This window comes from Mammaliicoccus sciuri (genome assembly GCF_002901825.1).
GTDB lineage: Bacteria > Bacillota > Bacilli > Staphylococcales > Staphylococcaceae > Mammaliicoccus > Mammaliicoccus sciuri.
On sequence record NZ_PPQD01000018.1, the window covers coordinates 409,132 to 466,802 of the forward strand.

A 57,671-nucleotide genomic window follows, 5' to 3' on the forward strand; every position below is an offset into this window, starting at 1 on the left:
CAATTGGTACGCCTAGTAAATCTATTAGGAAGGCGCCAACTACTGGGACTACTAAATATGCTTTTGGTGATGCACCGAATTTTTTAGTTATAACATCTAAGTTAGCCATGGCATTTGGTGTTGCGCCTAGTCCATGTCCGATAAATCCGCCTATCATAACTGCTGCATCATAATTTTTACCTAGTCCTCTAAACACGACAAATACTGAGAATAGTACGATAAATACAATTTGTACTAATACAATAATTGTTAACGGTAGCGCCAATTGATAAATTTCTGTTAATTTAATACTCATTAACGCGATTGATAAGAATAAACTTAATGAAACATCACTTACTTGGTTAGTAATTTTCATATCAATGATGTTTAAGTTTCCGTAATCAGAGATGTTTCTTATGATAACTGCTACAAACATTGCGCCAACATAAACCGGAATATTTATTCCAGTTAAATTCGTAAAACCATCTCCAATATATGTACCAATCGCCATACATACTGCAATAATTGTAAATTGAACAATAAATACTGTTGTAGGGTTCATTCTACTATGTAAGTTCTCGTTATATCCCACTTCGCTAAAATCTATACCTGTATCTTTAGCATCTCCAGGTTTCAAATCAAACTTTTTAATTAAATATCGAACCACAGGGCCACCTATTAATCCACCTGCAACAAGTCCTAATGTCGCTGCTGCAAGTGCCGCTGTTACCGCAGAGTCTACACCTAATGATTCTAATGTCTTACCGTATGCCGCTGCATTACCATGACCACCTTCCATGGACATTGATCCAGCAGTTAAGCCAAGTAGTGGTGGAATATTTAATACTTTAGATAATGAAACACCGATTACATTTTGACAAAATGCTAAAATTCCACAAAAAACAAAATATAAAATCAGTACTTTTCCACCAAGTTTCAATAATTTTAATGAAGCACCTAAACCTATTGTTGTAAAGAATGCCAACATAAAGAAGTCCTGTAGAAAATCAGAATCTAATTTAATTGTAATGACATTTAATGATTGTAAAATAGCAACTACAATAGCAAATAACAAGCCACCTATTACTGGCGCAGGAATACATAGACGTCTCAATATAGAAACTTTATTTACAATACCCTCACCTAATAAAAGTAAGACACATGCTATAGCTAAAGTTGTGACAGCATCAAACTGTAACATCATCGTTCCCCCTTATATCCTTGTATTTCTTTTAAGAAATCGTTTTCAAAGCCCGATGAACATTATACCTATCTCAAGTACAGAATGCTACCTTCTATAAAACAAAAATAAAATATTTTTACAAAAAGCTTAGTATAAAAATGTTTTATTACAAAATATCACCAACAAAAAACCAGACTAACGTCTCTCGCTAGTCTGGTTTACTATCTATTTATTTTTTCACTTCTGTTTTGGCTTCTAAGTCTATCATTTCTTCTTTTGTCTTATCTAATACTAAATAGTTTAATTCATCGTTCGTCATTTTCTTAAGTGATGGGTATCTTATCATAAAGAATACAATACCAAGCACTAACCAAATGAACAACGCGATATAAGAAGGTAATGATAAACTTGCTGGTGATCCTGGGATAAGTAATAAACCTAAGAATATACCAGCGATAATTGCACCGATAATCGCAAATGTTTTGTATTTTGGATGATACATCATGCTTCGTTTATCGTATGAAAATAATTTGAATGCTGATAAACATGTTATGAAATAAGCGATTGAAACACCTGTTGATGACATATCTACAATCCAAGTTAATGCTGTTCTACCTAACCATGGTGCAGCGAGTGCCAATACTAAAATAAATATAATACTAATATACGGTGTATTATATTTTGGGTGTAACTTTTTAAAGACGCTTGGCATAACAGATGCTCTACCCATAGAGAATAACAATCTACTTGAACTCATAAAGAATCCGTTCAATCCTGTGAATATCCCCATCAATATTGCGACGATTAATACTGCTAAACCAACAAACGAGAATGCTTCTTGAACGACTGAACCTGTCACCCATAAATCTCCACCTACAGATGATGCATCTTTAAATAACCAACTTGTTAAAAGTATCATCATCACATAAGTAAGTGCTGAAGCAATCAAACTAAATACGATTAACTTGAACGTCTTACTTGGTGAGAAGTTAAATTCTTCTGCCGTTTGCGGAATATTATCAAAGCCTACATATGCCCATGGTGCAACTGCCAGAATTACAACGATTGAGGCAAGCCATCCCATGTCATTATTGACAACAGGCTTAAGATTTGAGAATGAAAAATCATGCGTGAAAAATGATCCTGCAAATAAAAGTATAACAACAACTGCTAATACCACGCAGAATATATATTGCAGACTTCCTGAAAAACTAGAACCTTTTATACTTATCCAAGCAAATATTAACAATATAAGTGAAGATAGTATAATTTCAGTTATATACACATCCCAACCTGCTACTGTATATAATTTACCTTGTTCTAAAAATCCCGGCATAATAAATTTAAAAAGCAAACTAAATGCAGAGGCGTTTAAAGCAACGATACAAATATATCCAAAAGTTAAAAACCATGATGAGAAGAATGATACATATTTACCGAATCCTAAGTATCCGAATGCAAAAGCACCACCTGATACTGGGAACTTTTCAACTAATGCACCGTAACTAACGGCAATAACAATCATCAATAATGCCCCGATAAATATACCGATTGAAGCACCTAATGGTCCAGCCTGACTAATCCAGTCACCTGGTAGTATAAATGCACCCCAACCTATACTTGAGCCGTAAGCAATGGCCCATACAAATTTTTCTGATAAGTTCTGATCTAAATTTCCTCTTGATAAATCTTTCTTTTTCCTAGCCATACATGTTCCACCCTTATTTTTAAATTTCGTGAAACGTAATTAACCTTTAATTAAATTTTCCAAACAGCAATTACGAGTAATAACCAACTTGCTATAAACAATACGCCACCTATTGGTGTAATAGCGCCAAGTATTTTAATTTGTGTTACAGCAAGTATATATAATGAACCACTAAAGAATACTATACCAAATGTCATCAACCATCCAGCTACGTTTAAACTAATAGATGTTGTGCCCATAATGATACCAATTAAAATTAAACCGAGTGCATGATACATTTGGTATGTTGTTGCTTTACCCCATATATCTAAGTATTTAGCCGATAATTTATTTTCTAAACCATGTGCGCCAAATGCACCTGCTGCTACAGCGATCATTGCATTAATTGCACCTATTATAATAAATAATTTCATTTGTTATCTCCCTTTCTTATTTAAAAATCAAATATTGAATCTCCGTTACCTATGCCATCATCTGTTGTTAATTGATTTTCTGCTTTATTTACAGATGGTTCGTTACGCACTTTACCACCCATTTTTCTAATTTCTTCATCTGAAATTTGTGGTTTTGCTTTTGGTGTTGGTTTAGGTGTTGAAGAAATATTTTGTTCTACTTTAATATCGTGCGTTAAATCGTCTTCTTTATCTACCAATCCACTTAACGTATGAATGGCGTGCATGTGGCGATTAAAGACTTCATTTGTTGAAGCATTGTCAGCAGCAACGAGTTCTTCTTCTATTGCAGCAATTAATTGTGATCTACTTATCATTAAATGTCACCTCCACACCAATTAATGGACTCTTTACCACTCGCAATAAGATATTCATTCGTCTTACTAAATGGTTTAGACCCAAAGAATCCTCTATAAGCCGATAATGGACTTGGATGTACAGATTGTATAATATGATGGCGTTCTGTATCAATAAGCTTGATCTTAGATTGTGCAGGTTTACCCCAAAGTATAAACACAACATCTTCTAATTCACTGGAAACATGTTTAATAATTTCATCAGTAAATATTTCCCAGCCAATATTTTTATGTGAATGTGCTTGATGTGCTTCTACTGTTAAGACGGTGTTTAAAAGTAATACCCCTTCCTTAGCCCAATCTTGCAAGTGAGGTGTCGTTCTCTTACAACCTATATCGTCTTCTAGTTCTTTATAAATATTTCTTAATGAAGGTGGGAATTTTGCGTCTGGTTGTACTGAAAAAGCTAAGCCATGCGCTTGATTCGGACCATGATAAGGATCTTGCCCGAGAATAACCACTTTCACATGATCTAAAGGTGTTAAATCAAATGCTTGATAAATATTTTCTCTATCAGGATAAATCGTCTTACTACTATATGCTTCTTCTAAAAATGACTCCATTTCAGAAAAATCATGTTCGGATTTTATTTTATGAAATATTTGTTGCCAATCCATATTATTCACCTCAATAAAAATGATAACATAGCACTCAAGAAAAGGTCATAACTATTTTTTACAATTAAAAAACGTGATATGATAAAATATATGAATTATTGGGAGGAATCATCAATGGCATTAAAAAAAGTCTTAACAATAGCAGGATCAGACACAAGTGCTGGAGCTGGAATGCAAGCAGATTTAAAGACATTCCAAGAGCATGACACATATGGAATGGTTGCATTAACAGCAGTCGTTACAATGGACCCACAAACATGGTCACACGACGTAACACCATTACCTCTTGATTTACTAGATAAACAATTAAACACAGCTATTTCAATCGGACCAGATGCAATTAAAACAGGTATGCTTGGTTCTGAAGAAATTATTAAACGTGCACGTCAAACATATGACGAAGCAGACGCTGAAATTTTCGTAGTTGACCCTGTAATGGTATGTAAAGGTGAAGACGAAGTACTTAACCCGGGAAATACTGATGCAATGATTAAAGAACTATTACCAAAAGCAACAGTCGTTACACCAAATTTATTTGAAGCAGGTCAACTTTCAGGTTTAGGTAAACTAAGCTCAATTGATGATATGAAAAAAGCAGCAGAAAAAATCCACGAACTTGGTGCACAATATGTTGTCATTAAAGGTGGAAAAGCTTTAGAATCAGATAAAGCTTATGACTTATATTATGACGGACAAAAGCACGTCCTATTATCAACAGATAAATTCCAATCAAGTTATAACCACGGTGCAGGTTGTACATTCGCAGCTGCAACAACAGCTAACTTAGCAAACGGCGAATCACCAGAAGATGCAATCATACATGCAAAAGCATTCGTAGCATCAGCTATTAAAAACGGTTGGAAAATGAACGACTTCGTAGGTCCAGTAGATCACGGCGCTTCAAACCGTATCGAAAAAATAGAAGTATATACTGAAGAAGTATAATAAAAAGCTGTACGCGTGTGCGTACAGCTTCATAATGTCGACAAGGTCTTAGACTTTGTTGGCATTTTTTTGTGGGAATGATAGGGAAGTGGTACTATTTTGGTGGCTCTTATAAACACTTCTGGCTAAACTTGTTCATAACGGGGGTGTTAATTACAAAACTCAGCTAAACTGTTACTAACGGTCGCCTTAGTTACAAAACTCAGCTGAAGTGTTACTAAGGATAGCCATAGTTACAAAACTCGGTCGAAGTGTCACTATGGACCTCCTTAATTACAAAACGCATCAGAACTGTAAATATGACACACAGTATTTGCACTTTCAACCAAAACTGCTTTTAACAGCCCCAGTATTTGCACTTCTCGCCAAAACTGCTAATAACGACAAGAGTCCACCACATGGGCTTCTCAAACCCAACACCCAAATATAAGCAAAAGCCGAGACAACTTTTCGTGTCTCGGCTCCATTCAATACGATACGCACATGCGTACAGCTTTTCTATTATGATTTCATGATACTAAATTCTGCTGTGACTTTTGCCACTTCTTTACGGTTCTTAAATAATGTCATTTGATATTGATAAAATGCATTATCTCCCTCTTTAGTTTCATTTAAACATTCTAATTCTGCGATGTAATTTTCTAATGTCATAATACGTTCTGTCTGTTCAAACTGACTTTTAATTTGTTTAAGTTTTGTATCATTTCTCATAAATGGCTTAAAACTATTAAACTCTCGAAGTACGCTTAACAAATATTGAACTGGTACTTCTTCATAGTACTGATATCCCATTATATTACAATAATCTAAAACCGCTTCATCGTTAAATGAAATGCGCATTGTTTCCAATAATTCCACCCGCCATTTCTTGAGGCTAATCTCAGTTGTAATTGTACTTTAAAGAGTATCATCATTCAAGTGAATTTTTACTACGACTTATTACTCTATATGTCGTCTTCTTCACTTAAATACGCATTATTATCTAGTATAACTTCCACATTAGGATGATTATACAAAACAGAAGCAGGTAAGTCCGTTGTAATGTCACCAGTTAGTAATCGTTTAATTGCTTCTGCTTTCTTCGGTCCATAAGCTAATAGAATAATACGTTTAGCTTTCATAATAGATTGAATACCCATAGAAATGGCTTGCTCTGGGACTTCTTCAATCGTTTCAAAGTATCTACTATTCGCTTCTATTGTAGACTCTGTTAAATCAACAATACTTGTCAAACTATCAAATGAAGTTCCTGGTTCATTGAAACCAATATGACCATTTTCTCCAATACCAAGAATTTGAACATCTATTGGTCCTTCTTGATCTAATAATGCTTCATAACGTTTTGTTTCTGCTTCTAAATCTTCTGCCGAACCGTTTGGTAAATGTATACGTGATTCGTTCCAAGATGGTAAATGATTAAAGAGCACGTCATGCATATATGTGTAGTAACTTTCTGGATGATCATAATCGATACCAATATATTCATCTAAATTAAATGTCGTGATTTCACTCAAATCAATTTCATTAATTCTAATCAGATTCACAAGTTGTTCGTATACACGAACCATCGTTCCACCAGTTGCTAATCCAAGTACACTTTTTTTATTTGAAATAATTTGCTTTAATAACTCATTCGCAACATAGTGACATGCTTCCTCTTTAGATCCTAAATTTATGATTTGCATAATTATCCCTCTATTTCTTTTATAAATCTTTTCGCTATTTCTAAAGGTCTCGTAATAGCTCCACCTACGACTGTACAATGTACACCTAATTCTGTTACACGTTTAAACATTTCAGGAGTAATAACGTTTCCTTCTGCGATTACTTTTGCGTTAACATTGTCTAATACATCTTTTAAAAATTGAAAATCATTTTCGTATAATACATGACCTTTTGTATATTCTGTGTAGCCTCTTAAAGTTGTACCAACATAGTCGAAACCTAATTTATCTGCCTGAATGGCTTCTTCTAAATCAGAGACATCTGCCATAATTTCAACATTTGGCGCTTTCTCTCTAATATATGATACAAGTTCTTCAAGTGATTCTTTTGGTCTTTCTTGTTTAGTCGCATCTAACGCAATGACTTCACAACCACTTTCAATTAATTCATCGACTTCTTTTGAAGTTGCTGTGATAAATACCTTTGAACCTTCATAATCACGTTTTACAATTCCGATTACAGGTAAATCAATTTCTTCTTTAATAGCGATAATATCTTCTTTAGTATTCGCTCTAATACCTTTAGCACCTGCTTGAGATGCAGCTAATGCCATCTTACTCATGATAAAAGATGAATGTAATGGTTCATCCGGTAAAGCCTGACATGACACGATTAATCCTTGTGGTAACATTTATAAAAACACTCCTTATTGATTTTCTAATGCTTCTTCTACTTCATTTTTTATAGTCGTAACATGCGGACCATAAATGATTTGAATACCCGTTCCTTTTTTAACGATCCCTCTAGATTCTGTCGTCTTAATGAGATCTTCGTTGAACAAATGTTCATCATTAATCGTTACACGTAATCTTGTTGCGCAACAATCAACTGTATCTATGTTTTCTTTTCCACCTAAACCTTTAATAATTGTTTCGGCACGTTCACTTGCTTCAACAGTTTGCACAGCTTCACTATCTTCACGTCCTGGTGTCTTAAAGTTAAATTTCGTAATTAAAAATCTAAATGTTACATAGTATAAGAAGAACCAAACTATACCGATAGGAATGACTAATAAATAGTTCGTCTTACTATTCCCTTGTAACACACCGAAGAGGATATAATCAATGAATCCGCCACTAAAGGTTTGACCGACAGTGATGTTAAATATGTCAGCCATCATAAATGCTAAACCATCAAATATTGCATGGATAACATATAATACTGGTGCTATGAATAAGAAACTAAATTCAAGTGGTTCTGTAATACCTGTTAAGAATGATGTTAATGCTGCAGAAAGCATTAAGCCCCCTACTACTTTTTTCTTCTCTGGTTTAGCTGTGTGGTAAATTGCTAAAGCTGCACCAAGCAACCCGAACATCATTGTAATAAAACGACCAGACATGTATCTAGAAATACCTGAATAATAATGTGTTAAATCTGCATCTCCTAATTGTGCAAAGAAGATATTTTGAGTCCCTTGAATGATTTTCCCGTTAATTTCCATCGTACCACCAAGTGCAGTTTGCCAGAATGGTAAGTAGAATATATGGTGTAAGCCAAATGGCCCAAGCATACGTAATATAAATCCATAAATAAACGTCCCGATAACACCCGTTTTATTAACAAGACCACCCGCATTGAATATCCAACCTTGAATCGTTGGCCAAACAAAGAACAAAATAACACCTAGTACGATTGACGCAATTGACGTTACAATCGGTACGAATCTCGATCCACCAAAGAATCCTAAGAACGGTGGCAATGTGATTTTGTTATATTTATTGTGTAGCATGGCAGTCATAATACCGACGATGATCCCACCGAACACACCTGTTTCGACAGTTTGAATACCTAGTACCATACCTTGTCCTGCTTTAGCTAACTCTTCTGGTGCTGCAACATTATCCGTAATCGTTAATAATGCGTTCATCGTCGCATTCATAATTAAGAATCCTAACATTGCTGCTAAACCTGCTGTACCTTTATCACTTCTTGCTAAGCCTATCGCAACCCCGATTGCGAATAATACTGGTAAATTCGCAAAAACGATATTCCCCGCTGATGACATTAAAATAAATATGTACTGTAATAAATCTACGTCTAAAATCGGATATGCTTTAATTGTGTTTGGATTACTTAAAGCACCCCCGATACCTAATAACAACCCTGCTGCAGGTAAAATTGCTATGGGTAACATAAATGATTTCCCGAATTGCTGTGCTTTATCAAAAATTTTACTCATTCGAACACCTACCTCCCTATTTACCCTAAATATAACACCGTGAAAATTATAGTCAACTTTATTATTTGTTTTGAAAAATATTTTCAATTATAATGTTATTTATTCTATAAATTGAGGTGTCCTTCATGAATTTTGAAAATCGTATTCAACAATTTTCATACCTTTTCACAAAGTCTGATGAAAAGATTGCTAGATTCATACTCGATCATCCAGTTGGCGATCATTTTTCAACAATTACTTCTTTAGCTTATGCAATTGGTGTATCAACTTCTAGCATTACAAGATTTAGTCATAAATTGAACTATCAACATTTTCAAGATATGAAGTTCAATATTCAACAAACTTATGAGAAGACGGATATTCAAAACGTTCCACTCATTAAAAGAATCCACGAATATCATCAAACGCTTATACAACAAACTGGTGAATTTATATCTAACGATAAAATTAATCAACTGATTGATATTTTAACTAATAGTCGTCAAACGCTTTTTGCAGGTTTAGGGAGTTCTGGTTTAACAGCAACTGAATTCTATTATCGAACGATGAGAATGGGCATAGCTGGAAGTTCTGTAACTGATGCGCATCAAATGAAAATTGGTGCTTCGCTATTAAATCGAAATGATGCGTTAATTGCTTTTTCTAATAGTGGCAAGACAGAAGAACTCATTAATGCTGCTAAAATTGCTAAATCTCAAGGGGCAACTGTTATTGCGATTACAAACTATGCTGGCAGTGAACTGACTGCTTATTCTGACATTGTCATCATGACGATTGATCAAACGAGAGTGAACGATAAACAATTCATTAACACACAAATTTCAGCACATTTCTTGATTGATGTTGTCAGTTATATGTTGTTAGAGCGACAAGATAATATGAATCTTTATCAGCATACGAGAGACGTCATACTTCAAGACAATAAATCATAACTTGTGAGCAGAATGTATATAAATTTACTCAAGAATTTAGTAGAATAGTAAAGTATATACTATGAGGAGTGAAAGGCATGGAATTAATTCAAGTAGATCAAGTACAATCACTAATATCGGAATATGAAAATAAGCCAGTTTATCTCCATGTAGAAACAACAAATGGTGCTTATGCAAACCATTTTGATAGCAAAGTATTTAATGCTGGTACATTTTTAAGAAATATTCAAGTTACTTTTACACACGCACATTTAACGGGCGGTAATAAAGAACCTTATCGTGTTGGTTTAAAATTAGACAACAACGGTTGGGTTTATGTTCAAGGATTAACACATTATGAAGTAACTGAAAATAACGAACTATTAATAGCGGGACTAAATTATGAAGGACAACTTGCTGCAACTTTAGAAATTAGTAGCAATCCTTTCAAGGATTAAGAGGTGAATACAATGAATGACGAAAGACAAGTATTAGTTATTTTTCCACATCCAGACGACGAAGCATTTGGAACATCTGGTACATTAAGTAAGTTCGTGGACAATGGTACACCTGTAACTTACGCGTGTTTAACGTTAGGACAAATGGGCCGTAACCTAGGTAACCCACCTTTTGCTACACGTGAATCTTTACCATTTATAAGAGAACGTGAATTAGATGCAGCAGCTGAAGCGATCGGTATCACGGATTTAAGAAAAATGGGCTATAGAGATAAAACAATCGAATTTGAACCTAAAGATGAATTAGATAATATGGTAAAATCATTAATAGATGAACTTAACCCATCATTGATTATTTCATTCTATCCTGGTTATTCCGTTCACCCCGACCATGAAGCAACTGCAGAATCAGTTGTAAGAACAGTCAGTCGTATGGAAGCATCAGCAAGACCTAAATTACACCTTGTGGCATTTAGTAATGACACATACAGCGATTTAGGAGAACCGGATATTAATATAGATATTACTGGATACGAAGAACGCAAGATGAAAGTCCTTAAAGCTCATGCGTCTCAAACAGGTCCAATGTTACAAAACCTTGCTTCAAATACTCAAGAAGGTGAAGCGGCTAAAGATATGTGGATGAAGACAGAACATTTCTGGACATATCATATTGAATAGATAGTGGAGGCAATGTGAATGACACAATTAGATTTATCAACACGTGAAGCGCGCTGGAAATATTTCGGTTCAGTTGACCCTATTAAAGGTACGAAACCAACTGAAAAAGAAAAGATGCCTGATTTACAAAGCTCTAAGAAAGATTTCCTGTTCGAAATTGAACATGTTGGTATCAAGAACTTAATTTACCCTGTAAGAATTGATGATTTTCAAACAGTTGGAAACTTCGAATTTTCAACTAGTTTAAATCAAGACGAAAAAGGTATTAATATGAGCCGTATTATCGAAAGTGTTGAAAAACATTATGATAACGGTGTAAAACTAGATTTCGATCATCTAACAACATTATTAAATACACTACAAACTGCAATGATTCAAAATACTGCATCAGTAGATGTAACAGCAAAATGGTTCTTTAACCGCTTTAGCCCAGTTACAAACCAAAAGGCAGTCGGTCATGCAGATATTAGATATATCTTATCCGTTTCAGAAGATAAAATAACAAAGAAATCTTTAGGTATAGAAGTACCTGTAACAACGTTATGCCCATGTTCTAAAGAAATTAGTGAATACTCCGCTCATAATCAGCGTGGTATTATCACAGTCCTAATTGATTTAGATCCAGAAGTAAGCCTACCAGATAACTATAAAGATATTGTATTAGACGGTATGGAGGCTAACGCAAGTTCAATGTTATATCCAATCTTGAAACGAACTGACGAAAAAGCCGTAACAGAAAGAGCATATGAGAATCCAAGATTTGTAGAAGATTTAATTAGATTGGTAGCAGCTGATTTAGTAGAATTAGAATGGATTCAAGGATTTGAAATCGAATGCCGAAACGAAGAATCTATACATCAACACGACGCATTCGCAAGATTAAAATATACTAAGTAATTTAAATAGAGAACGGACCGACGTAGAAAAGTCGGTCCGTTTTTTGGTTGTGGATGCGGGAGGGCTATTGGTTGATCTTCATGAAAGCAGTACAGTCATATTTATCTAATGACAGTAACTCATTCTTTTCATAAAAATTGATAGTTTTTTCTGATGTGTCCGTCATTAATACAACTTGTCTGACATGATTAAATCGTTCTTTAATCATATTTAAAAGTTTGCTACCTATTCCGTTACCTTGATAATCAGGATCTATAAGAATATCTTGTACATATGCAATTGAATGATCATCGCTTATAATTCTAGTCAATCCAACTAATTGATCATTATCCCATACAGTTACAAAGTAACAAGTATTTTTTAATAGCACCGTCATATCTTCATTATTCTTTACATATACATCCCAACCGACACTTAAATATAACTTTTGTAAATCCTCATTGTTAGGTATTCTCTTTATTGAATATTCCATGGTGATACCCCCTATTATTGCTTAATCATCAAGTTATCAAAAGTCCATATTATTATAATAAGGTAATTATACATTATTATGGTCGTTTGTGATGTTGTATAAGTTGGTATTCCGTTTTCGGGTCGATATTTTTATTTATCGGCCTGTAAATCCTGTTTTCGGGTCGATATTTTATTTTATCGGCCTGTAAATCCCGTTTTCGGGTCGATAATTTATTTTATTGGCCTGTAAATCCTGTTTTCGGGTCGATATTTATTTTTATCGGCCTGTAAATCTCGTTTTCGGGTCGATAATTTATTTTATCGGTCCATATTTCCCGTTTCTGGATCGTTAATTTTTCTTATCGGTCCATATTTCTCGTTTCTGGACCGATAATTTTCCATATCGGTCCATATTCCTCACCCTAGCCCGATATTCCCACCATTCTCTATAAAGAAAAGAGCAACAGCCTAAGCTGTTGCTCTCCTCTTATTATGAATTTACTTCTTCTGTTTCAATCCACGGGTTATTTTGTATTAATTTTGTGATTTGTTCTGTAAATAATTTAACGCGTAATTTAATATCATCTACATCTACATAATATGTGCCGTCTTCTGTTTTACCATAGTCTGCATCTTGTGTTGAGATTTGGACTGGCACTGCAATACCTAATAAGTTTCTCATAATAATACGTAAATGTGATAATGGTTCTGTACTGCGCATACCACCACTATTACATATTAAGCCTACAGGTTTCATTTTAAATTGATCCATCGTTAAATGATCTAATGCATTTTTCAGTATACCTGAATATGAACCGTGATAATTTGGTGTACCGATAATAATTGCATCGGCGTCTTCAGCTTTCTCACGTAATTCATTTACATTATCTTTAACGCGTTCGTCATTTAAATGCTTGCCTGATACATCTAAAAACGGTATTTGTTTATCATATAAATCAAACAATGTTACTTCCGCACCTTGTTCTTCTAAATTACCTCGAACAAATTGTGCTAGTGCATGTGTATGTGAATATTGTTTTGCGCTACCTACAATAAGTAATACTTTCAATGTTGTCACCTCAAAATTTTAATGATTATCATTACCGACCATTATAACATACAAAAAAACTATGAATTCAAATTTATAGAAAAATCATTCTTTTGGACGATGTTTTAGCGGTCATAATCTTTGAGTGCATGTATAATCGCTTTACCTACACCACTATGTTCATTAGTGTCTGTAACATAATCTGCTATCTCTTTAACTTCGGGTGCACCATTTTCCATGGCAACTGCATATCCTGCTTTTTCTAACATAGAAACGTCATTTAAATTATCACCAATTGCCATTACATCTGACATTGGAATGTTTAATTGATTTGCTATTTCTTCTAAAGCAATACCTTTTTGAGCATCTGAATGCGTAATTTCGATATTCCCTCTTGATGAAGAAGATACAGCTAAACTTTTTGATTCTGAAATTTCAGCTTTAGCTCTATCAATTTTAGTTAAGTCACTCGCGAAGGCCAATATTTTCAAAATGATTTCGCCTGGTCTATTTTCGATTTCATCGTAACTATCGACAGTTTTTAAAGTACCGTTGTCAATTCTACTTTGAATGTTGGCACGAATTTTTTTAACATCTGCTTTTTGACCTGCTTTTTCAGCGATATCAACGTATATTTCTAAATCTTTTTCTGGGTCTTCTGTATATATACCGAAGTTTGTATATACTTGATAATAAATATCTTCTTTATTTAAGACGCCTGTAATTTTATTGATTAATGGACGCGTTAATTTAGATGTATGAACGATGTTGAATTCTTCATCTCTTACTTCTGCACCATTTAAACAAATATATGGTAATGTTAAATCTGTTTTTTCAATTGGACTGTTTGCTTCATAAAATGCTCTACCCGTAGCTATAACGACAGTTATCCCTTTAGATTGTGCATACTTTATTGCTTCATAATTTTCATTAGAAACTTCATGTGCAGCGTTTAATAAAGTACCATCCATATCTGTTGCGATTAACTTAATCATGAAAGTAACCTCTTTTCTTTATATTCAACATAAATTTTAACAAATAACAGTAATAATCTCTATGAATCTGTATTATTCTGCTTAATTTGTTTTTTTAAAATCCTTTTTTCCTTAAAAAATGTTCGTAACATGTCAGCACATTCTTGTTCGAGTATCCCTCTTTCAACTGTAGCTCGATGATTGAAGCGTGTATCTTCTATTAAATTCATTAAGCTACCACTACAACCGCCTTTTAAATCTGTCGCGCCGTATACGACATGAGGAATTCTACTCATAACAATAGCGCCTGAACACATAACACAAGGCTCTAACGTAGCATATAATGTTGTCTCTTCAAGACGCCATGAATTAAGGTACTTGGCCGCTTCTTGTATCGCAATCATTTCAGCGTGCGCTACAGGGCTTTGATCATGTTCTCTTAAATTATGTCCTCTGCCAATTACTTCATCTTTATAAACAATTATTGCGCCAATCGGTACTTCATCCATTGCCCAAGCTTTTTTTGCTTCTTCAATTGCAAGTTTCATATATTTTTCATGCACGCTACATTTCACTCCGTTTAATTTGTGATAGAATAAGTATGTCTATTTTAACATCTGGAGAGATATATATGAAAAAAACCTTTATCGCAATTGAAGGACCAATCGGCGTCGGGAAAAGCTCTTTAACGAAAAAGCTTGCTGAAGCGCTCCATTACACTGAAGAATTTGAAATTGTTGATGAGAATCCATATTTAAGTGATTTTTATGACGATATTTCTAAATGGAGCTTTCAAACCGAAATGTTCTTCTTGTGTCATCGTTACAAACAGTTAACCGATTTAGAAAATATTAACGGTATTGTGAGCGACTATCATATCTTTAAAAATAAGATTTTCGCTAAAAACACATTAAATGAAACTGAATTTGATAAATTTAGTAGAATTTATGATATCTTAACTGAAGATATTCGCATGCCTGACCAAATTATCTTTCTCGATGCATCCCTCGAAGTACTTCAACAACGAATTGCCCATCGAAATAGATCATACGAAACTCAAATTGAAAATGATTATTTAGCTCAACTTAAACGTGACTATAATCAATTTTATGAAGAAGTAAAAAATGAAATTGATGCGATTCAAATCGATACTTCTCATTTAGATTTCGTGAATAACACCGCAGATTATCAACAAGTCTTAAACTTATTACAACCTTTGATTGGAGAGATTATACATGACAAATAAAGTCATACCAAATGATGCTATCATTACAATTGCTGGTACTGTTGGTGTTGGAAAATCATCTTTAACACAAGCACTTAGCGAACGACTAAACTTCAAGACTTCTTTTGAGAAAGTCGATAACAACCCTTATTTAGAAAAATTTTATCACGACTTTGAACGTTGGAGCTTTCATCTACAAATTTACTTTTTAGCAGAACGCTTTAAAGAACAAAAAAGAATGTTCGAATATGGTGGCGGATTTATTCAAGACCGTTCAATATATGAAGACGTTGATATATTTGCTAAAATGCACGAAGAACAAGGCACAATGACTGAAGAAGATTATGCGACGTATAGAGAATTATTTGAAGCAATGGTTATGACGCCTTACTTTCCTAAACCAGACGCATTAATCTATTTAGAATGTGACTATAATGACGTCATTCAACGTATCCAAAGACGTGGACGTCAAATGGAAATTGAAACAGATGAAGCATACTGGAAAAAATTATTCTCACGTTATGATAATTGGATTAATAGTTTTACAGAATGTCCAGTTGTACGTGTAAATATTAACGACTATGACTTATACGAAGATCCAGATTCCATTAACCATATTATAGATAAAATTGCGCATGTCATTGAGACACACCGTTCAATCGATACACGCGTAAAATAATAAAAAGGCCATAAACATGCTGTTATAAGCATATTTATGGCCTTTTAAAGTATTTTTATTTTAATTTTAGAGTAAACGCATTAATTGCTACAATCACTGTACTTAGAGACATTAATATTGCCCCAACTGCTGGTGATAATATAATACCAATTGAAGCTAAAATACCAGCGGCTAAAGGAACAGCAAGTATATTATATCCTGCTCCCCACCATAAATTCTGTATCATTTTTCTCATTGTATTTTTAGATAGAGAAAGAAAATTAATAATATCTAGTGGATTACTTTTAACTAATATTATATCACCAGATTCAATAGCGACATCTGTTCCAGCACCAATCGCTACCCCTATATCTGCTCTAATAAGACTAGGTGCATCATTAATTCCATCTCCAACCATCATAACTTTACGTCCTTTACTTTGATAATCTTGGATAATTTTTTCTTTATCTTCTGGCATCAACTGAGCATGTATGTGATTTATTCCTAATTCTTTAGCTACAAATTGTGCAACTTCATTATTATCCCCTGTCAACATGACAGGTATTATATTTTTGTTCACTAATTGCGTTACCATTTTTTTAGAACTTTCTTTAATTCTATCACCTTGCGCGATAATGCCAATAACGTCATTTTCATCAATTAAATAACTGATAGAATTGCCTTCTTTAGCTAATTTGATAAATAGTTCTTTATCATATTTATAATTGTATTTATCAAGATAAGTGACATTAGTTATTTTAAAGTTTTTATTACCAATTTGACCTTCTAATCCGACTCCTGGAATATTATTAACATTAAATGCTTGAGGTAATTTTAAATCTTTACTGTTTGCAAACTCAGTAATACCTACAGCTAAAGGATGGTTAGATGAATTCTCTAAAGCAGCAAATAGGCTTAAAATTTCATTACCATTATAATGATCTACAAAACTTTCATAATGATTTACTGTAAAGACACCTTCAGTTAATGTACCAGTTTTATCCATCATCACATAATCTAGATTTTGAGCTATTTCTACAGCTTCTCTATTTTTGATAATAAGACCATTATGTGCTCCAATTGATGTTGATCGAGCAGTAACTAATGGTATAGCTAAACCAAGAGCATGAGGACAAGCTATAACTAAAACCGTAACTAATCTTTCTAAAGCGAAATCAATATCATTTCCTAAAATCATCCACACTATAAATGCTATTAAACCAACTGTTATTGCAAAATAGAATAAATAACCAGCAACTTTGTCAGATAACAACTCTGCTCTTGATTTGTCTTGTTGTGCTTGACTAACAAGGTTCATTACCTGAGAAAGGTACCCATCCTTTCCTGTAGCAGTTACTTTAATTTGTATTGTTCCAGAACCATTTATAGAACCACCAATTACTAAATCATCATTTGATTTTTGAACTTTTTTTGATTCACCTGTAACTAAAGATTCATCAACAGATGTTTCACCTTTAATAAGTACCCCATCGGTCGGTATACTCTCACCAGCTTTTACTTCAACGATATCTTCAATATTAATTTCAGATATTTTAACTTTTTGACGCTCACCATCACTAGTTATTTTAATTGCATTGTTAGGTAATAACTCTGCCATTTTTTTGAGTGCATTACCTGCATTACCTACTGCATTCATTTCAATCCAATGTCCTAGTAACATAATTAAAATAAGTGTTGCTAATTCCCAAAAGAAATCCATTGTATGCATTTCTGTATGCGTAAAATGATTTAAATAGAAAGCATACAAGCTATATACATATGCAACTGTAATCCCTAAAGCAACTAATGTCATCATTCCAGGTTTTTTGATTTTTATTTCATCTTTTGCTCCTGCTAAGAATGGTTGTCCACCATAAAAGAATAATATTGTTGCTAATATAAGAACAATCCAATCTGAACCAGTAAAAGTAAATTGAAAAGGTAACTTAAACCCCATCATAGGTGATAGAATTATAATCGGTATTGCAAAAATAAGAGATATAAAGAATTTTTGCTTAAAGTTACCATGATGATCATGACCTTCGTGACTATGATGTTCATTATGATTCATATGATTTTTATGTTCTTCATGACCTTTATGATTATGATGTTCATGGTGATTCATATAACTTTTCTTATTTGTATCCATTTAAAGAGCTCCTTTCTTTATACTATCCTTTATCTAATTCATCGCTAGTCATCCACTTATGATTTTTAACTTTTTTTCCATCTTCTGTAGATTTATAATCAACAACATATACATCAGTTTGATAAACTTTTTCAATTTTAGCTTTTGCGCCTTTCATCCCTGCCATATGATTAGCATTTAATTTGACGCTATCACCTTTTTTATAACCATTTTTAGGTGCTTTATCAACTTCCTCATTAACAACCCATTTATGATTTTTAATTCGTTTATCACCATTTGTAGGCTCATAACTCACAACATAAGCATAGGTATCATATACGCCTTTAACAGTACCTTTAGCATTTTTCATACCCGGCATGTGATCACTTTTAATAGTTATATTGTCACCTTTTTTAAATTTACTACTTTTTGAAACATTCATACCTTTAGGAATTTTATTGTCTTCACTATCATGTGTCATATGTTCATTGTGTTCATTATTATCACCATTGGAACATGCTCCTAAAACAAGACTAGAAGATAACAAAATAAATCCGGCTTGTTTAATCATCCGTTCTCCCTCCAAATTCAGTATCTTATATTTTTATAATTTTGTTTGAGTGCTAATGAATTTTAAATCATATTTTTACCTATATTTTTAATTGAAGGCACATCAATCGATGCGCCTTTTCTATTTACATTTCAACTTCATAACCTTGATTTTCGATTGCTTCTTTAAATCCATTAAAATTCACTTTATTTTCATCAAAATTTATTTCAACTTCTCCTTTAGATAAGTTCACTACTGAAGAATTAACACCATCTAATTCATTAAGCGCATTTTCTATAGATTGTTTACAATGTCCACAACTCATGCCATGTACTTTAATAAATTCTTTATACATTGATTTCACCTCCTTTTATTAATACCTCTATTTAAATATTATGAAAAATTTTCAGTTCATTATACCCTATGGGGGTATAAAATTTTTAAAAAAATAAAATCAAATATGATTCACTGTTATAATATACCCCCTATAGGTATATGTCAAATGTTATTACTCTTAAATTTTAAATGTTCTTTATTAATCCTTTTTATACACGCGTAAAATAATAAAAAGGCCATAAACATGCTGTTTTAAGCATATTTATGGCCTTTTATTTTATTTACTCCATTCCGCTTCTTGTGCGTAAAATTCATTAATATCTTGATAAATAAAGTCTGCATCTGATAAATCTTCTTTATTACCCGTACCACTCAGAACGCCAATAACTTTCTTGAAGTGAGCGTTCTTACCCATTTGTATGTCAGTTGGTGTATCACCTATAATCACAATTTCATCTGGTGATACGTTCCATTTTTCATAAAATTCTTCTACCATTTTAGGATTTGGCTTTTGATAACCGTTAATAGATGCTGTTATTTTTTCATCTATTAAATGACTTACACCTGCATCTTGAATAAATCGATTTGTCCCGTCGATATCATCACTTGTTATAATTGCGATTTGGTATGATTTCTCTTTAAATGCTGTTAATGTTTCTACCATTCCTTCTATAACGATGGTTTCTGGCTCGTACTCTTCGATTAAATCTTTGCTTAGTTGTACTGTCCAGTCTTCAATTTCTTTTGGATCAGCATTTTCTGCAAATTTTGCAAACACACGTACGATATCAGCTAATGTTCCTGATGCTAATATACCACTTGATAGAAATTGTCCATCTACATATCCTAACGCTTCTTGTAATGCTTGTTGTTGCTCTATATGATATTTCTCAACAAAGCGATCAATCATCACAAGTGATATCTCAGACCATGTTTCATCAAACTTAAGCAATGTCCCATCTTTATCAAATAATAACCATTTAATCATCACTTTACTCCTTTAAAAAAGAGTCTGCTACAGATACTGTCTCAGACTCTCTTCTTATTATTGAATTTATTTACACAATTTCAATGTGGCTTTCTTGTCCTACGACAACTCTCCAACCGTGTTTATCTTCTTTCTTACCTGTTTGGATTGCTGTATATTCATCAAATAACGTTTGAGTAACCGGACCGATTTCATTATTATTAATTGTTATTTCAGCTTCTTCGTATTTTAGGAATCCTACTGGAGAAATAACTGCTGCAGTTCCTGTCCCGAAAATTTCTGTTAAACGACCGTCATGATGGGCATTTATAATATCATCAATAGATAATCGTTTCTCTTCAGTTTCATAACCTAACTCTCGAGCAAGTTCGAGAACTGTTTTACGCGTAATACCTGGTAAAATACTACCATTCAACTCAGGTGTTACAACTTTGCCATCGATGACGAAGAATATATTCATACTTCCGACTTCTTCGATGTATTTTTGTTCAACGCCGTCTAACCATAATACTTGATCAAATCCAAGTTCATTAGCACGTGTTTGCGCGATTAAACTTGCTGCGTAGTTACCACCACATTTAGCAAATCCAACGCCACCTCTTACAGCACGTACATATTCATCTTCAACATATATACTTGTTGGTTTCATTTGATCATCACCGTAATAAGCGCCTACTGGAGAAAGTATTACTAAAAATTCGTAGTCCGTAGAAGAACGCACACCTAAGTATGGTTCAGTTGCATATACAAATGGTCTAACATATAAGGATTGTCCTTCTCCACTTGGGATCCAATCGCGCTCTAAATCAATAAGTTGTAATAAGCCGTTCAACACTTTTTCTTCATCGATTTGAGGCATTTCAAGTCTTTTTAAAGATAAATTAATTCGCTTGAAATTTTGGTCAGGTCTGAATAACGTAACTTCATCACCATCTTTATATGCTTTCATTCCTTCGAACACTGTTTGTCCATAATGAAGACCTTGTGCACTTGGTGACAACGTAATCGGCCCATATGGAATTATTTTAGGCTCTGACCAGCCTTCACCCTGTTTATATGACATAGATAGCATATAATCAGTAAAGATTTCGCCAAAGACCAAATTTGAAAAATCCGGTTTCTCTTTAAGCTGTTCACGCTTTTCTACGTAAAATGTTTCTGTCATAATGATTCCTCCTAGGCTAATTAATAATTAATGTTATCAAGTATATCAGTCATAGAGGCGTTATTCAATGAATTTTTGGAAAATTTAAAAAATATACACAATAAAATTACTGTTTAGCTAAATTATCTTTTTCTTCAATGGCTTTAAGCATTAATGATGTCATTTTTTCTAAATCATAAGCTGGTGAGAAATCCCACTCTTCTTTAGCACAAGTTGAATCAATTGAATTTGGCCAGCTATCAGCAATTGCTTGTCTTTCTGGATCCACATCATAACCTAATTCGAAATCAGGCATATGTTTTTGGATAGCAGCTTTAATCGTCTCAGGATCAACACTCATTGCGCTCACATTGTATGCATTACGGTTAATTAATCGTGAACTATCCGCTTCCATCAATTTAATAATTGCATCAATAGCATCATCCATGAACATCATATCCATAAATGTACCTTTATCTATATAGCTATCGTATCTTCCTTCTCTGATAGCTTTGAAATAAATTTCCACTGCATAATCAGTTGTACCGCCACCTGGTTCTTTAACGTAAGAGATTAACCCAGGAAATCTCATACTTCTAGTATCTACGCCAAATTTCGTGTAGTAATAGTCACATAATAATTCCCCAGCTACTTTATTTACACCATACATTGAAGTTGGTCTTTGAATTGTAACTTGAGGTGTCATATCTTTAGGTGTATTTGGTCCAAACGCACCGATTGAACTTGGTGTGAAGAATTGCATATCGAATTCACGTGCTATTTCAAGTGCATTTACTAATCCACCCATATTTAAATTCCAAGCGAATAGTGGATTCTTTTCAGCAGTTGCTGAAAGTAATGCTGCCATATGCATTAAAGTATCTGCATTGAAATTTTTAACTAATTCATGAAATCTTTCTTGATCTGTAACATCTAAAATTTCAAATGGTCCATTATTAATTTCGCTGTCACTTTCTGGTTCTCTAATATCAGTCGCTAATACATTTTCATTACCATATTTATTTCTTAGCTTTATAACTAATTCTGTCCCTATTTGTCCTAACGCCCCAGTGATTATTATCTTTTTCATTTTAAATCCTCCTGTATTGTCTAAATGTTCATTTGTACACTCAAGAAAGACAAAAGCGCTTTCTTCAATGATATTTTACTATATTTTTACCGTTTTGTATACTTCAGAAGTACATACTATGGATAAATAAAGTTACCTTATACAAAAAACAATCGTATTGTAATACATAAGTCGAGAATAAAATGTTAGTTACGGTACGTTTAATTACAAAAGTATGGAGATTTGTTACTAACAGCATCCTTAGTTACAAAAGTACGAAGATTTGTTACTAACAGCACCCTTAGTTACAAAAATATGGAGATTTGTTACTAACGACCTCCTTAGTTACAAAAGTACGAAGATTTGTTACTAACAGCATCCTTAGTTACAAAAATATGGAGATTTGTTACTAACGGCATCCTTAGTTACAAAAATATGGAGATTTGTTACTAACGGCACCTTTAATTACAAAACCCGCAAGTTCTGTTACAAACTGTCGCCTCAATCGTTATAAATTAAAAGCGCATGGGACGTATTCATTTGTCCCATGCGCTTGATGAAATATTAATTATAGTAATCCTAATTCTTTACCGATTTTTTCATAAATATCAATTGCTTGATCTAGCTGCTCTTTAGTATGAGCGGCTGTTGGCATATTTCTTACACGGCCAGTGCCTCTTGGAACTGTTGGGAATACGATTGCTTTCGCATACACACCTTCGTCCATTAATCTCTTACTAAATGTTTGAGCTTTTTTCTCTTCACCGATAATTACAGGTGTAATTGGTGTTTCTGAATGACCGATATCAAAGCCTTTTGCTTTTAAGCCTTCTTTTAAGTAATTAGCATTATCCCATAATTTATCATGTAATTCTGTAGAAGCCATTAATTTTTTCACTGATTCTGTAATAGCTTTAGTATCTCCAGGTGCTAATGAAGTTGAGAATAAGAATGGTCTTGAAGCAACTTTTAACCAGTCTATTAAATCTTTAGTACCAGCTACATAACCACCTACAACACCAATTGCTTTTGAAAGTGTTCCGATTTGGAAATCAATTTTGTCTTGAAGTCCGAAATGTTTAACTGTTCCTGCACCTTTACCCATTACACCAGAACCATGCGCGTCATCAACATATGTGATTAAACCAAATTCTTCAGCAATTTCTACAATTTCAGGTAATTTCGCTACGTCTCCATCCATTGAGAATACGCCATCTGTAATGTACATAACTTTATTATATTGACCTGATTCAACCGCTTCTTTAGCTTTCGCTCTTAAATCATCCATATCTGAATGATTAACACGAATAATTTTCGCTTTAGATAGACGACAACCATCAATAATTGAAGCATGGTTTAATTCATCAGATAAGATTGCATCATTTTTATTCATAACAGCTGAGATGGCAGCCATGTTACAGTTAAAGCCTGATTGATATGCGATTGCACTTTCAGTACCTTTGAACTGAGCTAAAGTTTCTTCAAGTTCTCTATGCAAGTCTAACGTACCATTAATTGTACGTACTGCCCCCGCACCTACACCGTGAGAATCTATTGCATCTTTAGCAGCTTTCTTTAAATCTTCATCTGTTGCTAATCCAAGATAGTTATTTGAAGATAAGTTAATGTAACTTTTACCTCCAATTGTGATCTCAGCACCATTTGCACCTTCAACGACATCAATCTCGTTATATAGGCCATTGTCTTTTAATTCATTTAGATTTGTTTGTAAGAATGAATCTAATGTTTGTACCATTTAAACCTTCTCCTTTAGCACTTTTTCTCAATCATAACACATCAAAATCAAAGAATTAAGCGTTATCATCTCAAATTGAATTGTTTAAATTTTCTATAAATTTTGCTACAATTATCATATTATATTTTTAAAGAACTGAAAGAAGGTTTATTAATGGTTAATTGGAAAGAAAAAGTAGATAAAAAATTCGATCGACTTGTAGACATCAGAAGACATATGCACAAAAATCCTGAACTATCCTATCATGAGGAGAAAACTCATGATTTTATTTTATCTGAATTAAAGAAATTAGATAAATTAGAGATTAAAGCGCCAGTCGGGGAACGTGGCATTGTCGCTAAATTAAAAGGGAACGAACCTGGTCAAACGATCGCATTTCGCGCAGACTTTGATGCTTTACCTATTCAAGATGAAAAAGACGTACCTTATAAATCGACTGTGGATGGTGTTATGCATGCATGTGGTCATGACGGTCATACCGCTACACTCTTAACATTCTGTGAAATACTGCATGAACATCAACATTTGCTTAAAGGGAATGTTGTTTTTATTTTTCAATATGCAGAAGAATTAAGTCCTGGCGGTGCTAGCCCAATGGTTGATGATGGTGCATTAGAAGGTGTCGATAAAGTTTATGGAAACCATTTTTGGAGCGGTCATGAAACATCTTCAATTAAGACACGTCCTAATGAAATGATGGCATCACCTGACTACTTTGAAGTAACCATTCAAGGTAAAGGTGGTCACGGCGCTAAACCTCATACATCAATCGATCCAATTGTAATCGTTGCAGAATATATTTCTAGCATCCAAAAAATTATTTCTCGAAATATAGATCCAATTGACAGAGGAGTTATTACAGTTGGGAAAGTAGATGCGGGTACTGCTTTTAATGTTATAAGTGATACAGCTACTTTAGCGGGTACAGTTAGAACGTTTAAACCAGAAGTTAAAGACACAATAGAAGCTGAGCTTGAACGTATTTTAAAAGGGATTTGTTTAGCAAATAACGCGACTTATGACTTTGAATACCGTAGAGGTTATCCTACAGTCGTCAACCACAAAGAACAATATGAAGTGGTTAAAGAAGCTGCTGAGCGCTTAGATTTAACTTATGAAGACATCCCCCCTATGATGATTGGTGAAGATTTCTCATACTACTTACTTAATCGTCCAGGTTGTTTCTTCCTAACAGGTAGCGGTAATGAAGATAAAGGCTCAACTGCCCCTCATCATCATCCTATGTTTGATTTAGACGAAGAAGCGATGAAGACGACGACACAAATGTTTATTCAAGTACTTGAGATAGAAGGTGTTCTATAAGAATGAAAAATATTTTATTACAAAAAGTTGAAGACTATTATGATGAAATGATTGAAATCAGAAGATATTTACATATGAATCCGGAATTATCTTTTGAAGAAGTGAAGACACCTGCTTATATTGCACATTACTTAAGAGAATTAGGTATTGACGTTCGTGAAGGAGTCGGTGAACGTGGTGTTGTAGGTACATTAAATAAAGATAAAGAAGGTCCTACATTAGCGATTAGAGCTGATTTTGATGCATTACCTATCCAAGATGAAAAGGAAGTACCTTACAAGTCAACTGTTGATGGCGTCATGCATGCTTGTGGTCACGATGCCCATACGGCTGTATTGCTAATGACTGCGAAAATTTTATCCGAACATAAAGATGAAATTAATGGCCGTGTCGTCTTTATTCATCAACATGCTGAAGAAGTCGATCCTGGTGGTGCCATTCAAATGATTGCTGATGGGTGTTTAACAGGTGTTGATGCGATTATCGGACAACATGTATCTAGTCATTTAGATGTTGGTAAAATCGGCTATAAATACGGTACAACGACAGGTATCCCAGATGATTTTTGGATTACTTTGAAAGGTAGAGGTGGACATGCTGCACATCCTGATCAATTGATTGATCCACTCGCTGCAGGTATACAATTATGTAACGATTTACAATACATTGTTTCACGTAAAACAAGTGCACTCTCTCCTGCCGTTCTATCCATTACAATGTTTAATGCTGGAGAAACGAATAACGTCATACCAGATACATGTAAAATTGGTGGGACGATTAGGACTTTCGACTCGGACACACAGACAAGTGTCATAGAAGGCTTTAAGAAAGTATTAGAAGGCATTGCGACTTCTACTGATGTTACTTACGACTTGAAATATAGTAAAGGGTATCCACCCGTAATTAACACGGAACGGGAAACTGATCTTATATTAGAAGCGACCAAAGAGATTGATAGCGTTGAAGAACTCGTAGAATTAGAAGCAAGTTTGGGTGGAGAAGATTTTTCTTATTATCAACAGCGTGTTCCCGGTGCATTTTTCTATACAGGCACGAGAAACGAACATTTCAAAGCTGACTTCCCTCATCATCATCCTAAGTTTGATATTGATGAGCAAGGCTTAATAAACGCTGTACGTATCTTCTTACTCACAACATTTAAGTTTATGGAAAGGAATGATATTCATGACATTAACGACTGAAGTTAATCAATATATGGATGAATTAATAGAAATTAGAAGACATTTACATCAACATCCCGAACTTTCTTTTCAAGAAGAAAATACAAAGAAATACATAGCTGATTATCTTGAAAACCTTGGAATCGAAGTTAAAAGAGATGTCGGTGGTAACGGCTTATTAGGTTATATAAACGGTGGACATGAAGGACCAACGATTGCATTAAGAGCTGATTTTGATGCATTACCTATTCAAGACGAGAAAGATGTACCTTATAAATCTAAGGTCGATGGTGTGATGCATGCTTGTGGTCATGATGCGCATACGGCAAGTTTACTCATCACTGCAAAAATACTTAAAAAGCACGAGCAAGATATTCATGGGAATGTCGTATTAATCCATCAACATGCTGAAGAGTCACTTCCTGGTGGCGCTAAAGCGATGGTAGAAGCCGGTGCACTTGATGGTGTGGATTATGTCTTCGGAACACATACAGCAAGTCATATTGACGCAAATAAAGTTGGATTTTGTTCTGGACCAGCGTATGCTGCAGCTGATTCATTTGAAATTGATATACAAGGATTAGGTGGACATGGTGCTATGCCACAACTAGCTAAAGATCCTATCGTTGCTGCATCTTCATTGATTGTCCAAGCACAAAGTATCGTTTCAAGAACAGTTGATCCTTTAGAATCGGCTGTCGTAACGTTCGGCACATTTAAAGGTGGTAATGCGTTCAATGTTATCGCGGATAAAGTTCAATTATCTGGAACAATTAGAACATATTTACCATACGTTAAAGATCAAATTAAAGAACGTTTGAACGGCATATTAAACGGTATCGAATCAAGCTATGGTGTTAAATGCCATTTGAAATATCACGACGGTTATCCGCCTGTAGTAAATCATGAGAAAGAAACAGAATGGGCTAAAAAACTTGCATCAGAAATTGATTCAGTTGATGAAGCATTCGATTTCCCTCCTTCTTTAGGTGGCGAAGATGTTGGTTATTTCTTACAACATGTTCCAGGAACATATTTCTTTACTGGTGTAGGTAATGAAGCACTTAAAGCGACTTATCCGCATCACCATCCAAAATTCGATTTAGATGAACAAGCATTACAAAATAGCGTCAAATTATTCTTATCTATTATTGAACATAGTGATGAATTAGAAAAATAAACCATAAAAAAAGCCGAGACAACTTAATGTCTCGGCTTTAAATTTGTTTAATCAAGTTTGTTCAATATCGAATTAAGCTTCGATGATTGTAACAACGCCTGATCCAACTGTACGTCCACCTTCACGGATTGAGAAACGAGTACCGTCTTCAATAGCGATTGGTGAAATTAATTCAACGTCCATTTCAACGTTGTCGCCAGGCATAACCATTTCAGTACCTTCTGGTAAGTTAACTACACCAGTTACGTCAGTAGTACGGAAATAGAATTGTGGGCGGTAGTTTGTGAAGAATGGAGTATGACGTCCACCTTCGTCTTTAGATAATACATAAACTTCAGCTTTGAATTTAGTGTGAGGTGTGATTGAACCTGGTTTAGCTAATACTTGACCACGGTTAACGTCTTCACGAGCAACACCACGTAATAATGCACCGATGTTATCTCCAGCTTCAGCGAAGTCTAATAATTTACGGAACATTTCAACACCAGTTACAGTTGTTTTAGAAGATTCTTCAGTTAAACCGATGATTTCAACTTCTTCACCAACAGTGATTTGACCACGTTCAACACGGCCTGTAGCAACAGTACCACGACCAGTGATTGAGAATACGTCCTCAACTGGCATCATGAATGGTTTGTCAGAGTCACGTTCTGGAGTTGGGATGAATGTATCAACAGCATCCATTAATTCCATGATTTTGTCTTCGTAAGCTTCGTCGCCTTCTAATGCTTTTAATGCTGAACCAGCAATTACAGGAACGTCGTCGCCTGGGAAGTCATATTCAGATAATAAGTCACGAACTTCCATTTCAACTAATTCTAATAATTCTTCATCGTCAACCATGTCAACTTTGTTTAAGAATACTACTAATGCAGGAACACCTACGTTACGTGATAAAAGAATGTGCTCACGAGTTTGAGGCATTGGACCGTCAGCAGCAGATACTACTAAGATACCGCCGTCCATTTGAGCAGCACCAGTGATCATGTTTTTAACATAGTCAGCGTGTCCTGGGCAGTCAACGTGCGCATAGTGACGTTTTTCAGTTTCGTATTCGATATGTGAAGTATTGATTGTAATACCACGTTCTTTTTCTTCTGGAGCGTTATCGATTTGGTCGTAAGAACGAGCTTCTCCGTCACCAGAACGTTTTGCTAATACAGTTGCGATAGCAGCTGTTAAAGTAGTTTTACCATGGTCAACGTGACCGATAGTACCAATATTGGCATGTGTTTTTGAGCGATCAAATTTTTCTTTAGCCATTATGAAATCTCTCCTATTCATATTAAAAATTATTTTTTATTTAAGCCTCATGATGGTTACTCACCATCATGAGGATAACCTATAGTTAATTTATAAATCATTTTGATGAAAAAATCAATTTATTAAAGCGAATGTATTATTCACCTTTGTTTTTCTTGATAATTTCTTCAGAAATTGATTTAGGAACTTCTTCGTAGTGGTCAAATACCATAGTATAAGTACCACGACCTTGAGTGTTAGAACGTAAGTTTGTAGCGTAACCGAACATTTCTGAAAGTGGAACAAATGCACGAACAACTTGAGCGTTACCGCGTGCTTCCATACCTTCAACACGTCCACGACGACTTGTTACGTCACCCATGATGTCTCCCATGTATTCTTCAGGCATAACGATTTCAACTTTCATCATTGGCTCTAAGATTACAGGGTTACATTTTTTAGCTGCTTCTTTAAGTGCTAATGATGCAGCAACTTTGAAGGCCATTTCAGATGAATCGACATCATGATATGAACCATCATATAGTTTAGCTTTAACATCAACTAATGGATATCCAGCTAATACACCGTTTTCCATAGCATCTTTAAGACCAGCTTCAACTGATGGAATGTATTCACGAGGAACTACACCACCGACGATAGCGTTTTCGAATTCGAAGCCGCCACCTTGTTCGTTAGGTGTGAATTCAATATGAACATCACCATATTGTCCACGTCCACCTGATTGACGAGAGAATTTACCTTGAACTTGTGCAGATTCTTTGAACGTTTCACGGTAAGATACCATTGGAGCACCAACAGTACATTCTACTTTGAATTCACGTTTCATACGGTCTACTAAAATATCAAGATGTAATTCACCCATACCACCGATGATAACTTGTCCAGTTTCATGGTCAGTGTGTGCATGGAATGTTGGATCTTCTTCTTGTAATTTAACTAATGCGTTAGTCATTTTATCTTGGTCAGCTTTTGATTTAGGCTCAACAGATAAGTGAATAACTGGCTCTGGGAATTCCATTGATTCTAAGATAATGTTATCTTTTTCATCACATAAAGTATCACCAGTAGCAGTGTCTTTAAGACCAACAGCGCCTGCAATGTCACCAGAATATACAGTTGAAATCTCTTCACGAGAGTTAGCGTGCATTTGTAGGATACGACCTACACGTTCACGTTTACCTTTAGTAGAGTTTTTAACGTATGAACCAGATTCCATTGTACCAGAATAAACACGGAAGAATGTTAATTTACCTACGAATGGGTCAGTCATAACTTTAAACGCTAATGCAGCGAATGGCGCTGAGTCATCAGGTCTAGCAATTACTTCTTCATCTTCGTTATCAACTCTATGTCCGATAATAGGTTTAACATCTAATGGTGATGGTAAGTAGTCAATAACAGCGTTCAACATTAATTGAACACCTTTGTTTTTGAATGCTGTACCACATAATACTGGGTAGAATTCAACGTCACAAGTAGCTTGACGGATAGCCGCTTTAAGCTCATCAATTGTGATTTCTTCTCCACCTAAGTATTTTTCCATTAAATCGTCGTTTGATTCAGCAACAGCTTCAATTAAAGCTTCACGAGCATCTTCAGCTTGTTGCTTATGAGATTCTGGAATCTCAATTTCATCAATTTCAGTACCTAAGTCATTAGTGTATTGGAAACATTTCATTTCTACTAAATCAATAATAGCGTTGAAATCGTCTTCCGCACCAATTGGTAACTGAATTGGGTGAGCATTTGCTTGTAAACGCTCATGTAGTGTACCAACTGAATATTCAAAGTTAGCACCCATTTTGTCCATTTTATTAATGAATACAATACGAGGTACTCCGTAAGTTGTAGCTTGACGCCAAACTGTTTCAGTTTGAGGTTCAACACCTGATTGCGCATCAAGAACAGTTACAGCACCATCAAGTACACGTAATGAACGTTCAACTTCAACTGTGAAGTCTACGTGTCCTGGTGTATCGATGATGTTTACACGGTGACCATCCCATTGTGCAGTAGTCGCAGCAGAAGTGATTGTAATACCACGCTCTTGCTCTTGTTCCATCCAGTCCATTTGTGAAGCACCTTCATGTGTTTCACCAATTTTATGGATACGGCCTGTGTAATAAAGAATACGTTCAGTAGTAGTAGTTTTACCAGCATCGATGTGAGCCATGATACCGATATTACGAGTGTTTTTCAAAGAAAAATCTCTTGCCATAGTATTCTTACTCCTTCCAAAACATTGGATATTTGGTTGTTGTTTATATAGATACTTTGATACCCTAAGTGTTTAAAAAACTATAGATGACCTATAAATAAGCCTCTTTATAATTTTAACGCTTAGGGTTCTAAGTTCTATCTTACCAACGGTAATGAGCAAACGCTTTGTTAGCTTCTGCCATTTTGTGAGTGTCTTCACGTTTCTTAACAGCACCACCAGTGTTATTGGCAGCATCTAAGATTTCATTAGCTAAACGCTCTTCCATAGTTTTTTCACCACGAAGACGCGCGTAGTTAACTAACCAACGTAAACCTAAAGTAGTACGACGTTCTGGACGTACTTCTACAGGTACTTGATAGTTTGAACCACCTACACGGCGAGCTTTAACTTCAAGTACAGGCATGATGTTGTTGATAGCTTCATCGAATACTTCCATAGCATCTTTACCTGAACGTTCTTGAACAAGTTCGAATGCAGAATAAAGAATTCTTTGAGCAGTACCACGTTTACCATCAAGCATGATTTTGTTGATTAATTTTGTTACTAATTTAGAGTTGTGAATTGGATCTGGTAAAACATCTCTTTTTGCAACTGGACCTTTACGAGGCATAATCGTAATCCTCCTTCCTCATTATAAAGTTTAATTGATTTATCGTCATTTAAAAAACTGTTATTTACAGAAATTTAATGTCAAATTATTTTTTAGCAGCTTTAGGTTTTTTAGCACCATAAAGTGAACGGCTTTGCATACGACCGTCAACACCAGAAGTGTCTAAAGCACCACGTACGATATGGTAACGCACACCAGGTAAGTCTTTTACACGTCCACCACGAATAAGTACAACACTGTGTTCTTGTAAGTTGTGGCCAATACCAGGGATATACGCGTTTACTTCGATGTTGTTTGATAAACGAACACGAGCATATTTACGTAACGCTGAGTTAGGTTTTTTAGGTGTCATAGTTCCTACACGAGTACATACACCACGTTTTTGAGGAGAGTATACAGTAGTCATTTTTTTCTTCATGCTATTGTAACCTCTGTTTAATGCTGGTGCAGTTGATTTTTGTGATTTACTAGTACGAGGTTTACGTACTAATTGGTTAATAGTAGGCATCTTTAATGTCCTCCTCTCTTCATTTCTTAATTCCACACATCCAGGTGGTTCATTTTAAGTCAAATAAAAATAGTAAGCACAGCTTACACATTTATTTAAGCAATGCAACAACTGTCGCATTAACTTCTATTCCATAGCGTGATCCAAGTTCTTGTCGACTAGGACTATAACTTATCGGAACGCCTGTCTCAAATGCTATTGTTAACACTTTCGACAAAATATGAATATTGACATCTTGAGCAATGATTACTTGACGTACATCATGCTTCAATAATGCTTTAGTGGTCTGTTTTAAACCAATGACATAACTGTCTTGATTTAAGCTTAAGGCTTTTTCATTAGACATTTCATATCCTCCAAAGCGTCTGCTTTCATCAACCTTAACAATAATAACATTGCACAGTTATAAAGTCAATCATTTTTAAGGTGTTTTTATAATAAAATACAAGCTGTTCTAGGAACCTAGAACAGCCCATATATATTAGTCAGTCACAACTTGTTCTTCAGGTACTACTTCTTTTTCAACTTTTTCAAAGTCAACACCAGTATATCTTCTCATGCCTGTTCCGGCAGGGATCAATTTACCGATGATAACATTTTCTTTAAGTCCAAGTAAGTCATCACGCTTACCTTTAATGGCAGCATCTGTAAGTACTCTTGTTGTTTCTTGGAATGAAGCAGCTGATAAGAAACTTTCAGTCTCAAGAGATGCTTTCGTAATACCAAGTAATACAGGTTTAGCAGTTGCTGGACGTTTACGCGTCGCAAATACTTCTCTGTTTGCATCAGTAAATGTATGAATATCAACTAATGCACCTGGTAATAATTTAGTATCTCCTGCTTCAATAATTCTTACTTTACGAAGCATTTGTCTAACCATAACTTCAACGTGTTTATCTGAAATTTCAACACCTTGCATACGGTAAACTTTTTGTACTTCTTTAAGTAAGTATTTTTGAGTAGCATTTAAGCCTGCAACAGCTAGTAATCCTTTAGGTTCGATTGAGCCTTCAGTCATAACTTCACCACGTTCTACGTATTGACCTTCTTCAACTTTAAGTCGAGCAGTACCTGGCGCGTTATAAGTACGGATTTCATTTTCGCCTTTAACTTTAATTTCTTGTTGACGATCTTTAACGATCGTAATTTCAGTTACTTCACCATTAATTTCAGAAATAACAGCTTGCCCTTTAGGGTTACGTGCTTCAAATAGCTCTTGAATACGAGGTAAACCTTGAGTGATATCGGCACCTGCTACACCACCTGTATGGAATGTACGCATTGTAAGCTGAGTACCTGGTTCACCGATTGATTGTGCAGCAATTGTACCAACTGCTTCACCAACTTCAACTTGTTCACCAGTTGCTAAGTTCTTACCATAACATTTTTCACATACACCGTGACGAGTGTTACATGTAAATGCAGAGCGAATATGCATTTCAGTAATACCTGCATCAACTATTTGTTTAGCAATATCAGCAGTTATTAATTCATTAACTTTAATAATTACTTCATCTGTTTCAGGATGACGTAATGTTTCTTTAGAGTAACGACCTTCAATACGTTCAATGAATGGTTCGATTAACTCTGATCCTTCTCTAATATCTGAAACAAGTAATCCACGGTCAGTTCCACAGTCTTCTTCTCTAACGATAACATCTTGTGCTACGTCAACTAGACGACGTGTTAAGTAACCTGAATCGGCAGTTTTCAGTGCTGTATCGGCAAGACCTTTACGCGCACCGTGAGTAGAGATGAAGTATTCAAGTACTGTTAAACCTTCACGGAATGAAGATTTAATAGGTAACTCGATAATTCGACCAGATGGGTTAGCCATCAGACCACGCATACCAGCTAATTGAGTGAAGTTTGATGCGTTACCACGGGCACCAGAGTCACTCATCATGAAGATTGGGTTTAAGCTATCTAATGACATCATTAATTTAGCTTGAATATCATCTTTAGCTTTTGTCCAAATTTCAATTACAGCAGCATAACGTTCGCTTTCAGTAATTAAACCACGGGTAAATTGTTTTTGTACTTTATCTACTTTGATTTCTGCTTCTCCAATAATTTCTTGTTTATCAGGAAGTACCACGATGTCAGAAACCCCAACTGTAATACCAGCTTTAGATGAGTATTTAAATCCTAAATCTTTCATCTTATCAAGCATTACTGATGTATCTGTAATGTGGAATTTATTAAAGATTTCCGCAATGATTTGACCTAAGAATTTCTTGTTAAATGGTTTAACAAGTTCAACATCTTGTAAGTACTCGATTAATCCACCTTCTGGAATATCAGTAGGTGCAATAAAGTATTTGTCAGGTGTTGATTTTTCTAAGTTGAAATTCGTTGGTTCATTAATGTACGGGAATGAATCCGGCATAATTTCATTGAATATAATCTTACCAACAGATGTGATAAGTAATTTATTGTTTTGTTCTTCTGTAAATGTTGGGTTCTTTAATGATCTTGCATGAACAGCTATACGTGAGTGTAAATGAACATAGCCATTTACATACGCTTTAATAACTTCATCTGTTTCACTAAAGATTTCACCAGCTCCTGTAGCGCCTTTACGTTCAAGTGTTAAGTAATAGTTACCTAATACCATATCTTGAGAAGGTGTTACGACTGGTTTACCATCTTTAGGGTTCAAGATGTTTTGAGCTGCAAGCATTAACATACGTGCTTCTGCTTGTGCTTCTTTTGATAATGGAACATGGACAGCCATTTGGTCACCATCAAAGTCAGCGTTATAAGCAGTTGTTACAAGTGGATGAAGTCTGATTGCACGACCTTCAACTAGTGTAGGTTCAAATGCTTGAATACCTAAACGGTGAAGCGTTGGTGCACGGTTTAATAGTACTGGATGTTCTTTAATAACATCTTCTAGTACATCCCAAACTTCTTCTTCCATTCTTTCTATTTTACCTTTTGCATTCTTGATGTTCGTTGCAATTTCGCGTTCAACAAGTTCTTTCATAATGAAAGGTTTGAACAATTCTAACGCCATTTCTTTCGGTAAACCACATTGATACATTTTAAGGTTTGGTCCAACTACGATAACTGAACGACCTGAATAGTCAACACGTTTACCAAGTAAGTTTTGACGGAAACGACCTTGTTTACCTTTTAACATATGTGACAATGATTTTAATGGACGGTTACCTGGTCCAGTAACTGGACGACCACGACGACCATTATCAATTAAAGCATCTACAGCTTCTTGTAACATACGTTTTTCATTTTGAACGATAATACCAGGTGCACCTAAATCTAATAAACGTTTCAAACGATTATTACGGTTGATAACACGACGGTATAAATCATTTAAATCACTTGTTGCGAAACGTCCACCGTCTAATTGAACCATTGGACGAATTTCAGGTGGAATAATTGGTAATACATCTAAGATCATCCAAGATGGGTCATTACCTGAGTGACGGAATGACTCAACAACTTCTAGACGTTTAATTGCTCTTGTCAATCTTTGTCCTGTTGCTGATTCTAATTCTTCACGTAATTCTTTTAATTCTTTATCTAAATCGATATCGCTTAATAAGTCACGGATTGCTTCTGCACCCATTTTTGCTGTGAATTTACCTGGATATTTATCATAATACTCACGGAATTCACCTTCAGTTAATAATTGTTTCTTCTCTAATCCAGTTGGACCTGGATCAATTACAGTGTAAGAAGCAAAGTATATAACTTCTTCAAGTGAACGTGGTGACATATCAAGTAAAAGTCCCATACGACTTGGGATACCTTTGAAGTACCAAATGTGTGAAACTGGTGCTGCTAATTCAATATGCCCCATTCTTTCACGACGCACTTTTGACTTAGTAACCTCTACACCACAACGGTCACAGACCATGCCTTTATAGCGTACTCTTTTATATTTACCACAACTACATTCCCAGTCCTTAGTTGGACCAAAAATTTTCTCACAGAATAAACCATCTCTTTCAGGTTTTAACGTACGGTAGTTAATTGTTTCTGGTTTTTTCACTTCACCAAATGACCAAGAACGGATCTTTTCAGGTGAAGCAAGTCCTATTTTCATGTAATGGAAATTATTTACATCAATCAAGGAGCCTACCTCCTTCAATTTAAATTAGTTGTGCCGGTTGATTGATAATGTATAACAAATGTAAAGCGCAAATGTTTAATCAAATGCGCTTTATTAACTTTTAGTCAGTTACTTGTTGCCCTTCTATTGATGCATCTTGTGAAACACCTAAATCAACTTTCTTGTCCATCATATCTTCATCTTCTAAATCACGCATTTCGATTTCGTTATCGTGTTCGTCCATAACTTTAACGTCTAGACCTAAACTTTGTAACTCTTTCATTAATACGCGGAATGATTCAGGAACTCCCGGTTTAGGGATGTTTTCTCCTTTTACGATAGATTCGTAAGTTTTAACACGACCTACTGTGTCATCAGATTTATAAGTTAAAATCTCTTGTAAAGTATATGCTGCACCGTAAGCTTCAAGTGCCCATACTTCCATCTCACCGAAACGTTGTCCACCAAACTGAGCTTTACCGCCAAGTGGTTGTTGTGTAACAAGTGAGTATGGTCCAGTAGAACGCGCATGTAATTTATCGTCTACCATGTGTGCAAGTTTAAGCATGTACATTACACCTACAGATACACGGTTATCAAACGGTTCACCAGTACGACCATCGTATAGTACAGTTTTACCATCACGAGCCATACCTGCTTCTTCAATAGTTGACCAAACATCATCATCGTTTGCACCATCAAATACTGGTGAAGCAACATGAATACCTAAATTCTTAGCTGCCATTCCAAGATGAAGTTCTAATACTTGTCCGATATTCATACGAGAAGGTACACCTAATGGGTTTAACATGATGTCAATTGGTGTTCCATCTGGTAAGTAAGGCATATCTTCTTCAGGTAAGATACGTGAGATAACACCTTTGTTACCGTGACGACCACACATTTTATCTCCGACATGTATTTTACGTTTTTGAACGATGTATACACGTACTAATTGGTTTACACCTGGAGATAATGAATCATCGCCTTCTTCTCTGTTAAATACTTTAACATCTAATACAATACCACCTGCACCATGAGGTACACGTAATGATGTATCACGAACTTCACGAGCTTTTTCACCAAAGATTGCATGTAATAATCTTTCTTCAGCTGTTAATTCAGTTACACCTTTAGGCGTTACTTTACCAACTAGGATATCTCCGTCTTTAACTTCAGCACCAACATAAACGATACCACGATCATCTAAGTTCTTAAGTGCATTGTCAGAAACGTTAGGAATATCACGTGTGATTTCTTCAGGTCCTAATTTAGTGTCACGAGCTTCTGATTCATATTCTTCAACGTGAATTGAAGTATAAACATCATCTTTAACAAGACGTTCACTCATGATTACAGCATCCTCATAGTTATAACCGTCCCAAGTCATGAAACCAACTACTACGTTACGTCCAAGTGCCATTTCACCAAGTTCCATTGAAGGACCATCGGCCAAAATTTCACCTTTAGTAACAATATCTCCGCTCGCAATGATTGGACGTTGATTGTAACAAGTACCTGAGTTACTACGTTTAAATTTTGATAATGGGTAACGATCTAATTCAGTTTCGATCTCTTTACCATTCTCTTCAACAATACGTCTAACAAGGATTTCTTTTGCTTCTACGTGCTCAACTCTACCTTTGTACTTAGCAACAACAGCTGCACCTGAATCACGTGCAGTTACGTGTTCCATACCAGTACCAACAAATGGTGCTTCTGGGTTCATTAAAGGTACCGCTTGACGTTGCATGTTTGCACCCATAAGCGCACGGTTAGAGTCATCGTTTTCTAAGAATGGAATACATGCTGTCGCTGCAGAAACAACTTGTTTAGGAGATACATCCATGTAGTCCATGCGTTCTTTAGGTTTAGTAGTGTTGTCCCCACGGAAACGACAAAGAACTTCATCATCAACGAATTTACCTGTTTCATCAAGTACAGAGTTTGCTTGTGCAACTACATAGCTGTCTTCTTCGTCAGCTGTTAAGTAGTCGATTCTGTCAGTAACTTGGTTTGTCTCGATGTTTACCTTACGATAAGGTGTTTCAATGAAACCAAATTCATTAACTCTTGCATAACTTGATAATGAGTTGATTAAACCAATGTTTGGTCCCTCAGGCGTTTCAATTGGACACATACGACCATAGTGAGAGTAGTGAACGTCACGTACTTCCATACCAGCACGCTCACGAGTTAAACCACCCGGTCCTAATGCTGATAGACGACGTTTATGCGTCAACTCTGCTAATGGGTTTGCTTGGTCCATGAATTGAGATAATTGAGAGCTACCAAAGAATTCTTTAATAGATGCAATTACTGGACGAATATTAATTAATTGTTGAGGTGTGATTGAATCAGTGTCTTGAATTGACATACGTTCACGCACAACACGTTCCATACGTGATAAACCAATTCTGAATTGGTTCTGTAGTAATTCTCCTACTGAACGTAGACGACGATTACCTAAATGGTCGATATCATCTGTGTAACCTACACCATGTAACAAGTTAAAGAAATATGATAGTGAAGAAATAATATCTGCTGGTGTAATACATTTCACTGCTTCATCAGGGAATGCATTACCAATCACTGTTGTCGTACGTTTTTCTTCATCACCAGGAATATAAATTTTAACTGTTTGAACTTCTACTGGCTCATCTAAGACACCACTATTAAGTTCATAAACATGAATATTAGCGTTTGATTCTAAAACATCGATGATTTTATCTAAATTACGACGGTCTAAAACAGTACCTTCTTCAGCCGCAATTTCACCTGTTTCAACGTCAACGATAGGCTCAGCTAAAGTTTGGTTGAACAAACGATGTTTAAGATGTAATTTTTTATTCATTTTGTAACGACCTACTGCCGCTAAATCATAACGTTTTGGGTCAAAGAAACGTGAATATAATAGACTTTTAGCGTTCTCTACTGTTGGTGGTTCTCCCGGACGTAAACGCTCATAAATTTCAAGCAATGCTTGGTCTGTTGTTTCAGTATTATCTTTGTCTAACGCATTTCTTAAATACTCATTGTCACCAAGTAAATCAATGATTTCTTGATCTGATGAGAATCCTAAAGCACGGATTAATACTGTAATTGGTAATTTACGTGTTCTGTCTATTCTTACGTAAGGAACATCTTTAGCATCTGTTTCATACTCTAACCATGCACCACGGTTAGGGATTACAGTAGTTCCAAAACTCACTTTACCGTTTTTATCAACTTTTTCGTTGAAGTAAACGGATGGTGAACGTACAAGTTGTGATACAATAACACGTTCTGCACCGTTTATTACAAAAGTACCAGTGTCAGTCATTAATGGGAAATCACCCATGAATACTTCTTGATCTTTCACTTCGCCTGTTTCTTTGTTAATTAAACGGACTTTAACGCGTAATGGTGCTGCATATGTTGCATCACGGTTTTTAGATTCTTCTAAATCATACTTTGGTTCACCTAGACGGTAATCTACGAACTCTAAAGAAAGGTTACCTGTAAAATCATCAATTGGAGAAATGTCGCGGAACATTTCTAGTAAACCTTCTTTTAGAAACCATTCATATGATTTCGTTTGAATCTCTATTAAGTTAGGTAGTTCTAAAATCTCGGAAATTCTCGCATAACTTCTACGAACACGATGTCTTCCATACTGGATAAGTTGACCTGTCAACAGATTCACCCCTCAAATATTGTGAATATAACTTTGCGCCTTACAAAATAAATATAATAAGACAAAAAGAAAACGGAAAGTCAATGATTCCATTTTCTATTTCGTACGACTTATTCCTAACATTCAATTAAGGGCGACGCAAAAGTACACACTTATTGAATATAATTTTTAACATTCTATTACTATATCAGAACAAAACACCAAAATCAAGCTTTTACACTTTTTAAAATGTAATAACCCTTGCTTTTTTCGATTATTTCTGCATTACCAAAAATATCTTGCATTTTTTTCTTTGCAGAAGGCATACCTTGTTTCTTCTGAATAACAACTAAAAGCTGTCCGCCACTCGATAATACTTCGATGCTTTGCTCAAGAATTTTATGAACAATTTCCTTCCCTGCTCTTATCGGAGGGTTTGTTAATACAAAATCAAACTCTAAATCTAATACATCATCTAAACAGTCACTTGCTTTCAACTGAGCATTTTGAATGTTGTTAGATTGTTGATTATCTTTTGCCAAATCCAATGCGCGTTCATTCACATCTACCATAGTTACTTCACTATGTGGAAGTACTTTCGCACACATTAAACCTATCGGGCCATAACCACAGCCCACATCCAATATTTTCTTTTTAGGACCAGGGGGATTTGCATTTAAGAAAGTTGTTACGAGTAAATCAGACCCAAAGTCTATTTTCCCTTTTGAGAAAACACCATGATCTGTCTGAAGAGAGAGTTTGTTATCGCGATAAAAATAATCGAAACTTTCTCGTTCCGACTTCACGTTTGGATCGTTATCAAAATAATGACTCATTACGCCACCTCTTTATTGATTAAATGAGTAAATAAAAACCCGTTATCATGATAATAACGGGTTTTTTGATTTAATACAGAGATTATTTTAATTCTACAGATGCGCCAACTTCTTCTAATTTTTCTTTTAAAGCTTCAGCGTCTTCTTTAGATAAACCTTCTTTAACAACTTTAGGAGCGTTGTCTACGATTTCTTTAGCTTCTTTTAAGCCTAAACCAGTTGCTTCTTTAACCGCTTTAACAACTTTAATTTTTGAATCTCCAGCTGAAGTTAATTCAACGTCGAATTCAGTTTTTTCAGCTGCTGCGTCTCCACCAGCTGCGCCAGCTGCTGCTACAGGAGCTGCTGCTGTTACACCAAATTCTTCTTCGATAGCTTTTACTAAGTCATTTAATTCTAATACTGACATTTCTTTAATTGCTTCAATAATTTTTTCATTAGACATGATATATATCCTCCATTAAATAGTTTTATTTGTTGCTGAATTATTCAGCACTTTCTTCTTTTTGTTCTCCAACAGCTTTAACTGCATAAGCAAAGTTACGAACTGGAGCTTGTAATACAGATAGTAACATTGATACAAGACCGTCTTTTGATGGTAATGAACCGATAGTGTTAACTTCTTCTGCAGATACAACTTGTCCTTCAATAACACCTGCTTTGATTTCTAACGCTTCGTTTTCTTTAGCGAAGTCAGCAAGAATTTTAGCTGGTTCAACAACTTCTTCGTTTGAAAAAGCAATTGCGTTAGGACCAGTTAATGTTTCTTCTAAACCTTCGATACCAGCAGCTTCAGCAGCACGACGAACTAAAGTGTTTTTGTAAACTTTATATTCGATACCTGCTTCACGTAATTGTTTACGTAATTCAGTAACTTGCGCAACTGTTAAACCACGGTAGTCAACAATAATTGTTGAAACAGAATTTTTAAGTTGTTCAGTAATTAAATCAACTTTTTGTTGTTTAGCTTCAACGATTTTTGAATTAGACATCTCTACACCTCCATATTAATTGTCCGTGCTTTTATGATGAGGTTTCTCAACAAAAAAGCACTTTTTACCCACGGCAAAAAGTGCTTGAATTTTATACGTTCAAGTCAATTTAAGCCTCGGTAGGATTGCTTTTTAAGTTCAAAATTGAACTCCTACTGTCTTAGGTTAAATATTACACATCCAAAACTATAACGCGTTTTGGAGTTGAAGTCAATATTTTTATATTATAATTTAAAGCTTGAAGTATCAACTTTGATACCAGGACCCATTGTTGTTGTAACAGCAACAGATTTGAAATAAGTACCTTTAGATGATGCTGGTTTTGCTTTAGTTAATGTATCTTGAATTGTTTTGAAGTTATCAACTAATTGTTGCTCGTCAAATGATACTTTACCAATAGATGCATGAACAATACCAGATTTTTCAGCACGGTATTCTACTTTACCTGCTTTAATTTCTTCTACTGCTTTTTTGATATCCATTGTTACTGTACCAGTTTTAGGGTTTGGCATTAAACCTTTAGGTCCTAATACACGACCAAGTTTACCAACTTCACCCATCATGTCAGGTGTTGCAACGATTACATCAAAGTCGAACCAACCTTGGTTGATTTTGTTAATGTATTCTTCACCTACATAATCTGCTCCAGCTTCTTCTGCTTCTTTGATTTTATCGCCTTTAGCGAATACTAATACACGTTGTGTTTTACCAGTACCGTGTGGTAATACTACAGCGCCACGGATTTGTTGGTCATTCTTACGTGTATCAATGCCTAAACGAAATGCAACTTCTACAGATGCATCAAAGTTAACAGTACTTGTTTCTTTTGCTAATTTAATCGCTTCTTCAACAGCGTATGTTGCAGTACGATCGATTTTAGCAACTGCTTCTTGATACTTTTTACCTTTTTTAGCCATTTTGTTTTCCTCCTTTAGTGGTTTTAGCGGAATGTTACCTCCCACGTGCATTATCATAAAGACAATGCAATAGCAGACAGCGAAATAGCCGCCTGCTTAAACTTTAAAACTCAATTATTCTACGACAATACCCATGCTGCGTGCAGTACCTTCAACGATACGCATAGCTGCTTCTTCAGATGCCGCGTTTAAGTCAGGCATTTTAGTGTTAGCAATTTCACGTACTTGGTCTTGAGTTACTGTAGCAACTTTAGTTTTGTTAGGTTCACCAGAACCTTTTTCTACTTTAGCTGCTTTTTTAAGTAATACTGCTGCAGGTGGTGTCTTAGTGATGAAAGTAAATGAACGATCTTCAAATACTGTAATTTCAACTGGAATGATTAAACCTGCTTGCTCTTGTGTACGAGCGTTGAATTCTTTACAGAATCCCATAATATTCACACCGGCTTGACCTAATGCAGGACCAACTGGTGGTGCTGGGTTTGCTTTACCTGCAGGAATTTGCAATTTAACAACTTTAACTACTTTTTTAGCCACGATGTGCACCTCCTTGATATCGTGATGTGGTCATGGGGTAATGATATTTTACCCTCCCACTCTTCATTTCGTGACGAAATGGTTGCGCATAGTCCGAGCGCGACCTTTAAATAATAACATTGAAATCATGAAATTTCAAGTGTTTTTTTACAACTTTTCAATTTGATCGAATTCAACTTCGACTGGTGTTTCTCTACCGAACATGTCAACAAGTACTGTTAATTTATACTTCTCAACATCGATTTCTTTGATTTCACCAACTTGGTTACTAAATGGTCCACTTGTTACGCGAACTTGTTCACCTAATTCAACTTCTACGTCGACTGTTTTTTCTGCCATACCCATTTGTTTAAGGATAAATTTCGCTTCATCTGGTAATAATGGATTTGGTTTAGATCCTGCACCAGCAGAACCAACGAAACCTGTAACACCAGGTGTATTTCTTACGACATACCATGATTCATCAGTCATAATTAACTCAACTAATACGTATCCAGGGAAAGTCTTCTTGATTTGTGTCTTCGTTTTACCATCTTTAATAGATGTTTCTTCCTCTTCTGGAATCACAACTCTAAAAATTTGTTCTTGCATGTTCATTGTATCAACACGCTTTTCTAGGTTTGTTTTGACTTTATTTTCATAACCTGAATAAGTGTGCACTGCATACCATCGTTTAGCGCCTATCTCTTCTGACATTTTGCCACTCCTTACTATCTAATCAAATTAATTAATTCTGTAATTCCTAAATCTAATGCATAGAAAAAGATTAAGAAAAAGATTACTGTACACACTACTATTGTTGTATATTTAACAAGTTCTTTGCCTGTTGGCCAACTTGTTTTCTGCATTTCTGATTTTACGCCTTGAAAGAAGTTTTCTTTTTTAGCCATTGATTTTCCTCCTTTTAGATGGATTCTTTATGCAATGTATGCGTATTACAAGTTTTACAAAACTTTTTTAGCTCTAATCGTTGATCTGTATCTTTTTTAGGGACTGTATAATTTCTAGCTCCGCATTTCTCGCAATTTAAAGGGACTTTTCTCATCTTATCACCTAATTCATTCTAATCCTAGATTAATATACAAAACAAAACACCTAATTGTCAAACAAAGCTGAAGTAATTTCAGCCTTGTTCAGTTTCTTTTTTAATCTGTATTGTGCGTTATATACATGTTTTACTGGTACATCTAGTTCATTTGATATTTCTTTTTTTGTTTTTCCTTGTACTGTTAATTTTAGAATGTCCGATTCAATAGGTGATAGCTTATTAGAATCCATCAAATAGGATAGCGAACATTCTGTTAACATTTGATCTTCAAAATCCTGGCCATGACCATCTCTAAGACATTCTATTAAATTAACCGAATCACTATTTGTTTCATCAATACTTAATGACGCTTTTAATATTTGATACTTTGTACTTTTAACTCTTCTTATATAATCAATTTTAGCATTTTTAATAATGACATTCACACAATGTATAAACGAATCATGCTTGTCACAATCAAATGTGAGTGCTTGCTTATACAACTTAAATCTTATAATTTGCGCGATGTCCTCTTTATCATTATAAGGTAGTCTCAATGTGCTTACCCGCTTCTGAATGTCACTTTCGAAAACATTTAATAATTGATTAAACGCTTCTTTGTCACCACGCTGAATATCAGCAATCCATTTTAACAACTGCTTGTCCATATTCAAATCATTCATCAAGCTCATCCCTTGTTATCGTTTTGAGCATATTTTACAGAGCGCATTGCTTATAAATCAAACTCCAAAAAATCATATTTATCGATTATTTCTTCTCCATTTTTCAAATTGCTGTAATACTTCATCTGGCAAGTTCAATCTATTTCTAGGTGTCTTAGTTTTAATTTCTGAGAGGTGCTTTGTCACAACAGATTCTTGATTTGCAATTGTTGACCACATTTCTCTAGATGAGATTCTATACGCACCAGAACCAAAAATAGCATGTTGTTCACTCATATCACTTGTGACTACTGTAATATGCGTAATATGCTTTCGATATAATTCATACGTTAATCTTTCGATATAACTATCTGCTGTTTCTTTTCCTTTCGTATAAACAACTTTCACACCGTGCTTAAATTCTACTGATTCAGTACCTTCTACACCATAAGCATCAAAAACAACAATCATTTCGCCATCATGTTGGGTATTATAATTGATAAGTGTGATTAACAATTTATCTCTCGCTTCTTCTAAAGAAACTTGAGCAATGGAAGACAATTCGTTTGATTGTCCTATTAAGTTATAGCCATCAATAATTAAATAGATATCTTTCATTATGATTGTCCTATTGGATGCCTTTTTCTATATACTTCATACATAAGCAGACTCGCTGCAACAGAAGCATTTAAGCTATTAACGTGTCCAACCATTGGTAATTTAATATAAAAATCACACTTATCTTTCACTAGTCGACTCATACCTTCGCCTTCGCTGCCTATAACGATAACAAGTGGCATTCCAGCATCCATTTGTCTATAATCAGTCGCATTCTTTGCATCTGTACCCGCGACCCAATACCCTACTTCTTGAAGTCTTTCAATTGTTTGCGGTAAATTCGTCACACGAATAACTGGAACATGTTGAATGGCACCGGTTGAAGCTTTTGCTACTGTTGCATTTAACTGTACAGACCTTCTCTTCGGAATAATAATGCCATCAATACCTATTGCATCAGCTGTTCTCATAATAGAACCTAAATTATGGGGATCTTCTAAACCATCTAACATCAATAAACAAGGTACATGGTCAATATCTTTAGTTTCTGAAATGAAATCTTCTAATTCTTTATATGGATATGGCGCAATTTGAGCAGCGATACCTTGATGTGGAACATCTGTTAAATAGTCAATTTTTGATTTAGGTACAGTTTGGACGACTATTTTTTCAGATTTTGCAATTTTCAAAATTTCACCAATTTGTTTCTTGTTGATACCTTCTTGAATTAATACTTTATTAATCGTATGACCTGAAGTTATCGCTTCTTTGACCGCATGTCTACCAACTATAATCGATTCATCCATTGGCTCCCACCCTTTCTTCTGTTATTTCAATCATTTTATTAACGAGTTCTTCTAAGCGTTCTGTTTCATCTATTAAGAATAAATAACCAATGACCGCTTCAATCGCTGAACTTTTTCTATACGTTTGTATATCCGTATTCTTCGCTTTCGTATAACTTTTTGCGTTACGACCTCGTTGTATAATTTCTAATTCTTCTTCTGTAAAAAATTCATTTTCCATCAAAATATTAAGTGCATAAGCTTGTCCCTTTGCAGAAACATATTGTTTAGACAATTGATGTAATCGATTAGGTTTACCTTTTATTTTAAGGATAATATGCTTTCTGACATACGTATCTAATATCGAATCACCCATATAAGCTAAGGATAACGGATTTAACATTTTAATTGTTAATTTATCCACGTCTAAACCTCACACCTTGAGCTGTGTCTTCAAGAATAATATTTTGTTCTTTTAGTGCATCTCTAATTTCGTCCGCTCTCTGGAAGTTCTTAGCTTTTCTTGCTTCATTACGTTCTTCAATTAATGCTTCAATTTCTTCATCAAGTAATTCATTTTGTTGCTTACCTACTAATGGTACACCGAGAACTTCACTAAAGATTTCATACACTTCTTTGAAACGATTAATTGTTTTTGTAGAAGTTGTATTTTCAAGTAAATATTTATTAGCTAATTTATTCAAGTCATACCATGCAGTCATTGCATTAGCTGTATTGAAATCATCATCCATAGATGTTTCAAAGTCATTTAATATTTCATTAATACGTTCGATATGTTGTTCTGTTTCATCTTCTTCTAATACAGCATGTTGTGATCTATCAACTAATGATTGATAACTGTTTCTAATTCTTTCTAAACCTCTATTAGCTGCTTGTACAAGTTCTAAATCATAGTTTATTGGATTTCTATAGTGCGCACCTACCATAAAGAATCTTAATACATCAGGGTCAATTTCTTTTATGATGTCATGAACTAAAATAAAGTTACCTAATGATTTACTCATTTTTTCATTGTTAATATTTACAAAACCGTTGTGCATCCAATAATTCGCGAATGTCTTATCATTGTGTGCTTCTGATTGAGCAATTTCATTTTCGTGGTGAGGGAATTGTAAATCTGTTCCACCAGCATGGATATCAATCGTATCGCCTAAATGTACTTGTGCCATTACAGAACACTCGATGTGCCAACCTGGTCTACCTTCTCCCCATGGGCTATCCCACTTAATTTCACCTGGTTTAGCTTTTTTCCATAAAGTGAAGTCTAGTGCATCTTCTTTTTGTTCACCTGATTCTATTCTAGCGCCAACTTTTAAGTCATCTAATGATTGGTGGCTCAACTTACCGTAATCATCAAAACGTCTTGTACGATAATAAACGTCACCACCACTTTCATACGCATAGCCTTTTTCGACTAATACAGCTATAAAAGCAATAATATCATCCATGTGATCCATTACTCTTGGGTTCGCTGTTCCACGTTTACAATTTAAAGCACCTGTATCTTTGTAGAATGCTTCAATAAAACGATCCGCAATTTCCGGAACTGTTTCACCTAATTCATTTGCAGCTTTGATCAATTTGTCATCAACATCTGTAAAGTTAGATACATATTGTACATCGTAGCCACGGTATTCTAAATATCTTCTTACGACATCAAATGCTACTGTTGCTCTTGCATTACCAATATGAATGTAGTTGTACACTGTCGGTCCACATACATACATTTTTACTTTTCCTTCTTCGATAGGAATAAATTCTTCTTTTTGTCTTGTTAACGTATTATATAACGTAATCATCAACAATCTCTCCATTCTTCGTCTTTTCAAGTTGACGTTCTAATTCTTTTAATTGTTCATATATTGGGTCTGGTAAATTTGTATGATTAAAGTTCTTACCAATTTTCAAGCCATCTTGTTTAACAATTCTACCTGGAATACCAACTACTGTAGAATAATCTGGTACATCTTTGAGTACGACTGAGTTCGCGCCAATATTTACATTGTTGCCGACTTCAATATTACCTAATACTTTGGCACCAGCAGCTATCAGTACATTATCACCTATGTCTGGATGTCTTTTGCCTCGTTCTTTACCTGTCCCACCAAGTGTTACACCTTGGTAGATCGTTACATTATTGCCGATACGACATGTTTCACCTATTACAATACCCATGCCATGGTCGATGAATAGCCTCTTGCCGATTGTAGCACCTGGATGAATTTCAACTCCTGTGAAAAATCGTGCAATTTGGGATATAGATCTTGCTATAAAGTACATTTTTTTCTTAAAGAACCAATTAGCAATCAAATAACTCCATATAGCATGTAGTCCTGAGTAAGTCATAACGACTTCAAATGAAGATCTTGCTGCAGGGTCTTGATCGAATACCATTTGAATATCATCTTTGACTCGTTTAAACATTTAAATCCCCCCTCAGATAACAAAAAGGCTCCCCTAACAATAATTGCTAGAGGTGCCTTTTTGCACGGTTCCACTCTTTTTAGCATTTAAAAATGCTCACTCTTTTAAATATTAACATCATCATAGTTGTAATAAAGGTGCATTCGTTTAAGTAATGTGGCACATTTTCAGCAACCATGTACTCTCTAATTTCACATTAACTCATCTACTTGTCCTTCAAGTCATTTATATAATAATTTCTCGTTCTAAAAAAATCAAACAAAACGTTTTAATCTGTTAAGTACTTTATCTCGACCTAATAACGCAATTGTATTAGGTAATTCAGGGCCATGAGTTTGACCTGAAACAGCAACACGTATAGGCATAAATAATTGTTTACCTTTGATGCCTGTTTCTTTTTGTACAGCTTTAATTGATTTTTTAATTTCTGCTGGTTCAAATGGCTCTAAAGTTTCAAGTTGTTTAACAAGTTCAGCCATAACAGTTGGAACTTGTTCGCCATCTAAGACTTCTTGTGCTTCATCACTGAAATCAAGATGTTCTCTGAAGAATAACTCAGATAAAGGAACAATTTCTCCTGCATAACTCATTTGTTGTTGATATAAACCTACTAAGTCTCTTGCCCAAGATAATTCAGCTTCAGATGGACTTTCAGGTAATAGACCTGCTTTAACCATATGTGGAATTGTCATTTCAAAGACTGTTTCAGAATCTTTTTCTTTCATATATTGGTTATTAATCCATTCTAATTTTTTCTTATCAAAGAATGCTGGTGATTTAGAAAGACGTTTTTCATCGAAGATTTTAATAAATTCTTCTTTAGAGAAGATTTCTTCTTCGCCTTCAGGAGACCAGCCTAATAAACCAATAAAGTTAAAGATTGCTTCAGGTAAATAACCTAAATCTTTATATTGTTCTATAAACTGGAGAATTTGACCATCACGTTTACTTAATTTTTTACGCTCTTCATTAACGATTAATGTCATATGCGCAAACTGTGGAGGCTCAAATCCAAATGCTTCATAAATCATAAGTTGCTTAGGTGTGTTTGAAATATGATCATCACCACGAATAACGTGTGAAATTTCCATGTAGTAATCATCAATCGCAACTGCAAAGTTATAAGTTGGGATGCCATCTTTTTTAACGATTACCCAGTCACCGATACCATTCGAATCAAATGATACTTCACCTTTTACGATGTCATCGAATTTATATTCTTTATTTTGTGGCACTCTAAAGCGAATACTTGGTTGTCTACCTTCTGCTTCAAATGCTTCTTGTTCTTCTTTTGTTAAGTGTGCGTGTTTACCACCATAACGAGGCATTTCACCTCTTGCAATTTGCTCTTCGCGTTCTGCTTCTAATTCTTCTGAAGTCATATAACATTTATATGCTTTATCTTCAGCTAATAATTTTTCAATTAATGGCTTATAAATGTCGCCACGTTCAGATTGACGATATGGACCGTATCCTCCGTCTTTATTAACAGACTCATCCCAATCTAAACCTAACCATTCAAGGTTAGAAAATTGCGATGCTTCTCCATCTTCTAAATTTCTGGCTATATCTGTATCTTCAATACGTATAACAAAGTCCCCATTATAATGTTTCGCAAATAAATAGTTAAATAATGCGGTTCTTGCGTTACCGATGTGTAAGTAACCAGTCGGACTTGGCGCGTATCTTACTCTTACTTTGTTACTCATCGTCTCACTCCTGTTTTATTCTTTACTTGTTAATAATACCACAGCTTGTGCTTGTATGCCTTCTTCTCTTCCTAGAAATCCTAATTTTTCATTCGTTGTTGCTTTTACGTTTATATCTTCGATAGACACTTCTAATACTGAAGCAATTAGACTTCTCATTTGATCTATATAAGGTCTGAATTTAGGTTGTTCCGCTACAATTGTAGCATCTACATTCCCAAGTTTATATCCTTTTTTCAAAACTTGTTCATAAGCTTCTTTAAGCAATAACTTTGAATCTTCATCTTTAAAAGCTGGGTCTGTATCTGGGAATAGTTTCCCTATATCTCCTAGACTTGCAGCACCTAGAATAGCATCCGTAATTGCATGGAGCAACACATCTGCATCACTGTGACCTTTTAAACCATGTGTATGTTCAATCTCAAGACCACCAATGATCAATGGTCTTGTCGGATCAAATTCATGCACATCATAACCGTAACCTATTCTAAACATCGCAAATACCTCGCTTTTCTAGTATAGAATGTGCAATTATTAAATCTTCGTGGGTTGTAATTTTGATATTGTCGTAATCACCATTTGATATGTGTACTTTATACCCTGCTCTCTCTACTAACGAAGCATCATCCGTACCTAAGTAATTTTGTGCTTCTGCTTGTTCATAAGCTTTTAAGATAATGTCTCTTTTAAACGCTTGAGGTGTTTGAACTTGCCACATCGTTGAGCGATCGTAAGTGTGTTCAACAACACCATTTATAACTTGCTTTATTGTATCCTTAGCTTGAACTGCTAAAATCACAGCATCTTTTGTTAGGGCATCTTGATATAATTGGTCGATTTTTTCTTGTGTAATAAATGGTCTCGCACCATCATGAACCATCACAACTTCAGTATCAATCAATACTTTCAAGACTTCATTAATGCTATGTTGTCTTTCTTGACCACCTGGAATGATACCAGCAACTTTACTAAAATCTTTTAAATGTTCTTCCATTAATTCAACTTCGTCTGGATGCGCAGCAATAAAAATCTGTTCACATGAATCTATTTCTTGAAACACAGCAACAGTTTGACGAATAATTGTTTCACCATTAATTTCTAGAAATAATTTGTTAATTTCAGTTCCCATCCTTTTACCTTGTCCAGCTGCAGGAATGATTGTCGTAAACCCCAATTTATGACACCTTCTTCGCAAATATAATTCTACCAGATGAAGTTTGTAGCAAACTCATCACTTCAACAGGAATTGTCTTTCCTATATATTCTCGTCCTTTTTCAATGACAACCATTGTACCATCATCAAGATAACCAACACCTTGATCATCTTCTTTTCCTATTTTCGTAATTAATAAATCGAAAATATCCCCTTGGTGTAGTACTGGTTTAATCGCTTCAGATAAATCATTTACATTTAGAACTTTTATGCCTTGTACAGCACATACTTTATTCAAATTATAATCTGTTGTAATGATACTTGCTTGATATCGTTTAGCTAATTTGATTAAAAGCGCATCTACATCTTTATGTGTAGACGTTGGTTCAATGATTGAAATCGAGAAATCTGTTTTCTTCAATTCATTTAATATATCTAACCCACGTTGTCCTTTATCACGTTTAACACTGTCTTTCGCATCCGCGATGACTTGTAACTCTTCAATAACACCTTGAGGTACAAGGATTTCTCCATCTATAAAATGACACTTCACGACGTCTAATATTCTCCCGTCAATAATGGCACTTGTATCTAAAATTTTGGCGTATTTCGAAGTTGTTTGTCTCGTTAAAGAATTTGATATACTTTCTGGAAATAATCGTAATATTTCTTCTCGTTTTTGCAAACCAATCTGAAAGCCTAAATAACATAAAAAAGCAGCAATAATAATAGGTAAAATATGTTTCAGAACTGGTGCACCGATCATTTCTAATATAAACGAAACCATAACCGCGATCATTAAGCCTATCATGACACCAATAGTAGCGAAGAATATTTCAAGAATACTCCTTTTTAATAAGTATTTTTCTCCTTGATCAGCCATGTCTACAATTTTATCAATCAAAAACCCAAACAATAGGAAAATAACAACCGCACCTATAAGACCATCGATATATGGATTTGTGAGTACTTGTTCGGGTTGGATACTAAACGCATTAATCAGTTCTGGAATCACCATAATGCCTAGTGAGGAACCTATGACTAAATAACACAGTATGATTAGTCCTTTTAAAATTTTCATACGTTAACCTCCTAATGGTTAATTATGCATTAAAAGCAATTTTCAATGCTTCTCTTGTTGTTGATACGCCAATAACTTCTGTACCTTCCGGGAATTCTAAACCTTTAATATTATTTTTAGGTATGATAATACGTTTAAATCCTAATTTAGCCGCTTCTTGTACACGTTGATCAATTCTAGCAACCCTTCTTACTTCACCTGTTAAGCCAACCTCACCCACGAAACAATCATCACCTTTAGTAGGTTTATCTTGGAAACTTGAAGCTATCGCGATAACAATGCTTAAATCTACAGCGGGTTCACTTAATTTTACACCACCGGCAATTTTGATATATGCGTCTTGTTGTTGTAATAAGAAATTCTCTTTCTTCTCTAATACAGCCATCAATAAGCTTAATCTATTGTGATCAATACCTGTTGCCATTCTTCGTGGATTATGAAAAGTCGTTGGTGTTACTAAAGCTTGTACTTCAACTAAAATAGGTCTCGTACCTTCCATAGTTGCCACAATAGTCGAACCCGATACATGTTTCGTTCTTTCTTCTAAGAACATTTCAGACGGATTTTTAACTTCATTAAGACCCGTTTGCTTCATTTCAAAAATACCCATTTCATTTGTCGAACCAAAACGGTTTTTAACTGCTCTTAATATTCTGTATGCATGATGTGTATCGCCTTCAAAATATAATACTGTATCAACCATATGTTCTAACAAACGTGGCCCAGCAATTTGTCCATCTTTCGTTACATGTCCTACAATAAATGTAGCAATGTTCATTTGTTTTGCGATATGCATTAAATTTTGTGTACATTCTCTAACTTGAGAAACAGAACCTGGAGCAGAAGTAACTTCAGGGTGGAAGACAGTTTGAATGGAATCTATAACTAATACATCTGGTTTTTCTTTTTGAACCATACTATGTATAATCTCTAAATTCGTTTCAGCATAAACATTTAATTCTCCTGAATCTTCAACTAATCTTTCAGCTCTTAATTTCGTTTGTCTTACAGATTCTTCACCTGAAACATACAAGACATTTTTTTGTTGAGATAAAGCCGCACAAATTTGTAATAATAATGTGGATTTACCAATACCAGGGTCACCACCAATAAGTACAAGCGAACCTTCTACAACACCGCCACCTAATACACGATTAAATTCATTGATTTTAGTCTTAATTCTAGGTGTATCTTCTTCTTTAACGTCTTTTAATTTTTCTATTTTTTGTGCGGGTACATCTGACTTGAATGTATTTTTAGGACCTTTAGTTTCTTTATGTTCTATTGATTCTTCCATTTGGTTCCATGCACCACAATTAGGGCATTTCCCCATCCATTTTGGAGATTGATATCCGCAGGCTAAACACTCAAATATTACTTTCTTTTTGGCCATTCATGTTACCTCCGTATTAATTGAATAGTTATATTTTAAACTTGACTGACATTAAAAACAAATTAATATACTTTAAAATCAATATAAAAGCCCGCAAACTATTATGATAAATAGCTTGCGGACTTATTATAATATTAAATTAACATTGTTGATTTTTAAGCTTTTGAAGTTTCTTCTGCTTCTTTATCTTCTTTATGATCTGATAAATCAAATTTAAATTCATCATCTCTATAATCTACAATGACATCTTTACCTACTAAATCTTGTCCAGATAAGATTAATTCACTTAAATTATCTTCGACGTGTTTTTGAATAGCACGTGTTAATGGTCTTGCACCATATTCTGGATCGAATCCTTCATCAGCAATTTTTTCTTGTGCTGAATCTGAAAGCGTAATGTGAATACCTTGTTCTGATAATCGTTTCGTTAAGTTACCAGCCATTTTATTCACAATTTCTTTAAGATGTGTTTTTTCAAGTTTGTGGAAGACAATAATATCATCTACACGGTTTAAGAATTCTGGTCTAAATTGTTGTTTTAATTCATCCATCATAGTTTTTCTGATAGTTTCGTAATCCGGTCCACTTTCTTTAGCACCGAATCCAACAAATTTAGCATTTTGTAATTCTTGTGCACCAACGTTTGATGTCATGATAATAACAGTGTTTCTAAAGTCTACTTTACGACCTTTAGAATCTGTTAAGTGACCATCATCTAACACTTGTAACAAGATATTAAATACATCTGGATGTGCTTTTTCAATTTCGTCAAATAGGATAACTGAATATGGTTTACGTCTTACATTTTCAGTTAATTGTCCACCATCATCATGACCTACATAACCTGGAGGAGAACCTACTAAACGACTGACAGAGTGTTTCTCCATAAACTCACTCATGTCCACTCTTATCATTGCATCTTCTTCACCGAACATCGCATCAGCTAATGTACGTGCAAGTTCAGTTTTACCAACACCTGTTGGTCCTAAGAATATAAAGCTACCAATTGGTCTCTTAGGATCTTTAAGACCAGCACGAGCACGTCTTACCGCTTTAGAAATAGATTTAACTGCATCGTTTTGACCGATTACACGTTCATGTAAGATAGTTTCTAAGTTTAGTAATCGTTCTGACTCAGTTTCGTTTAATTTCGTAATTGGAATACCTGTCCAATTTGCGACAACGACTGCGATATCTTCAGCAGTTACACATGTGTTTTTCTCACCTTGAGCTTTTTTCCATTCGTTTTTAGTATCTTCTAATTGTTTTTCAAGTTTAGTTTGTTTATCTCTTAAATTAGCTGCATTTTCAAACTCTTGAGAATGTACGGCAGCATCTTTTTCTTTCTTAACTGTTTCTAATTCTGATTCAAGTTCTTTAAGACTTGGAGGTGTTGTATAGTTTCTAAGTCTTACTTTAGAACTTGCTTCATCGATTAAGTCGATTGCTTTATCAGGTAGGAATCTATCTGAAATGTAACGGTCACTCATATTAACTGCCGCTTCAATCGCTTCATCTGAAATATTAATACGGTGATGCGCTTCGTAACGATCTCTCAAACCTTTTAAAATCGCAATTGAATCTTCAGTATTTGGTTCATCAACTGTTACAGGTTGGAAACGACGTTCTAATGCTGCATCTTTTTCAATATATTTACGGTATTCATCTAATGTAGTTGCACCGATACATTGTAGTTCACCACGAGCCAATGCTGGTTTCAAGATGTTTGATGCATCGATAGCACCTTCTGCTCCACCCGCACCAATAAGTGTGTGTAACTCATCGATGAATAACACGATATTGCCTGCTTGATGAATTTCTTCCATTACTTTTTTAAGTCTTTCTTCAAATTCACCACGATATTTAGTACCTGCTACAACAGTACCCATGTCTAATGACATAACGCGTTTACCTTTTAATGTTTCTGGTACTTCGTTTTGTACGATTGCTTGTGCTAATCCTTCAACGATAGCCGTTTTACCAACACCTGGTTCACCGATTAATACTGGATTGTTTTTAGTTCTTCTACTTAACACTTCAATGACACGCGTAATTTCATCTGAACGACCAACTACTGGATCTAACGTACCATCTTGCGCAATGACTGTTAAGTCTCTTGCTAATCCATCTAAAGTTGGTGTTGCTTGATTTTTAGTCGTTTGAGCATTTTTTGAACCTTGCTCTGGACTGCCTAATGATTTAACGACTTGTGCTCTTGCTTTAGTGATATTCAAATCTAAATTGGCAAATACACGTGCTGCCACACCTTCGTTCTCACGAATTAATCCTAATAATAGATGTTCTGTTCCAACAAATGTATGGTTTAACTTTCTCGCTTCATCCATTGAAAGTTCAATCACTTTTTTAGCTCTTGGTGTGTAATGAATCGCACCAACTTGTTCTTGACCTTGGCCAATTAAATTTTCAACTTCTTTTGTTACTTTTTCTTCAGTAATACCAAAAGCATCTAGCACTTTAGCTGCTATGCCTTCAGGTTCTTTCATTAAACCTAATAATAAATGTTCCGTACCTATATTTGAATGATTCAATCTCATTGCTTCTTCTTGTGCATGCGCTAATACGCGTTGCGCACGTTCTGTTAATCTACCAAATAGCATAAACTAACCTCCTATTTTATATATGTTCTCTTAAAAAGGTTGCTCTTTGTTCATCTACAGATTGTTCCGAGTCATTACCTTCAAAGAATGGTGTTTGTATTGTAACCATTAAATTATCAAAATTAAAGTTATTACTCTCGATATGTCCTAAATCTATACCCAGTTTCATTTCACTTAACCTTAATGAAGCTTCTTCAACAGATATTAATTGTGCAGATTTCAATATACCTTTCGCACGATGAACCCTGTCTTTTGTTTCCATATGATTAAAACGATCAAGTCGTTGTCTAATTTGTTCTTCTTCACTAATGATTTGTTCAACAATTTGCGTTAAATCTTCAATGATTTCTTCTTCAGTCTTACCAAGTGTTAATTGATTGGATATTTGATACACATGACCAAGTGCGCCTGTACCTTCACCATAAATACCTCGAATAGTATATCCAAATCTATTAATAGCTTGTCCTATTCTCTTCATACGTTTCATAATGCTTAATCCTGGTAAGTGCAACATAA

Annotated in this window: 58 protein-coding genes and 1 other annotated feature (1 of these 59 running past the window's edge); of the genes, 10 read left to right on the forward strand and 48 right to left on the reverse strand. The window is 34.8% G+C overall.

Going from position 1 to position 57,671, the window contains the following annotated elements:
- From gltS to CD035_RS06530, 5 genes are all read right to left on the reverse strand, one after another.
- Nucleotides 1–1,180: sodium/glutamate symporter (gltS, locus tag CD035_RS06510; RefSeq protein ID WP_103354212.1), on the reverse strand; the 1,180-nt coding region annotated here is incomplete at its 3' end.
- A 211-nt stretch (nt 1,181–1,391) separates the two neighbouring features.
- Entirely contained in the window at nt 1,392–2,870 is a 1,479-nt protein-coding gene (locus CD035_RS06515; RefSeq protein WP_048541410.1) for an APC family permease, read from the reverse strand.
- 50 nt (nt 2,871–2,920) lie between these two features.
- Nucleotides 2,921–3,283, reverse strand: a complete 363-nt coding sequence (locus CD035_RS06520; RefSeq protein ID WP_048541408.1) for a DUF423 domain-containing protein — start codon at nt 3,281–3,283, stop codon at nt 2,921–2,923.
- Between the two features lie 20 nt (nt 3,284–3,303).
- Nucleotides 3,304–3,639: a DUF5327 family protein gene (locus CD035_RS06525; protein ID WP_048541406.1), complete on the reverse strand. Its 336-nt coding sequence runs from the start codon at nt 3,637–3,639 to the stop codon at nt 3,304–3,306.
- Entirely contained in the window at nt 3,639–4,295 is a 657-nt protein-coding gene (locus CD035_RS06530) for a uracil-DNA glycosylase (RefSeq protein ID WP_048541405.1), read from the reverse strand. The genes CD035_RS06525 and CD035_RS06530 overlap by 1 nt, the downstream gene beginning before the upstream one ends.
- Before the next feature lie 114 nt (nt 4,296–4,409).
- Here CD035_RS06530 and thiD point away from each other — a divergent pair, with 114 nt between their 5' ends.
- Nucleotides 4,410–5,240 (forward strand): bifunctional hydroxymethylpyrimidine kinase/phosphomethylpyrimidine kinase, encoded by an 831-nt coding sequence (thiD, locus tag CD035_RS06535; protein WP_048541403.1) that lies wholly within the window; start codon nt 4,410–4,412, stop codon nt 5,238–5,240.
- Nucleotides 5,241–5,741: 501 nt separating this feature from the next.
- On the opposite strand, the gene CD035_RS06540 is transcribed toward thiD, so the two are convergent.
- The 4 genes from CD035_RS06540 to CD035_RS06555 form a co-directional block, all read right to left on the reverse strand.
- A complete protein-coding gene (locus CD035_RS06540) occupies nt 5,742–6,080 on the reverse strand; it encodes a hypothetical protein (protein WP_229412531.1) in 339 nt (112 codons plus the stop codon).
- Between the two features lie 104 nt (nt 6,081–6,184).
- On the reverse strand, nt 6,185–6,925 hold the full coding sequence (nagB, locus tag CD035_RS06545; protein WP_048541400.1) for a glucosamine-6-phosphate deaminase: 741 nt from the start codon (nt 6,923–6,925) through the stop codon (nt 6,185–6,187).
- A 2-nt stretch (nt 6,926–6,927) separates the two neighbouring features.
- Nucleotides 6,928–7,596 (reverse strand): N-acetylmannosamine-6-phosphate 2-epimerase, encoded by a 669-nt coding sequence (locus CD035_RS06550; protein WP_048541398.1) that lies wholly within the window; start codon nt 7,594–7,596, stop codon nt 6,928–6,930.
- A 15-nt stretch (nt 7,597–7,611) separates the two neighbouring features.
- Nucleotides 7,612–9,147: a PTS transporter subunit EIIC gene (locus CD035_RS06555; protein WP_048541395.1), complete on the reverse strand. Its 1,536-nt coding sequence runs from the start codon at nt 9,145–9,147 to the stop codon at nt 7,612–7,614.
- Nucleotides 9,148–9,272: 125 nt separating this feature from the next.
- On the opposite strand from CD035_RS06555, the gene CD035_RS06560 reads away from it, so the two are divergent.
- From CD035_RS06560 to folE2, 4 genes are all read left to right on the forward strand, one after another.
- Nucleotides 9,273–10,079, forward strand: coding sequence for a MurR/RpiR family transcriptional regulator (locus CD035_RS06560; protein ID WP_048541392.1), 807 nt, complete (start codon nt 9,273–9,275; stop codon nt 10,077–10,079).
- A 77-nt stretch (nt 10,080–10,156) separates the two neighbouring features.
- Nucleotides 10,157–10,516, forward strand: a complete 360-nt coding sequence (locus CD035_RS06565; protein WP_025904884.1) for a YojF family protein — start codon at nt 10,157–10,159, stop codon at nt 10,514–10,516.
- 12 nt (nt 10,517–10,528) lie between these two features.
- Nucleotides 10,529–11,197, forward strand: a complete 669-nt coding sequence (gene bshB2 / locus CD035_RS06570; RefSeq protein WP_037589936.1) for a bacillithiol biosynthesis deacetylase BshB2 — start codon at nt 10,529–10,531, stop codon at nt 11,195–11,197.
- Between the two features lie 18 nt (nt 11,198–11,215).
- Nucleotides 11,216–12,094, forward strand: coding sequence for a GTP cyclohydrolase FolE2 (gene folE2 / locus CD035_RS06575; protein ID WP_048541390.1), 879 nt, complete (start codon nt 11,216–11,218; stop codon nt 12,092–12,094).
- Nucleotides 12,095–12,158: 64 nt separating this feature from the next.
- Here the strand turns inward: folE2 and CD035_RS06580 are convergent, their stop codons facing one another.
- From CD035_RS06580 to tadA, 4 genes are all read right to left on the reverse strand, one after another.
- Nucleotides 12,159–12,566 carry a GNAT family N-acetyltransferase gene (locus CD035_RS06580; RefSeq protein WP_048541388.1) on the reverse strand — a complete coding sequence of 136 codons (408 nt, stop codon included), beginning with the start codon at nt 12,564–12,566 and terminating at the stop codon, nt 12,159–12,161.
- Between the two features lie 471 nt (nt 12,567–13,037).
- Nucleotides 13,038–13,616: an NADPH-dependent FMN reductase gene (locus CD035_RS06585; RefSeq protein WP_048541386.1), complete on the reverse strand. Its 579-nt coding sequence runs from the start codon at nt 13,614–13,616 to the stop codon at nt 13,038–13,040.
- Between the two features lie 104 nt (nt 13,617–13,720).
- Nucleotides 13,721–14,590 (reverse strand): Cof-type HAD-IIB family hydrolase, encoded by an 870-nt coding sequence (locus tag CD035_RS06590; RefSeq protein WP_048541384.1) that lies wholly within the window; start codon nt 14,588–14,590, stop codon nt 13,721–13,723.
- 59 nt (nt 14,591–14,649) lie between these two features.
- A complete protein-coding gene (gene tadA / locus CD035_RS06595) occupies nt 14,650–15,132 on the reverse strand; it encodes a tRNA adenosine(34) deaminase TadA (protein WP_255209536.1) in 483 nt (160 codons plus the stop codon).
- Nucleotides 15,133–15,200: 68 nt separating this feature from the next.
- On the opposite strand from tadA, the gene CD035_RS06600 reads away from it, so the two are divergent.
- Both CD035_RS06600 and CD035_RS06605 read left to right on the forward strand, forming a co-directional pair.
- Nucleotides 15,201–15,815 carry a deoxynucleoside kinase gene (locus CD035_RS06600; RefSeq protein ID WP_037589930.1) on the forward strand — a complete coding sequence of 205 codons (615 nt, stop codon included), beginning with the start codon at nt 15,201–15,203 and terminating at the stop codon, nt 15,813–15,815.
- Nucleotides 15,805–16,473, forward strand: a complete 669-nt coding sequence (locus CD035_RS06605) for a deoxynucleoside kinase (protein ID WP_048541382.1) — start codon at nt 15,805–15,807, stop codon at nt 16,471–16,473. Before CD035_RS06600 ends, CD035_RS06605 begins: the two co-directional genes overlap by 11 nt.
- A 55-nt stretch (nt 16,474–16,528) precedes the next feature.
- Here the strand turns inward: CD035_RS06605 and CD035_RS06610 are convergent, their stop codons facing one another.
- The 7 genes from CD035_RS06610 to CD035_RS06640 form a co-directional block, all read right to left on the reverse strand.
- Entirely contained in the window at nt 16,529–18,601 is a 2,073-nt protein-coding gene (locus CD035_RS06610; protein ID WP_048541380.1) for a heavy metal translocating P-type ATPase, read from the reverse strand.
- Nucleotides 18,602–18,623: 22 nt separating this feature from the next.
- Entirely contained in the window at nt 18,624–19,151 is a 528-nt protein-coding gene (locus CD035_RS06615) for a YdhK family protein (RefSeq protein ID WP_048541378.1), read from the reverse strand.
- A gap of 124 nt (nt 19,152–19,275) precedes the next feature.
- On the reverse strand, nt 19,276–19,485 hold the full coding sequence (copZ, locus tag CD035_RS06620) for a copper chaperone CopZ (protein WP_048541375.1): 210 nt from the start codon (nt 19,483–19,485) through the stop codon (nt 19,276–19,278).
- Between the two features lie 258 nt (nt 19,486–19,743).
- Complete coding sequence (locus tag CD035_RS06625) at nt 19,744–20,454, reverse strand: HAD family hydrolase (RefSeq protein WP_048541373.1); 711 nt, start codon at nt 20,452–20,454, stop codon at nt 19,744–19,746.
- Between the two features lie 70 nt (nt 20,455–20,524).
- Nucleotides 20,525–21,619, reverse strand: a complete 1,095-nt coding sequence (locus CD035_RS06630) for a branched-chain amino acid aminotransferase (protein WP_048541371.1) — start codon at nt 21,617–21,619, stop codon at nt 20,525–20,527.
- A gap of 106 nt (nt 21,620–21,725) precedes the next feature.
- Nucleotides 21,726–22,688, reverse strand: coding sequence for an L-threonine 3-dehydrogenase (locus CD035_RS06635; RefSeq protein WP_048541369.1), 963 nt, complete (start codon nt 22,686–22,688; stop codon nt 21,726–21,728).
- Between the two features lie 547 nt (nt 22,689–23,235).
- Entirely contained in the window at nt 23,236–24,423 is a 1,188-nt protein-coding gene (locus CD035_RS06640; RefSeq protein WP_048541367.1) for a glycine C-acetyltransferase, read from the reverse strand.
- A 153-nt stretch (nt 24,424–24,576) separates the two neighbouring features.
- Between CD035_RS06640 and CD035_RS06645 the strand changes: the two genes are divergently transcribed.
- Genes CD035_RS06645 through CD035_RS06655 form a run of 3 tightly spaced genes read left to right on the forward strand, consistent with a single transcriptional unit; the run spans nt 24,577 to nt 28,107 of the window.
- Nucleotides 24,577–25,746 carry an amidohydrolase gene (locus CD035_RS06645; RefSeq protein WP_048541365.1) on the forward strand — a complete coding sequence of 390 codons (1,170 nt, stop codon included), beginning with the start codon at nt 24,577–24,579 and terminating at the stop codon, nt 25,744–25,746.
- A gap of 2 nt (nt 25,747–25,748) precedes the next feature.
- Nucleotides 25,749–26,948: a M20 metallopeptidase family protein gene (locus CD035_RS06650; protein WP_048541364.1), complete on the forward strand. Its 1,200-nt coding sequence runs from the start codon at nt 25,749–25,751 to the stop codon at nt 26,946–26,948.
- Entirely contained in the window at nt 26,932–28,107 is a 1,176-nt protein-coding gene (locus CD035_RS06655) for a M20 metallopeptidase family protein (RefSeq protein WP_048541362.1), read from the forward strand. The genes CD035_RS06650 and CD035_RS06655 overlap by 17 nt, the downstream gene beginning before the upstream one ends.
- Before the next feature lie 72 nt (nt 28,108–28,179).
- Here the strand turns inward: CD035_RS06655 and tuf are convergent, their stop codons facing one another.
- The 28 genes from tuf to CD035_RS06795 form a co-directional block, all read right to left on the reverse strand.
- On the reverse strand, nt 28,180–29,370 hold the full coding sequence (gene tuf / locus CD035_RS06660; protein ID WP_048541361.1) for an elongation factor Tu: 1,191 nt from the start codon (nt 29,368–29,370) through the stop codon (nt 28,180–28,182).
- A gap of 136 nt (nt 29,371–29,506) precedes the next feature.
- Nucleotides 29,507–31,588 (reverse strand): elongation factor G, encoded by a 2,082-nt coding sequence (gene fusA / locus CD035_RS06665; RefSeq protein ID WP_048541359.1) that lies wholly within the window; start codon nt 31,586–31,588, stop codon nt 29,507–29,509.
- 142 nt (nt 31,589–31,730) lie between these two features.
- Nucleotides 31,731–32,201, reverse strand: a complete 471-nt coding sequence (gene rpsG / locus CD035_RS06670; RefSeq protein WP_025904867.1) for a 30S ribosomal protein S7 — start codon at nt 32,199–32,201, stop codon at nt 31,731–31,733.
- An 85-nt stretch (nt 32,202–32,286) separates the two neighbouring features.
- The gene (gene rpsL / locus CD035_RS06675; RefSeq protein ID WP_025904866.1) at nt 32,287–32,709 is read right to left on the reverse strand and encodes a 30S ribosomal protein S12; all 423 of its coding nucleotides are present in this window, start codon (nt 32,707–32,709) and stop codon (nt 32,287–32,289) included.
- Nucleotides 32,710–32,800: 91 nt separating this feature from the next.
- Nucleotides 32,801–33,055: a ribosomal L7Ae/L30e/S12e/Gadd45 family protein gene (locus CD035_RS06680; protein ID WP_048541356.1), complete on the reverse strand. Its 255-nt coding sequence runs from the start codon at nt 33,053–33,055 to the stop codon at nt 32,801–32,803.
- Nucleotides 33,056–33,190: 135 nt separating this feature from the next.
- A complete protein-coding gene (rpoC, locus tag CD035_RS06685) occupies nt 33,191–36,808 on the reverse strand; it encodes a DNA-directed RNA polymerase subunit beta' (RefSeq protein WP_048541354.1) in 3,618 nt (1,205 codons plus the stop codon).
- 100 nt (nt 36,809–36,908) lie between these two features.
- Nucleotides 36,909–40,463, reverse strand: coding sequence for a DNA-directed RNA polymerase subunit beta (gene rpoB / locus CD035_RS06690; protein ID WP_048541353.1), 3,555 nt, complete (start codon nt 40,461–40,463; stop codon nt 36,909–36,911).
- Between the two features lie 206 nt (nt 40,464–40,669).
- Entirely contained in the window at nt 40,670–41,278 is a 609-nt protein-coding gene (locus CD035_RS06695) for a class I SAM-dependent methyltransferase (RefSeq protein ID WP_048541351.1), read from the reverse strand.
- Nucleotides 41,279–41,360: 82 nt separating this feature from the next.
- The gene (rplL, locus tag CD035_RS06700) at nt 41,361–41,723 is read right to left on the reverse strand and encodes a 50S ribosomal protein L7/L12 (RefSeq protein ID WP_153653597.1); all 363 of its coding nucleotides are present in this window, start codon (nt 41,721–41,723) and stop codon (nt 41,361–41,363) included.
- A 40-nt stretch (nt 41,724–41,763) separates the two neighbouring features.
- Nucleotides 41,764–42,270: a 50S ribosomal protein L10 gene (rplJ, locus tag CD035_RS06705; protein WP_025904860.1), complete on the reverse strand. Its 507-nt coding sequence runs from the start codon at nt 42,268–42,270 to the stop codon at nt 41,764–41,766.
- Between the two features lie 42 nt (nt 42,271–42,312).
- Nucleotides 42,313–42,453 (reverse strand) — a sequence feature (ribosomal protein L10 leader region).
- A gap of 41 nt (nt 42,454–42,494) precedes the next feature.
- Complete coding sequence (rplA, locus tag CD035_RS06710; protein WP_037589918.1) at nt 42,495–43,187, reverse strand: 50S ribosomal protein L1; 693 nt, start codon at nt 43,185–43,187, stop codon at nt 42,495–42,497.
- Between the two features lie 114 nt (nt 43,188–43,301).
- The gene (gene rplK / locus CD035_RS06715; protein WP_025904858.1) at nt 43,302–43,724 is read right to left on the reverse strand and encodes a 50S ribosomal protein L11; all 423 of its coding nucleotides are present in this window, start codon (nt 43,722–43,724) and stop codon (nt 43,302–43,304) included.
- Nucleotides 43,725–43,871: 147 nt separating this feature from the next.
- Complete coding sequence (gene nusG / locus CD035_RS06720; protein ID WP_048541349.1) at nt 43,872–44,420, reverse strand: transcription termination/antitermination protein NusG; 549 nt, start codon at nt 44,418–44,420, stop codon at nt 43,872–43,874.
- Nucleotides 44,421–44,434: 14 nt separating this feature from the next.
- Complete coding sequence (secE, locus tag CD035_RS06725) at nt 44,435–44,614, reverse strand: preprotein translocase subunit SecE (protein WP_025904856.1); 180 nt, start codon at nt 44,612–44,614, stop codon at nt 44,435–44,437.
- A 14-nt stretch (nt 44,615–44,628) separates the two neighbouring features.
- A complete protein-coding gene (rpmG, locus tag CD035_RS06730; RefSeq protein WP_075577615.1) occupies nt 44,629–44,769 on the reverse strand; it encodes a 50S ribosomal protein L33 in 141 nt (46 codons plus the stop codon).
- 50 nt (nt 44,770–44,819) lie between these two features.
- Nucleotides 44,820–45,434, reverse strand: a complete 615-nt coding sequence (locus CD035_RS06735; RefSeq protein WP_048541347.1) for a sigma-70 family RNA polymerase sigma factor — start codon at nt 45,432–45,434, stop codon at nt 44,820–44,822.
- Between the two features lie 78 nt (nt 45,435–45,512).
- The gene (locus tag CD035_RS06740; RefSeq protein WP_025904854.1) at nt 45,513–46,031 is read right to left on the reverse strand and encodes an NYN domain-containing protein; all 519 of its coding nucleotides are present in this window, start codon (nt 46,029–46,031) and stop codon (nt 45,513–45,515) included.
- The gene (gene rlmB / locus CD035_RS06745; protein ID WP_048541344.1) at nt 46,031–46,777 is read right to left on the reverse strand and encodes a 23S rRNA (guanosine(2251)-2'-O)-methyltransferase RlmB; all 747 of its coding nucleotides are present in this window, start codon (nt 46,775–46,777) and stop codon (nt 46,031–46,033) included. The genes CD035_RS06740 and rlmB overlap by 1 nt, the downstream gene beginning before the upstream one ends.
- A complete protein-coding gene (locus tag CD035_RS06750; protein WP_037589958.1) occupies nt 46,770–47,159 on the reverse strand; it encodes a Mini-ribonuclease 3 in 390 nt (129 codons plus the stop codon). The genes rlmB and CD035_RS06750 overlap by 8 nt, the downstream gene beginning before the upstream one ends.
- Nucleotides 47,160–47,172: 13 nt before the next feature.
- Complete coding sequence (gene cysS / locus CD035_RS06755) at nt 47,173–48,576, reverse strand: cysteine--tRNA ligase (RefSeq protein ID WP_048541342.1); 1,404 nt, start codon at nt 48,574–48,576, stop codon at nt 47,173–47,175.
- A complete protein-coding gene (gene cysE, locus CD035_RS06760; RefSeq protein ID WP_025904850.1) occupies nt 48,560–49,201 on the reverse strand; it encodes a serine O-acetyltransferase in 642 nt (213 codons plus the stop codon). The genes cysS and cysE overlap by 17 nt, the downstream gene beginning before the upstream one ends.
- Nucleotides 49,202–49,455: 254 nt before the next feature.
- Nucleotides 49,456–50,910: a glutamate--tRNA ligase gene (gene gltX, locus CD035_RS06765; RefSeq protein ID WP_048541341.1), complete on the reverse strand. Its 1,455-nt coding sequence runs from the start codon at nt 50,908–50,910 to the stop codon at nt 49,456–49,458.
- 15 nt (nt 50,911–50,925) lie between these two features.
- A complete protein-coding gene (gene ispF, locus CD035_RS06770) occupies nt 50,926–51,405 on the reverse strand; it encodes a 2-C-methyl-D-erythritol 2,4-cyclodiphosphate synthase (protein WP_048541339.1) in 480 nt (159 codons plus the stop codon).
- A complete protein-coding gene (ispD, locus tag CD035_RS06775) occupies nt 51,398–52,084 on the reverse strand; it encodes a 2-C-methyl-D-erythritol 4-phosphate cytidylyltransferase (RefSeq protein ID WP_048541338.1) in 687 nt (228 codons plus the stop codon). Before ispD ends, ispF begins: the two co-directional genes overlap by 8 nt.
- A gap of 1 nt (nt 52,085) precedes the next feature.
- The gene (locus tag CD035_RS06780) at nt 52,086–53,144 is read right to left on the reverse strand and encodes a PIN/TRAM domain-containing protein (RefSeq protein WP_048541336.1); all 1,059 of its coding nucleotides are present in this window, start codon (nt 53,142–53,144) and stop codon (nt 52,086–52,088) included.
- Between the two features lie 22 nt (nt 53,145–53,166).
- Nucleotides 53,167–54,537, reverse strand: a complete 1,371-nt coding sequence (radA, locus tag CD035_RS06785) for a DNA repair protein RadA (protein ID WP_025904845.1) — start codon at nt 54,535–54,537, stop codon at nt 53,167–53,169.
- Nucleotides 54,538–54,692: 155 nt separating this feature from the next.
- A complete protein-coding gene (locus tag CD035_RS06790) occupies nt 54,693–57,155 on the reverse strand; it encodes an ATP-dependent Clp protease ATP-binding subunit (protein WP_025904844.1) in 2,463 nt (820 codons plus the stop codon).
- 16 nt (nt 57,156–57,171) lie between these two features.
- On the reverse strand, nt 57,172–57,671 hold the final stretch of the coding sequence (locus CD035_RS06795) for a protein arginine kinase (protein WP_048541334.1). 508 nt of this gene lie beyond the right edge of the window; the window shows 500 of its 1,008 coding nt (coding positions 509–1,008); its start codon lies beyond the right edge, outside the window; the stop codon is at nt 57,172–57,174.

Excerpts from the sequence above, each read along its gene's own strand:
- rpsL (WP_025904866.1), bottom strand. The coding sequence starts at position 32,709 with ATGCCTACTATTAACCAATTAGTACGTAAACCTCGTACTAGTAAATCA.
- copZ (WP_048541375.1), bottom strand. The coding sequence starts at position 19,485 with ATGTATAAAGAATTTATTAAAGTACATGGCATGAGTTGTGGACATTGT.
- secE (WP_025904856.1), bottom strand. The coding sequence starts at position 44,614 with ATGGCTAAAAAAGAAAACTTCTTTCAAGGCGTAAAATCAGAAATGCAG.
- CD035_RS06680 (WP_048541356.1), bottom strand. The coding sequence starts at position 33,055 with ATGTCTAATGAAAAAGCCTTAAGCTTAAATCAAGACAGTTATGTCATT.
- CD035_RS06695 (WP_048541351.1), bottom strand. The coding sequence starts at position 41,278 with ATGAGTCATTATTTTGATAACGATCCAAACGTGAAGTCGGAACGAGAA.
- gltX (WP_048541341.1), bottom strand. The coding sequence starts at position 50,910 with ATGAGTAACAAAGTAAGAGTAAGATACGCGCCAAGTCCGACTGGTTAC.
- CD035_RS06735 (WP_048541347.1), bottom strand. The coding sequence starts at position 45,434 with ATGAATGATTTGAATATGGACAAGCAGTTGTTAAAATGGATTGCTGAT.
- CD035_RS06560 (WP_048541392.1), top strand. The coding sequence starts at position 9,273 with ATGAATTTTGAAAATCGTATTCAACAATTTTCATACCTTTTCACAAAG.
- rplA (WP_037589918.1), bottom strand. The coding sequence starts at position 43,187 with ATGGCTAAAAAAGGTAAAAAGTATCAAGAAGCAGTTGCTAAAATCGAT.
- CD035_RS06650 (WP_048541364.1), top strand. The coding sequence starts at position 25,749 with ATGAAAAATATTTTATTACAAAAAGTTGAAGACTATTATGATGAAATG.
- CD035_RS06610 (WP_048541380.1), bottom strand. The coding sequence starts at position 18,601 with ATGGATACAAATAAGAAAAGTTATATGAATCACCATGAACATCATAAT.
- nagB (WP_048541400.1), bottom strand. The coding sequence starts at position 6,925 with ATGCAAATCATAAATTTAGGATCTAAAGAGGAAGCATGTCACTATGTT.
- CD035_RS06555 (WP_048541395.1), bottom strand. The coding sequence starts at position 9,147 with ATGAGTAAAATTTTTGATAAAGCACAGCAATTCGGGAAATCATTTATG.
- CD035_RS06625 (WP_048541373.1), bottom strand. The coding sequence starts at position 20,454 with ATGATTAAATGGTTATTATTTGATAAAGATGGGACATTGCTTAAGTTT.
- thiD (WP_048541403.1), top strand. The coding sequence starts at position 4,410 with ATGGCATTAAAAAAAGTCTTAACAATAGCAGGATCAGACACAAGTGCT.
- CD035_RS06655 (WP_048541362.1), top strand. The coding sequence starts at position 26,932 with ATGACATTAACGACTGAAGTTAATCAATATATGGATGAATTAATAGAA.
- rplL (WP_153653597.1), bottom strand. The coding sequence starts at position 41,723 with ATGTCTAATGAAAAAATTATTGAAGCAATTAAAGAAATGTCAGTATTA.
- CD035_RS06740 (WP_025904854.1), bottom strand. The coding sequence starts at position 46,031 with ATGAAAGATATCTATTTAATTATTGATGGCTATAACTTAATAGGACAA.
- CD035_RS06565 (WP_025904884.1), top strand. The coding sequence starts at position 10,157 with ATGGAATTAATTCAAGTAGATCAAGTACAATCACTAATATCGGAATAT.
- CD035_RS06515 (WP_048541410.1), bottom strand. The coding sequence starts at position 2,870 with ATGGCTAGGAAAAAGAAAGATTTATCAAGAGGAAATTTAGATCAGAAC.
- CD035_RS06550 (WP_048541398.1), bottom strand. The coding sequence starts at position 7,596 with ATGTTACCACAAGGATTAATCGTGTCATGTCAGGCTTTACCGGATGAA.
- CD035_RS06615 (WP_048541378.1), bottom strand. The coding sequence starts at position 19,151 with ATGATTAAACAAGCCGGATTTATTTTGTTATCTTCTAGTCTTGTTTTA.
- CD035_RS06780 (WP_048541336.1), bottom strand. The coding sequence starts at position 53,144 with ATGAAAATTTTAAAAGGACTAATCATACTGTGTTATTTAGTCATAGGT.
- radA (WP_025904845.1), bottom strand. The coding sequence starts at position 54,537 with ATGGCCAAAAAGAAAGTAATATTTGAGTGTTTAGCCTGCGGATATCAA.
- folE2 (WP_048541390.1), top strand. The coding sequence starts at position 11,216 with ATGACACAATTAGATTTATCAACACGTGAAGCGCGCTGGAAATATTTC.
- CD035_RS06520 (WP_048541408.1), bottom strand. The coding sequence starts at position 3,283 with ATGAAATTATTTATTATAATAGGTGCAATTAATGCAATGATCGCTGTA.
- rpsG (WP_025904867.1), bottom strand. The coding sequence starts at position 32,201 with ATGCCTCGTAAAGGTCCAGTTGCAAAAAGAGATGTTTTACCAGATCCA.
- cysS (WP_048541342.1), bottom strand. The coding sequence starts at position 48,576 with ATGATTACGTTATATAATACGTTAACAAGACAAAAAGAAGAATTTATT.
- CD035_RS06540 (WP_229412531.1), bottom strand. The coding sequence starts at position 6,080 with ATGCGCATTTCATTTAACGATGAAGCGGTTTTAGATTATTGTAATATA.
- rpmG (WP_075577615.1), bottom strand. The coding sequence starts at position 44,769 with ATGAGAAAAGTCCCTTTAAATTGCGAGAAATGCGGAGCTAGAAATTAT.
- CD035_RS06630 (WP_048541371.1), bottom strand. The coding sequence starts at position 21,619 with ATGACAGAAACATTTTACGTAGAAAAGCGTGAACAGCTTAAAGAGAAA.
- CD035_RS06635 (WP_048541369.1), bottom strand. The coding sequence starts at position 22,688 with ATGAAAAAGATAATAATCACTGGGGCGTTAGGACAAATAGGGACAGAA.
- CD035_RS06645 (WP_048541365.1), top strand. The coding sequence starts at position 24,577 with ATGGTTAATTGGAAAGAAAAAGTAGATAAAAAATTCGATCGACTTGTA.
- CD035_RS06600 (WP_037589930.1), top strand. The coding sequence starts at position 15,201 with ATGAAAAAAACCTTTATCGCAATTGAAGGACCAATCGGCGTCGGGAAA.
- CD035_RS06530 (WP_048541405.1), bottom strand. The coding sequence starts at position 4,295 with ATGGATTGGCAACAAATATTTCATAAAATAAAATCCGAACATGATTTT.
- CD035_RS06790 (WP_025904844.1), bottom strand. The coding sequence starts at position 57,155 with ATGCTATTTGGTAGATTAACAGAACGTGCGCAACGCGTATTAGCGCAT.
- ispF (WP_048541339.1), bottom strand. The coding sequence starts at position 51,405 with ATGTTTAGAATAGGTTACGGTTATGATGTGCATGAATTTGATCCGACA.
- CD035_RS06590 (WP_048541384.1), bottom strand. The coding sequence starts at position 14,590 with ATGATTAAGTTAATCGCAACAGATATGGATGGTACTTTATTAAACGCT.
- cysE (WP_025904850.1), bottom strand. The coding sequence starts at position 49,201 with ATGTTTAAACGAGTCAAAGATGATATTCAAATGGTATTCGATCAAGAC.
- CD035_RS06640 (WP_048541367.1), bottom strand. The coding sequence starts at position 24,423 with ATGGTACAAACATTAGATTCATTCTTACAAACAAATCTAAATGAATTA.
- tuf (WP_048541361.1), bottom strand. The coding sequence starts at position 29,370 with ATGGCTAAAGAAAAATTTGATCGCTCAAAAACACATGCCAATATTGGT.
- nusG (WP_048541349.1), bottom strand. The coding sequence starts at position 44,420 with ATGTCAGAAGAGATAGGCGCTAAACGATGGTATGCAGTGCACACTTAT.
- rlmB (WP_048541344.1), bottom strand. The coding sequence starts at position 46,777 with ATGGATGAATCGATTATAGTTGGTAGACATGCGGTCAAAGAAGCGATA.
- CD035_RS06750 (WP_037589958.1), bottom strand. The coding sequence starts at position 47,159 with ATGTTAAATCCGTTATCCTTAGCTTATATGGGTGATTCGATATTAGAT.
- CD035_RS06605 (WP_048541382.1), top strand. The coding sequence starts at position 15,805 with ATGACAAATAAAGTCATACCAAATGATGCTATCATTACAATTGCTGGT.
- CD035_RS06580 (WP_048541388.1), bottom strand. The coding sequence starts at position 12,566 with ATGGAATATTCAATAAAGAGAATACCTAACAATGAGGATTTACAAAAG.
- bshB2 (WP_037589936.1), top strand. The coding sequence starts at position 10,529 with ATGAATGACGAAAGACAAGTATTAGTTATTTTTCCACATCCAGACGAC.
- fusA (WP_048541359.1), bottom strand. The coding sequence starts at position 31,588 with ATGGCAAGAGATTTTTCTTTGAAAAACACTCGTAATATCGGTATCATG.
- rplJ (WP_025904860.1), bottom strand. The coding sequence starts at position 42,270 with ATGTCTAATTCAAAAATCGTTGAAGCTAAACAACAAAAAGTTGATTTA.
- CD035_RS06525 (WP_048541406.1), bottom strand. The coding sequence starts at position 3,639 with ATGATAAGTAGATCACAATTAATTGCTGCAATAGAAGAAGAACTCGTT.